The organism is Mycobacterium zoologicum, assembly GCF_020181635.2.
Lineage (GTDB): Bacteria > Actinomycetota > Actinomycetes > Mycobacteriales > Mycobacteriaceae > Mycobacterium > Mycobacterium zoologicum.
Genome location: NZ_JAYJJS010000001.1, coordinates 169847 through 225069 on the forward strand (window position 1 = coordinate 169847; position 55223 = coordinate 225069).

Genomic DNA, 55223 nt, shown 5'->3' on the forward strand with positions numbered 1-55223 from the left:
ATGAGCACCGAAAGATCGCGGCGCCGTCGCAGGCTGTCCAGGTAGACCGCTTCATCGGGCGCGGATCCGGCCAGCACTTCGACTCGGCCCTCGACCGCCGCATCCAGATCGATATCGTCGCCCTGCGGTTGCCGGTGGTAGCGATCCAAACCGACGCCGAGCCGGGCCAGGGGCCGGCGCAATCCGTGGTCGGCCGCCGCCGGCCCCGGATCGGTGCCGGGGCTCGGCACGACTTCGGTTACGGTGCACCAGTTCTGCCGGTAGCACCGGCGATGAACATCCCATTCGGGATATGTCGTGCCCGCGGTGCCGCCCGCGGCGGTGTCGTCGTCGAGACCGCCGAGGCCGACGCTGGACACCGCCCTACCTCCCGGTCGCCCGGATCGGGTCCGATGCGTGGGGGCATCCGCCCCCGGCGGGCCGTTGCCGCCGAGCCGCCGGGTCACCTCGAGCATCTTGGCGACCATCCGGCCCAGCGCCCCGCTGCCGCCGACCGGACTGGAGAAGACATCCATCACGTCCTCGGCGTCGTCGTCCTCGTTCAGTTCGGCCAGCGGCCTGCTGCGCTGACGTGGCCGATGCGCCTGCCCGGCATCCGATTTGCCGGCATTGTCGGGTTGGGCCAGCAGCTTTCCCGGACGGATGACACCGAAGGCGGGCGGCGGTGTGTCGTCGGCCGTGCTCGCCAGCGCCAGTGAGGCAGCGGGCGAATCGGTGCGGGCGGCCAGTTCGTAGTCGAGCAGCGACGCGACCGACGGCGGCAGCAGCTCGACGTTGGCCGCCAGTGCCCGATGCCCCTCCACGGCGAGGTATCGGGCCGTCAGCGCACGGCGCCGCACCAGCCTGTGCACCAGGCCGGGCTCCAGGCTTCCGGCCGCGAGCAGGCTCGCCTGAACCGCAACCGCCTCCCGTTGACGGTCCGCGCCGATGCCCGGGTCGAGGTGAACGGTCTTGCCGTCGGTCCACGCGGGTTCGCCGGTATCGGCCGCCACCACCTGCAGCGCACGCCCGGACAGCGCGGACGCCAACAGGTTCCAGCGCATCAGGGATTCACCGGCTTCGTGGTGGTTCGTCACGGCCCCTCGCCCGAATTCTTGACCAAATATCTGTTCCACCGTAGAGTCCGCCACGACCGCAGTCAATGGATCGAGGGGTAGGCGCCGCACAATGATCGACTTCACCGGCCAGGTGGCCGTCGTCACCGGGGCAGGGCGGGGTCTGGGCCGGCACTACGCGCTGGAGCTGGCCCGGCGCGGCGCCTCGGTGATGGTCAACGACCTGGGTGGGTCGATGCACGGCGACGGCGCCGACAGTGGTGTGGCCGACCTCGTGGTCGACGAGATCACCGCTGCCGGCGGTGTCGCCGTCGCGTCGTACGACTCGGTGGACACCCCCGCGGGTGGGGAGGCGATCATCGCCGCCGCCGTCGAGCGCTTCGGCCGCCTCGATGCGGTCGTCAGCAACGCGGGCATCTTCAGCAGCATTGCGTTCGAGGAGATCTCCCCCGACGACTGGCGGCGCATGCTGCGGGTACACCTGGACGGCGGTTTTTATCTGAGCCAGCCCGCCTACCGGGTGATGAAGGAGCAGGGTTACGGCCGGTTCGTGTTCACCTCCTCATCGGCCGGAATGTTCGGCCAGCCCCTGGAGGCTCACTACGCCGCGGCCAAGGCGGGCCTGGTCGGGCTGTCGAACGTCATCGCGATCGAGGGTGCGCCGCATGGCATCCGGTCCAATACCGTCCTGCCGTTCGGCTTCTCCCGGATGGTCACCGATACCGTCGACGACCCCAAAGCGATCGATGACGTCGCTTTCCTCAAGGCGATCCGGCCCGAGCTGGTGGTGCCGATCGTGGTCTACCTGGCCAGTCGCGACTGCGATTTCACCCACCGCAACTATTCGGCCTGCGCCGGCCGGTTCGCGCGGGTCTTCGTCGGACTCGGCGCCGGATGGATCGCCGAACCCGGCGCCGATCCCACCGCCGACGACGTCGCCACGCATCTGGCCCAGGTGTCGGCGACCGATCCGTGCACCGTCCCGGACTCGATCTTCGACGAGGTGTTCGAGGTGTGTCACCGCCTCGGCATCGCCATGTGACTCACCCGATGGTCACGGGCAGCCTCGCCCACCCCCGCACACTCGCGGTGTGTGCACGCTCGGCGTGGGCGTAGTCGACTTCCCAGTCGGGCCAGCGCTTGAGGACCTCTTCGAACGCGACCCTGGCCTCCATCCGGGCCAGTGCCGAACCGAGGCAGAAGTGCACCCCCTTGCCGAAGCTGAGGTGGGCACCCTCGCGGTGAATGTCGAAGCGATCCGGATCGGAGAAGTGCCGGTGGTCCCGGTTCGCGGAACCGTTGAGCAGCAACATGAACGATCCCTCCGGAACGAGACGGCCGTAGTGCTCGGCGTCGCGGGCGACATAGCGTGCCTGCACCGGCGAGGGAGGTTCGTAGCGCAGCGTCTCTTCGACCGCACCGGGGATCAGGGCCGGGGTGGCCACCAGCTCGCGGCGTTGATCGGGATGGTCGGAGAGCAGTTGCGCCATGAAGCCGATCAGCCGGGCCGTGGTCTCGTTCCCGGCACCGGCGATCATGGCGGTGTAGGCGAGCACCTCGGTGCGCGACAGCGGACGCCGCGTCCCGTCGGCCTCCTCGATCTCCGCGGTCAACAGGTCGGTCATCAGATCGTCCGAGGGGTGGGCGGCCCGCCACTCGATGTATTCGGCGAACATGACGATGGTGTCCGCGAAGACCTGCTGGGTGATGTCGCCGGGCTCGCGGCCGTCGGCCATCTCGATGAAGGAGCCGTTGCGGTCCCGGATCGCTTCCTGGTCCTTCTCGGGTATGCCCAAGAGGTAGCCGATGGTCCGCATCGGCATCATCGCCCCGAGATCGGCGATGAAGTCGAAGCCGCCGGCGCCGACGAGCGGATCGAGCTCCCTGACGCAGAATTCCCGCACCAGCGGTTCCACGGCCAGCATCCGCCGCGGGGTGAACACCCGCGACAGCAGGCCGCGGTGCAGATCGTGCAGTGGGGGGTCCTCGAACAGCAGGATGCCCGGCGGCACCTCGAGGTTGTTGAACAGGATGTCCGCGGTGGTCCCGCGGCCGGAGCGATAGGTCTGCCAGTTCGGCAGCTCACGCAGCACGTCCTGGTAGCGACTGAGCGCATAGAAGTTGTATTTCTCGTTGTAGTACAACGGTTCTTCTTCGCGCATCCGCTTCCACACCGGATAGGGATCATCGTCGATATCGCGGTCGAACGGGTCGTAGTACAGCCCGACGGCGCTGGCACCTGTCATGTCTCACATCCCTTGGTTGCCGCGGTGTAGGAAGCCGTGCAGGGTCGCCTGGGTGAGTTCTTCGACGATCACCTTCCGTGACGGCGGCCGGGATCCGAAGTAGGTCGAACGCAGCGCCGCCATTCCGGCGATCATCGCCACGGTGGAGTGTGCCGGCAGATTCGGGTGCGCCGACCCGATCGACCGCAGGTTCATTCCCTCCGCGCTGATCTGGCCGAGCAGCGCGATCGCGCGCCGCACGTCGGCGATGCCGGCCTCGACCAGTTCCTCCTCACCCAGCGAGTCCGAGGCCATCAGCGTCACCAGCAGACCCTGATGACGCACGAACACGTCATAGAGCCGCCCGACAAAGGACCGGGCGAGCTCTTCCTCACTGGTGTGGTCCGGATCGATCGCCTGCCAGGTCTGCCCGAACTCATCGATGAAACCGGTGAACGGCAACACCAGCGCCTCACGGAACAGCGCCGCCTTGGAGCCGAAGTGTCGAAACAGCAGCGCTTCGGTGACACCGGCGGCCTGGGCGATCTCGCGTGTGGTCGTACCGCGATAGTCCTGGCGGGCGAACAGATCCCGGGCGGCATCGAGCAACAACCGGCGCGGCTCGCCACGGGGCCGCCGCGCCGCCGCGCCAGCATCGGACTGGGGCACGATGCGCTACCTCCTCCCGCTGAGCATTTTCAGACCTTGACGGCTTTTAAGATACCGCCCACTATCTACTTCGGATAGTGAACACTATCTCATTGGATTTCCGATCGAAGGAGGGGCGGACGTGGGCGCCGTCATCATGCTGGGCACGCTGTTCGGATTGATCGCGCTGATCTACGGCGCCGTGCTGTATTTCGACCCGGAGGCCCGCGGCGGCCACGAGCAGGAGGCCCTGCGATGAACACCGGGCTTTCACCCCTGCTGATCGCGGGTATCACCTTCGCCTACCTCGGCGGAATCGGCTTCACGGCCGCCGGGGTGTACTTGAGCATTCGCCGTGGCCGCCTGCATCCCCTGCTGCTGCTGTGCATCTCGGCGATCTCGTTCTCCTGGATCGAGGCGCCCTACGACTGGGCGATGTACGCGCAGTTTCCACCGGCACTGCCGCGCATGCCGTCCTGGTGGCCGCTGAACATGACGTGGGGCGGCCTGCCGTCGTCCGTTCCGGTCGGCTACATCTCCTACTTCGTACTGCCCGCCGTGCTGGGCGCGGCGGTCGGCCGATGGCTTGCGGCCAGATTCGCCTGGAACAGGCCGATCACACTCCTAAGCGCGGGCCTGGTCGTCGGCTTCTGCTGGGCTTTGATGTTCAACGCCTTCCTGGGGGCCCGGCTGGGCATCTTCCACTACGGCTACGTGATCCCCGGCCTGGCATTGTCGGAGGGCACAGCACACCAGTACCCGCTGTACGACTCGCTGGCCATGGGCGTGCAGATGATGGTCTTCACCTACCTGCTCGGGCGAACGGATCCGCAGGGGCGAAACGTCATCGAAGCGTGGGCCGACCGGCACTCGACGAGTCGGCTGCGGTCATCGATGCTGTCCGTCATCGCGGTCGTCGTGATCGGCAACGGTCTGTACGGGGCGGTCTTCGCCCCGCATCTCGTCACCAAACTCGGCGGTTGGGTGACCGCGGGCCCCAGCGAACCGCTGTTTCCCGGCGTACCGAACCAGCCGCTGGTGGGCCGTTGACCGACTCCGCGACGCTTCTCGTTTAAGCGTTGACCGCTCCGGCGGTGCGCGATAAGCTCCGCTGACGAAAACAAACATTGGGTCCGCCTGTGCCGGGGCAGTGGCGCAGCGGCCACTGCCGACCGGGCGGGTCGAAGCTCGGCGTCCGATGGTGACATCAGGGTCGCAGTCGCCAAGCAGAATGGGGAGGGTCCGCTGACTGTCTCATCGGAGCGCGAAGACGACGTCGGCGCGCGATCGTCGGTTGCCGAAGTCGGCGCGTGGGTCCAGTCCTACACCCGGGCGCATCCGCTTCGGTCACTGGGAACAGTCGGCGGCCAGACGGCCCTGGGCCTACGCACCGTCCAGTACCTGTTCATCGACCTGTTCACCGGCCGGTTCCCGATCGCGGAGTTCGTCAAACAGGCCGCGTTCATGGCGGGCACCGCCCTGCTGCCCACCCTGCTGGTGACCATTCCCGTCGGGGTCACGTTGTCGATTCAGTTCGCCGTGCTGGCCGGCCAGGTCGGCGCCGAGTCGCTGTCCGGCGCCGCCAACGGGCTGGTGGTGATCCGTCAGGGCGCTCCCCTGGTGGCCGCCATCCTGCTGGCGGCGGCGGTGGGTTCGGCGGTGAGCGCCGATCTGGGCTCGCGGACGATGCGCGAAGAAGTCGACGCGATGGAGGTGATGGGGGTCTCGGTGATACGCCGGTTGGTGGTTCCGCGTTTCGCCGCACTCATCCTGGTCGGTGTCGCGCTGACCGGGCTGGCGACGTGCGCCGGTTTCTTCGTCGGCTACCTGTTCAACGTGTACGTGCAGAACGGCACCCCGGGATCGTTCGTCGCGACCTTCGCCTCGTTCGCCACCGTCGACGACCTCGTCCTGGCGCTGGCCAAGGCGATCGCCTTCGGCGCCATCGTCGCGGTGGTGGCCTGCCACAAGGGGCTGGACACCCGCGGCGGGCCGGCCGGTGTGGCGAACTCGGTGAACGCCGCCGTGGTCGAGTCGATTCTGCTACTGATGATCGTCAACGTCGGTATGAGCCAGCTTTATCTGCTGCTCTTCCCCAAGGCGAGCCTGTAACCCACGATGACCGTCGCCGTCTACCGCCCCCGGGTGTTCGCGCACATCCTGCACGCCGCCGAAGTCGTGTGGTTGCCGGTGGCCAAGGGCGGCCACATGCTGAACTTCATCTGTCGGGTGCTGTTGTCGATCCCGGTCATGCTGGCCCGCTACCGCCGGGAATTCGTCCGCAACCTTTCCGACATCGCCTGGGGCAACGGCGCACTCGTGGTGGGCGGCGGCACGATGGGCGTATCGGTGGTGCTGGGCATCACCGCCGGGGCGCTGCTGGCCATCGAGGGCTACAACGCACTGAATCTACTCGGACTGGGGCCGGCCACCGGATTGTTGTCGTCATGGGGATCGACCCGCGAGCTGGTACCGGTGATGATCGCAATCGCCTTCACCACCCAGGCCGGCTGCCGTTTCACCGCTCAGCTGGGCGCCATGCGCATCGCCGAAGAGATCGACGCGATGGATGCCCTTGCCATCAAACCGATTCCGTATCTGGTGACGACCCGAGTCGCGGCGTCGGTGCTGGCCGCCATCCCACTGTTCCTGGTATGCCTGGCGGCTGCATATCTGTCTGCGCAAGTCGTGGTCGGTGTCATCGCCGGCACGTCGGCCGGTACCTACGGGCACTACTTCTCGCTGTTCAGCAGTGGGCGTGACGTGTTCTACGCGACGATCAAGGGGGTCATCTTCATCTTCTTCGCCTCCGTGATTCAGTGCTACTACGGCTATTTCGCCTCGGGTGGCCCGCAGGGCGTCGGGGTGGCCGCCGGTCACGCGATGCGGGCCACCATCACGGTGGTGATCATCTTGAACGCACTGCTGACCATGGCGATGTGGGGCGTCAACGCCGGCGCGAGGTTCGGGGGCTGAGGATGCCGAACTCCTTCGACGCCAATGACTCCGGCCCATCCAACGCCCGGTTGTTCCTCGACGGGCTGGGGTTGCTGGCGATCGTGGCGATCGCCGTCACCATGATGATCGCGCAGTCCCAGGGGGTTCTGGAGCACTCCGTGCGGGTCAGCGCGGAACTGACCAACGTCGGCGACGGCCTGCCGGTGAAATCCGACGTCAAGTTCCGGGGTGTGCTCGTCGGGTTCGTATCGGGCGTCGTTCCGGCTGCAGCCGGCCGCCCCAACATCGTGCGCATCGACCTGCGCCCCGCCTACGCCGCCGGTATTCCCGACTCGGTCACCGCCCGCGTGGTGCCGTCCAACGTCTTCGCGGTGTCATCGGTGCAGTTGGTCGAGAACGGAACACACTCCGGGCCGGTCCGATCCGGGGCGGTGATCAACGAAGACCAGACCCTGCCGACCGTGCTGTTCCAGACCACCCTGAACAAGTTTCGCCAGTTGCTCGCCGCCGTCGGCCGCCAGCCCACCGCCGACAGCGTCGGTTGGCTCACCGCCCTGGGCGATGCCACCAGCGGCCGCGGCGATCGGCTGCAGCATGCCGGTCGCGACCTGAATCAGATCGTCGACCAGCTCAACACCATCGTCACCGGAGACAAGGTCGGCCCATCGACGATGTCCGCGCTGACCGAGGCCACCGCCGCACTGGGCCAGGCGGCTCCCGAGCTCCTCGACGCGCTCGACGGCGCGGTCCAACCGATGCGCACACTCGTCGAAAAGCGTTCGGAGCTCATGGACCTGCTGTCCGTCGGGCTGGGAACGACCGGGACGCTCGGGGAGGCGTTCGACAACAACACCGATCGGATGATCGAGATCTCCACGAAGCTGACACCGGTGCTGGGCGTGCTGGGCGATCACGCCGAGACGACTCATGACATCTCGGCCCGGCTGACGACACTGGTCGGGCGGGTGATGGACGTCGCGTGGAATTACGAGACGAGCCAGCTGCAGGCCAAAGCGGTCATCTCGTTGAACCCGACGCGGACCTATGTGCGATCGGACTGCCCGCGCTACGGCGACATGCTCGGGCCCAGTTGCTTCACCGCCCCCGAGGTCCCGACGGCACCGGCACTGACACCGTCGCTGGAATCGCGCGGCTTTCCGCTGCCGCCGGGCATCACCGAGAACCGCCCCAACTACGCGCCGCCCCGATTCTCGGTGTTGCCGCCGGCGGCAGGGCCCGAAGACGAACCGCCCGGGCCACCCGATCCCGCACCGCATGTCGAACCGCAGGCCGCGGTGATCGGCGGCAATGTCGGTCCGGTCGGCAGCAGCAGGGAGAAGCACCAGCTGGAGGTCATCATGGGCGATCACGCCAACAGCGCCAGCGAGATCCTGCTCGCGCCGGTGCTGCGCGGCAACAAGGTCCGATTCACCGCCGAACCGGGAGGTGGCCGGTGAGATACCGCAAAGCGTTGGCCGGACTGAGCCTGTTCCTGGTGGTCGCCACCACGGGGACATGGCTGGTCTTCGTCACCCTTCGCCGCGAAGTCGGCGGTCCGACAGCCACCTACACCGCCGTGTTCACCGACGTCTCCGGTCTGCACAGCGGCGACGACGTACGCACCGCCGGTGTTCGGGTGGGACGCGTCGACACGGTCGAACTGGACGGGACCCTGGCGCGAGTCACGTTCCGGGTGCCCAAGTCCTACGCCCTCTACGACGACACCACCGCATCGGTCACCTACCAGAACATCATCGGCCAGCGTTACCTCGGACTGTCCCCCGGAACCGCCGAATCCCACAACCGGTTGCCGGATCACGGTGACATCCCGGTCGAGCGCACCAATCCCTCGTTCGACATCTCCGGTCTGCTCAACGGATTCGAACCGCTGTTCACCCTGCTGAGCCCGCGACAGGTGGACAACCTCACCGGGGGAATCATCGCCGCATTGCAGGGCGACTCCGCGTCGGTGGTGACACTGGTCAGCCAGACCTCGGCGCTCGCCGAATCCCTGGCCGGACCCGATCAGGTCCTCGGTGACGTGATCGCCAACCTGGACGAGGTCACCGCCGTGCTGGCGCGGCAGGACCGCGACCTGAAATCGGTGATCGAACACTCCCGCACCGCACTGTCGATCCTGGCCGGGCGGCGTGACGAGTTGGTGACATCAGCGGGGTCGATCACCCAGGCGGCGGATCGGCTGTCAGTCCTATTGGATGCCGTCTATCCCCAGCTTGACGAATTCCTCCGGCGCGAACCAGGATTCGTCGGTCACCTCACCGGAGAGGGACGGCAACGATTCGCCCACTACGGCGGGAACCTGGTGCTGGTGCTCAAGGGCCTGGCCCGGGCGACCCAGAGCGGCAGCTACATCGACGGCTACATCTGCGACATCAACGTCACGGTGTTCGCGTTCCTGGGCCGGGTGATCCCCGGCACCGTCAAACTCGCATCACCGGGCAATGTCGTCGAACACTCACCGATCTGCAGGTAGGGAAACGATGTCACAACGACCCAGACGCCCGATCGAGGAATACAACACGATCCGGCTGGGAACCGTCACGGTGGCGGTGCTGGCCCTGTTCATCACCGCACTCGTCGGTACCGGCAAGTTGTCGCTGGGGCATCGCGGCTACTCCGCCGAGTTCGCCCAAGCCGCCCAGATCAGTCCCGGAGATCAGGTCACCGTCGCCGGAATCGAAGTCGGCACGGTACGCGACGTCGCCCTCACCGGCGACCACGTGACGGTGAAATTCACCGTCCGCAAAGGGGTGCCGGTGGGCGGTGCGTCACGCGCAGCCATCAAGCTGACCACCCTGCTGGGCCGCCGTTACCTCGAGCTGACCCCCGCCGGCGAGGGTGAACTCCCCTCCCGCACCATCACATTGGCCAACACGGCGGTCCCCTACAATCTCCAGGCCACGCTGGCCGACGCGACCACCACCTTCGAACAGGTCGACGCCGACCGCATCGCCGCATCGATGGCCGAGATGGGCAACGGCCTCGCCGGTATGCCCGAGGCACTGCCGGAGGCGTTGGCGAACGTGAAAACCCTGGCGGCCGTGGTGGCCTCGCGTCGAGATCAGCTCGGGTCACTGCTGAAGAACGTCGACACCGTCACCGGGGTGATCCGAGACCAGAAGGCCGACCTCGGCGCGCTGGTGATACAGGGCCGCGATCTGCTGCAGACGATCAATGCCCGGCAAGCCGCGGTACACCGGTTGCTCACCGGCACCGCGGCACTGGTCGACACCTTGAAGATCCTCTTCGAGGACGAGCCGTCGCTCAACGAACTTCTGGTCAACATGGGGCAATTCGCACAGATGGCTGCGACGCACGACGAGCTGATCCGCAACACACTGCAGGTGATGCCGGTAGCCTTCCGCAATCTGGCCAATGCCAGCGGCAGCGGTACCGCCCTGGACATCAACCTGCCGTCGGGAGTGCTGATGGACTCGTGGATGTGCGCACTCAGCGAGCGCGGGAAGCAATTCGGACTGGCGCAGTACTTCACCGACTGTCAACCCTCCGGCGATCCGTTTCCGGGTTGGCCGCCACCGGACCCGGCGAGGCTGCCCCGATGAGCCGCCACCTGATTCGCAACAAGTCGATGGCGATCGGGCTGGCCGTTGCGGCGCTCGCCGGAATCCTGTTCTGGAAGGTCATATCCGGCGAGAGGCACCACGCACTGACCGTTACGGCACAGTTCGAAGAGGCCGTCGGGCTCTACGAGGGCAATGCGGTGTCGGTACTGGGCATGCCGATCGGCAAGGTCACCGAGATCACTCCCAAGGACGACTACGTCGAAGTCAAGCTCGTCATCGACAAGCCCATCGACATGCCCGCCGACGTTTCAGCGGTCACCGTCGCCACGTCCATCCTGACCGATCGGCACGTCGAACTGACTCCGCCCTACACCGGCGGCCCCAAACTGCGCGACGGCGACGTCCTGACTCTGCCCCGCACCAGGACCCCGGTAGAGTTCGACCGCACCTTGGCCATGGCCGACAAGCTGTCTCGCGCTCTCGAAGGAGACGGCCAGGGCCACGGGGCGCTGGCCAACCTGATCGGGATCGGAGCCAAGATCTCCTCCGGCAGTGGACCCGACATCAAAGCCGCCCTCGATCAACTCTCCCAGGCGCTGCGCCTGGGAGCCGACAACGGCGCCGCCACCGGGAAAACCGTCGCGTCGATCTCCACCAGCCTGGCGGACCTGGCCCAAGCGGCCGCCGACAACGACACCGCGATCAGGGAATTCGGGTCCAACGTCCGCGCGCTCAGCGACCTCGTCGCGGCCGAGAACCTCGGCGCAGGCCGCACCGGGGCGAAGGCCAACCAGATCCTCGACCAGGCGGCGGCACTGCTGGAGCGCAACCGGGCGACTCTCAAAGGGACCGTCGGGGACTTCGGCAAACTCACCGATGTACTCGTCGACAACCGACGCCAGCTCGAAGAGATCCTCGACGTACTACCGCTGGTGGGCAACAACATCTACAACGCGGTCGATCCCAGCGGCCACACATTGCGGATCCACCCCACGCTCGACAAACTCATGCTCAACGGCCAGATGGCCAAGGAGGTCTGCAATCTCGCGGGCATCAAGGATCTGGGCTGTGCCACCGGGACGGTCGCCGACAACGCGCCCGAATTCGGCACCACCTTCTTCGTGGAAGGAATGACGGGACTACTCGAACGCATGGCGGGAGCCGACAAATGATGAGGACCGTGATCGCGGCCGCAACGGCGATGATGCTCTCCGGTTGTGCGGGCGGGCTGGCCGCCATTCCACTGCCGGCACCGGGACGGGTCGACGGAGACATCACCCTCACCGCCGTGTTCGCCAATGCGCTGAACCTGCCCCTGAAGGCGAAGGTGAAGCTCAACGGCGCCGATATCGGTGAAGTCGCAGCCATTCGCGCCGAGGCGTTCGCCGCCCACGTGACGATGAAGATCAGTGCCGGCGCACCGCTGTATACCGACACGGTCGCCGAGCTGCGCTCGGCCACCCCGCTCGGCGACATCTTCGTCGCGGTGCGCCGCGGGCCGGATGGCACTGCCGACGCTGCGCGGCTGCGCGACGGCGACACCATCGCGCTGGATCACACGACTTCGGCCGCGACCATCGAAGACGTACTGGGCTCGGCCGCACTTCTGGTCAACGGCGGCGCGATCCGCCGCCTGGTCTCGACAGTCAACGGAGCCGGCGACGCGGTCGGTGGGCGCGGGACGAAAGTCGCCGCGCTGCTGCACAACTCCAACGCGCTGCTGTCGCGGCTTACCGACCGCTCCACGCAGATCGACACCGCACTGCGCAACACCTCCGACCTGGCCGCCACCCTGTCAGCCCGCCGGGACACCCTCGACACGGTGCTGGCAGCCGCCACACCGGCTACCGGGACACTCGCCGACAGCACCACCGATCTCGCCGACCTGGCCGCTGGCGCCGGCCGGATCACGACGCAGCTCAACCGCTTTCCCTCCATGCAGGGCACCGACACGCGCAGCACCATCAGCGATCTCAACCGGCTCTCGGACGTCTTCAACCAGATCTCCACCGACCCCGAGCTCAATCTGAACATCTGGAATCGGATGATCACCGGCATCACCCACATCACCAGCGGCCCCGACATTCACGCCGTCGGGACGGTCACGCAACTGGCGATCGGCGCACTACCCGACAAGAACTATCCCGGCGACCCCGGAACACACGGTCCTGACGGTACCGACTGGCATGCCATGATCGGCAGCCTCCGCTACGAGTGGAACGTGCTGTTGGGCCGGATATACGGCCCCGAGCACCAGCCCCGATGATGAACAGCTCCGTACAACTGCTGGAGACGCCGACCCGGATGCTGGTCGACTCCGTCAGAGCGCTCCATCGCCACCGGGTGGCGACGTCGGCGACCGGTATCGTCGTGACGCTGATCGCCGTACTGGTCTACATCGTCGGTGGAACGCTGGGCATCAGCCCATTCCGGTCCACCATCTCCGTACAGGTGCGCCTGCATGAATCAGGGGGGCTACTGCCCGGTCAGGACGTCACGCTGCGCGGCGTGCGGATCGGCAAAGTCGATGCGGTGGAACTCGGCGACACCGGCGTGATCGCCACCGTCGCGATCGACAGCCGAAGCCGGGTGCCGCGCAACAGTTCTGTGCGGGTCTCGGCGCTGTCGGCGGCGGGCGAACAGTACCTGGACTTCCGGCCCGAGCAGCCCGGCGGACCGGGCCTGACCGACGGCGCCGTGATCGACGAAGACCACACCGCCATTCCGGTATCGCTGGCGCAGCTGCTGGCCGATGCCAACGGGCTGCTGGCCCAGGCGGATCCGCAGCAGCTGGCCGCCATCACCACCGAGCTTCGGGTGTCCGGCCAGGGGCCGGCCAAGCTCGCGGCGCTGCTCGACGGCGGGGCGTTCCTCCTCTCGACGCTGGACTCGGTACTGCCCCAGACGGTGGGCGTGCTGCGGACCAGCCGCACCGTCCTGACCACCCTGGTCGACAGCAGCGCGGGGCTGACGCAATCCTCGCAGAACCTGAACTCCATCATGGCCGGCGCCCGGTCCATGGACGGCGGATTTCGCACCCTGGTCGACAGCGGCAGCCGTCCATTGACGGTGCTGGACAAGATCATCGACGACAACTCCGAAACGATGGTCAAGCTGTTGGGCAACCTGGCCTCGACCGCACAGATGTCGAACGCCCGGCTGCCCGCCCTCAACGAGATCGTCAACTCCTCTCGCGGCGGCTCGGCGGTCGAGGCGCTGAGCGGTGTGGTGCGCGACGGCGCGGTCTGGGTCCTCGCGGATCTGTGGCCCCGCTACAGCTGCGACTACGGGCTGCCGGCGCTGCCACCGACCATCCCGAACTACCCCGAACCGTATCTGCACACCTACTGCCAGAACACCGATCCCGCGGTGCTGGTCCGTGGCGCCCGTAACGCACCGCGCCCGCCCGGGGACGACACGGCGGGCCCGCCGCCGGGCTACGACCCGGTGGCGCAGACCGACCCGGTTCCTCCCGGCCCGCAAACCCTGCTCACGCCGTTCGGCGGGGTCCCGATGAACACACCACTCCCACCGGACCCTCCGGGCTGACGAAAGTGGCTACCAGGGAACGGATGTCCGGCCGGTCGGGCCGAGCTGAAATACCGGCCGCCGCGGTTAGAAGCGCGGCGATTCTGGTGCTGCTCGCGCTGAGCGGCACCGTGCTGGCCGGTGTGACGCGAGCCGATCCCACCGCAGCGGTGATCTCGGGATCGAGTCCGGACGGACTGGGAACGTGGGCGGTGCACTATCAGCGCCTGGGCACCGACGATGCGACGGCCGGGATCATCAACGATCACATCGATGCCGAAGCGAACCGCGAAGTCACCCAAGCGGTGTGGGACGGCTCGACGAGACGGCCCTGGACGTTCGACGCGGCCGGGACCGTGAGTATCCGCGCCACGACGGTGTCCGAGGTATTCGTCGGCTCATATAACACCGCCGAACCGCACATGCCGATGCAAAGCGTGGGCAGCGTGGTCTGCGATGCCGGAAGCGGCGACATCATCACGTGGGACAACCTGTTCGGCGACAAGACCGCCGGGCTGATCCGGCTCGGCGAACAGGTCGAGGTGCAGGTGTCCAAGGTGGTTTCGCCGACACAACTGCGCGACTGGCGGCGCGCCGGCCAGTTCGCTCCCGTCGATGTCAACTTCAAGCACTGGATCCCCACCGATCAGGGCATCGAGTTTCACTTTCCGCCGGGCCAATTCGGGCCCGGAGTCAAGATCGTGACCGTCCCGTGGTCGGCGATCCACGATCAGATCGTGCCCCGGTATCTTTCGATCACCGAAGGTTGACCAAATATCTGTTCCGCACGTAGAGTCGGGGACGTTACGCCGAATGCGCTCAAGCACAAGGAGCCCGGAATGAAAATGGACGACTTCGTCCTCGTCTCCGTCGACGATCACCTCGTCGAGCCGCCCGACATGTTCGACGGCCACATCGCGGCGAAGTACAAAGACGATGTGCCCAAGTTGATCCAGCGGGCCGACGGCACCGACGCCTGGGTGTTCGAGGGGCAGGAAGCGACCAACGTCGGCCTCAACGCGGTCGCCGGACGCCCGCCCGACGAGTACGGCGCCGAGCCGACCAAGCTCAACGAGATCCGCGAAGGCTGCTACAACATCGACGAGCGGATCCGCGACATGAACGCCAACGGCGTTGCCGCAGCGATGAACTTCCCGTCGTACCCGCAGTTCTGCGGTCAGTACTTCGCGCGCGCCAAGGACAAGGACCTGGCCCTCGCAGTGCTGCGGGCATATAACGACTGGCATATCGACGAGTGGTGCGGCGGCTACCCCGGCCGGATGATCCCGCTGGCACTCCCGCCGATCTGGGACCCGAATCTGATGGCCGACGAGGTGCGACGGGTGGCCAAGAAGGGCTGCCACGCCGTCACCTTCTCCGAGAACCCCACCAAGCTGGAGTACCCGTCACTGCACGACCCGCATTGGGATCCGTTCTGGCAGGCCTGCAGTGACGAGAACACCGTCGTCTGTCTGCACATCGGCTCGTCGTCGTCGGTGGTGATCACCTCCATCGATGCCCCGGTCGACACGATGATCACCCTGCAGCCGATGAGCATCGTCAATGCGGCCGCGGACCTGGTCTGGTCGCCGACGTTGCGCAGGTTCCCCGACCTGACCTTCGCGCTGTCCGAGGGCGGGATCGGCTGGATTCCCTACTTCCTGGAGCGGGTGGACCGGGTCTACAAGATGCACCGCGCCTGGACCCATCAGGACTTCGGCGGCAGGCTCCCCAGCGAGGTGTTCCTGGAGCGGATCGTCACCTGCTTCATCGACGACGGCTTCGGCATCGAGAACCGGGACAAGCTCAACATCGACATGATCACCTGGGAGTGCGACTATCCGCACTCGGATTCGACGTGGCCGCTGGCGCCCGAGTCGATCGCGGGATACCTGGCCGGGGTGCCCGACGACGAGATCGACAAGATCACCCACCAGAACGCGCTGCGACTGTTCTCCTTTGACATGTTCGCCAAACTGCCCAGGGAACAGGTCACGGTCGGGGCGCTGCGCGCGCAGGCCGGCGACGTAGACCTCGGCTACCGCTCCTCGGAGCGGCTGAAGAAGACCGGCACCGACACCGTCACCGTCTTGGATCTCGCGGCCAAACTGCCCACCGGAGCCTGATCCGCCCCCGGCCCCGACTGCCCGGTCACGAAGCCAGGTTCTGGTAGCGTTCAACCAAATATTGGGTATCGGCACTCGCGCCGATACCGGCCGATCACGGGCGCAGTGGAGGTGATGTGGGGCGCCAAATGCGTTCCGGGGCGGCAACCTCCATCGGAGGTTCCTACGACGACGGCACCCGCCGCACCGAGATCCTCCAGACCGCCGCGACACTGATCGCCTCCTCGGGATTGCGAACCTCCCTGCAGGAGATCGCCGATGCCGCCGGCATCCTGCCGGGCAGTCTGTACCACCATTTCGAGTCCAAGGAAGCGATCCTGGTCGAACTGGTCCGCCGGTATCACGCCGACCTGGAACGCATCGGCGAGGCCGCCAACGACATGCTCGACACACCCGGCTCCGAACCGGCCGGCCAGGTCATCGTCAGGCTCGGCACGGCGATCGCCCGGTGCGCGGTCGCACACCGGGCCGCGCTGCAGATGTCCTTCTACGAGGCGCCCAGTGCGAACCCGGAACTGGTCGGACTGCTCGAGGAACCGCCGACCACCGTCCAGCGAGCCATGCTGCAGGCCCTGCGAGCCGGCCGGTGGAGCGGCTACATCCGGCCCGATCTCGATCTGCCGACGCTGGCCGACCGGATGTGCCAGTCGATGATGCACGTGGGGCTCGACGTGATCCGGAACAAGTCAGCCGCCGACCGGACCGCCGAAGTACTCTGCCGAATCATGTTGCAAGGGCTGGCCAGTCAGCCACCCGGCGATGACGAGCTGGACCGCTCCCCCGCGTTCGCCGCGGCGGAAGAGGCCATCAAGACGTGGGCCGACGACGAGGGGGCCGACGACAAGGCCACCCACATCCGCGCGGTGGCCCGCGCCGAGTTCGGGCGCAAAGGCTACGAGGTCACCACCATTCGCGACATCGCCTCGGCAGCGGGGATGGGGACCGGGACCGTCTACCGGCTGATCGGCTCGAAGGACGAACTGCTGGCGTCGATCATGGCGTCGTTCGGCGCCAAGGCCGGTGGCGGATTCGCGGCCGTCCTGCGCGCCGACGCCACCCCCGTCGAGAAGTTCGACGCACTGAGCTGGATCAACATCAACGCCTTGGACCGGTTCCCCGATGAGTGGAAGATCCAGTTGGCCTGGATGCGCCACTCTCCACCGGACACTCCCAACCCCGGCCTGGCCTTCACCATGCGCCTTCGGCAACTCAAATCACTGCTGTCGGAAGGCACGCGGTCCGGTGACGTCCGGATCGAGGCTCCCTCGATGGAGATGCTCTCGCGGTGCGTCATGGACCTGCTGTGGATTCCGGAGAACATCGTGCGGGCTCAGGGAACCCGCGCGGGGCTGCTCCTGGCCCGCGACACCCTGGTCCGCGGGGCCGCAGAACGCGACCCCGCCGGATAACTTAAGACCGCTCCCCTTCGCTACCAAAGTTTTGTTCCGAAGTCTATTGCGGATGCCCGGCCGGTCACATAGGTTCGATCCATGTCCGGAAAGCTCAGTGGCAAGGTCGCATTCATCACCGGCGCCGCCCGCGGTCAGGGTCGTGCGCACGCCATCGCGATGGCCAAAGAAGGCGCAGACATCATCGCCATCGACATCTGCCGCCAAATCGAGTCCAATCCCTATCCCCTGGCCACCCCCGATGACCTCGCCGAGACCGAACGGGCGGTCAAGGAACTGGGCCGCCGGGTGGTCGCCCGCATCGCCGATGTGCGCGAACGCCACGAGTTGCGTGACGCGGTCGAGGCGGGTCTGGCGGACCTGGGCAAGATCGACATCGTCGTCGCCAACGCCGGCATCCTGCCGATGGCGATGGGCAAGCCGGACCCGATGCAGTTCGTCGACGCCTCCGACGTCGATCTGGTCGGGGTGATGAACACCGTCGCGGTGGCCATCCCCCATCTGCCCGACGGCGCATCCATCATCGTCACCGGCTCGACAGCCGGCATGATCCGCGGGACCACCGACAACCCGAACATGGGGCCCGGCGGCGCCGGGTACGGGTGGAGCAAGCGCATCGTGATGGAGTACGTCGACGAGATGTCACTGCACCTGGCACCCAGGATGATCCGCGTCAACGCCATCCATCCGACCAACTGCAACACCCATCTGCTGCAGAACGACGGGATGTATTCCATGTTCCGCCCGGACCTGACCAACGCAGGCAAGAAGGCCACCCGCGAGGACGCCGAGCCGCTGTTCACCCTCTTCCAGGCCATGCCGATCCCCTACGTGGAGCCCGAAGACATGGCGAACCTCGGGGTGTTCCTGGCCAGCGAGGACGCCCGCTACATCACCGGACAGCACATCCGCGTCGATGCCGGTTCGCTGCTCAAGTGGCCCAACGGTCCGGGCGGATAGCCTCAGATCACGTTTCGCGGCAACGTGATCGGCAGATCCAGCGAGCTGAGCAGTCCCGGCGCGGCGTCCACCACATAGGGCACCGCGTTGACGACGCGCATCGCGGTGGCCGCCATCGCGCCCCGGCCGGCCCCGTGGCCTCGCGCATCACCCAGCGTCATCGCGCAGGAGATGTCCGGATCGCCGTCGATGTCCACCCGGTAGGTGGCGTCGCAGTCCGAGGCCGGCCAGTCCGGGGCGACGTCGCGTGCCATCCGGATGATGTGCTCGACCACCAGGGCCTCCCGGCCGTCGACGACTCCGGCCGCCCGGGTGCACACCGCACCACATGTTCCCGCCGGGATGGTTCCGAACGCGACCTCGATATCGCGGTGGGTCACTCGGCGGTCCAGCGAGCCGCGGATCTGCTGGATCTGAACCCCCAATCCCTGCGCCATCAGATGAATCGGTGCCCCCCAGGCCATTTCGATGAACCCCGGGGTGCTCAGCATCGGCTCGAAGTCCAGCGGCCGGGCGAATCCCATCCCGTTCATCATCACCTCGGCGACCGGGTAGTGGTCATTGAGTGCGATCTCACGCACCGTCACCGAGCGGATCGTCTTGGACTGGGTCGCCAACAGCAGCGCCAGCTGATCGGACCCGAACCCGGGAAAGATGCCCGACACATAGAACGACGCTGCACCGGCAACGGCCGCCTCCTGAAGCTGCCGGCGCCACTGCGGGTGGAAATAGCTCGGCGGATATACCAGGCTGGTCGATGACGTCGAGACGACGTTGATGCCGGCCGCCAGCAGCCGCAGATAGTCGGGCACCGCGCCGGCGTCGCGTTCGGGACCGCTCGCGGCATACACCACGCAGTCGGGCCGCAGCGCGATCAGCGCATCGGCGTCACCGGTCGCCGCTACCCCCAGGGGCTTCCCACCGGCGAGTTCACCGGCGTCTCGCCCCGCCTTGTGCGGCGAATGAACCCAGACGCCAACGAGTTCCAGATCAGGCCGATGCCGGATCGCCTCGATGGCGATGGAGCCGACACCCCCGGTCGACCACACGACGATACGAGTCGGGTCAGTCATGGTTTCCCTTCGTTGCGGGCCGACACCGCGCGTTCCAGGTACGGCCACGCGAGAGCGGGCGGCAGCCCGCCACACAACGGCAGCAGCGGCAGGCTGCCACCGGACCGCAACTGCGCGGCCGCCTCGGCCACGGTGAAGACGCGGTAGGGGCCCGGCGTCGCCCGCAGCTCGGCCACACTGGCGGCCGGTGAAATGCTCGCCACCGTGCGATCCCCGTGCCGGTAGGCCGCGGCGGTCACGGCGTCGTGCAACAGGTACGGGCCCAGCTCGTCCCAGGCCTTGTCCACGTCGTCGGCGACGAATACCGTCGTCGGCGCATCGACGTCCGGGAGCCGCAGGGGGCCCGGTTCACGTCCGTGGTTTCGGCACTGCGATTCGTAGGCTTCCCTCAAAGCAGCCGAGTTCGTCTGAGCGATGAACCCCAGACCGTGGCGGGCGGCCCGCTTCGCCGCCGCCGCACTTCCGCCGGCCACCATGATGTGCGGGCCGCCTGGCGTCACGCACGGCGGCGTGATGTGAATACGGCGCCCCTGATGGATGACCGGCTCGCCCCGTAACAGCTGCAGCAGCAGCGCCAGTTTCTCGTCGGCCAGCCGCCCACGCCGGCTCATGTCCGCGCCGAAGTGTTCGTACTCCGGTGCGCGGTGACCGATACCGAAGGCGTAGGCGACGCGGCCGTTGCTGATGATGTCGAGCACGCTCATGTCTTCGGCCAGCCGCACCGGATCCCAGAACGGAAGGACCACCGCGGCAAGCAGAATCGGCAGCACCTGCGTTCGGGCGGCGATCGCCGAAGCCAGCAGCAACGGAGACGGCAGGTGCCCGTCCTCGGTGCCGTGATGCTCGGAGACAACGGCGGCCATCGCGCCGCGGGATTCGGCCCACGCGCACATTTCCAGTGCCGCGGCGTACAACTCGCCACTGGGCGCACCCGTGGCGGGCGCCCGCATGTCGAAGCGCAGCGTGAACATCCGCACGACTATAACCTAATATTTGTTCACATCGTTGGGTTTCGCTCGCGACCCAGCTTCTGACGATCGACGGGTAGCGTCGAAGCCATGGCACGCATTGTGATCATCGGGGGCCACGGCAACGTCGCCCTGCTGCTCAGTCCCATCCTTGCCGACGCCGGTGAGGAGGTGACGTCGATCTTCCGCAACCCCGACCACTCCGAGGAGGTCGCCGTCACCGGGGCGGTTCCGGTGGTGGCCGACATCGAGCAGCTCGACACCGACGCGCTGGCCGAACTGTTGACCGGCCACGACGCGGTGGTGTTCTCCGCCGGCGCCGGCGGCGGGAACCCGGCACGCACCTATGCCGTCGACCGCGACGCCGCGATCCGCACCATCGATGCCGCGGCGAAGGCAGGAGTCCGGCGGTTCGTCATGGTGTCCTACTTCGGCGCCGGCCCCGACCACGACGTCCCCGAAGACGACCCGTTCTACCCGTACGCCGAGGCCAAGGCCGCCGCCGACGCCCACCTGCGGGCCACCGACCTGGACTGGACGGTGCTGGGGCCGAGCCGGCTCACCCTCGAGCCCGCCACCGGAGAGATCGCTGTCGGACCGGACACCGGCAAAGGGCAGGTGTCGCGCGGCAACGTCGCGCTGGTGATCGCTGCCTGCCTGACCGACGCGTCGACAATTCGCCGCACCATCGAGTTCAACGACGGCACGATGCCCATCTCCGAGGCGCTCGCGGCCGGGTAATCTCGATCACGCAACTGGTTTGCCGATACCCCCGCGGTCTCGGCATCGAGCGCAACGCGGTTTTCCGTGGAGCGCGAGAGGGAACCCGGTGAGAATCCGGGACTGTCCCGCAGCGGTATGCAGGAACGACCGCCGTCATAGGCACTGGTCACGGGTCCGTGACTGGGAAGCGACGGCCATTAGGAGCACCGTGAGGTGCGCGCCTGCGAGTCCGAAGACCTGCCTGTTGTGCCGGGCGCGCCGCGCCCGGCGGATCAACGCCTCGCGGAATGGGCGTCTGGTTTTGATGGTTATAGTGCGTTAAATTGCACAGACCGGATTGGCTGGACACCCACCAGGCGGTGACCCACCTCTCCGAATCGAAGGATTGCACTATGACCGCTCAACCGTTCAGCGCCACCGTTCTCGGTTCACCCAGAATCGGGCCCCGCCGCGAACTCAAGCGCGCGACCGAGAGCTACTGGGCCGGCCGGATCGGCCAAGACGAGCTCAAGAAGGTGGCCGCCGGCCTGCGCCGCGACACCTGGGCGCAGCTGGCCGCCGCCGGCCTGGACTCGGTGCCGGTCAACACGTTCTCCTACTACGACCAGATGCTCGACACCGCGGTGCTGCTCGGCGCACTGCCGGAGCGGGTGGCCGGTGTGGCCGACGAGTTGGACCGCTACTTCGCCGCAGCCCGCGGCAACGCCGACATCGCACCGCTGGAGATGACGAAGTGGTTCGACACCAACTACCACTACATCGTCCCGGAGATCGGCCCGGACACAAAGTTCGCGCTCAACCCGGCCAAGGTACTCGCTGAGCTCAAAGAGGCTCAAGAGCAAGGCATTCCGGCTCGCCCGGTGATCATCGGACCGCTCACGTTCCTGCTGCTGAGCAAGGCCGTCGACGGGGCCACCACGCCGATCCTGCGCCTGGATGAGCTGACCGACATCTACGCCGAGCTGCTGTCCACGCTGGCCGGCGCCGGCGCGCAGTGGGTGCAGATCGACGAGCCGGTGCTGGTCACCGACATCGCCGCCGACGCCCCCGCCCTGGCCGAGCAGGTCTACCACCGCCTCGGCGCGCTGCGCGACCGGCCGTCGCTGTTCGTGGCCACCTACTTCGGCGACCCCGGCGCCGGGCTGGCGGCACTGGCCCGCACCCCGGTCGAGGCGATCGGTGTCGACCTGGTCTACGGGTCGGTGGATTCGGTTGTCGCCGAGCCTGAGCTGACGTCCAAGACGCTGGTCGCCGGCATCGTCGACGGTCACAACATCTGGCGCACCGACCTCCAGTCCGCCCTGGCCAAGCTGGAACGCCTGCTCGGCTCGGTCGGCACGCTGGCCGTGGGCACGTCGTGCTCGCTGCTGCACGTGCCCTACTCGCTGGAGCCGGAGACCGACCCGGCCCTGGACGACGGCCTGCGCAGTTGGCTGGCGTTCGGCGCCGAGAAGGTGACCGAGGTGGCCGTCCTGGCCCGCGCCCTGACCGAGGGCCGCGAGGCGGTGGCCGGCGCGATCGCTGCATCCGATGCCGCCGTGGCGTCCCGCAAATCGGATCCGCGGCTGAACAACGCCGATGTCCGCAGCCGGATCGCGGCGATCACCACCGCCGGGTCACACCGGGGCAGCGCCGCCGAACGCCGCGCCGCCCAGGACGAGCGACTGCACCTGCCGCCGCTGCCGACCACCACCATCGGCTCGTTCCCGCAGACCGTCGACATCCGCAAGGCCCGCGCCGCGCTGGTCGCCGGGGAGATCGACGAGACCGAGTACACCCGCCGGATGAAGGCGGAGATCGCCGACGTCATCACACTGCAGGAGGGCCTCGGCCTGGACGTGCTGGTGCACGGCGAGCCGGAGCGCAACGACATGGTGCAGTACTTCGCCGAGCAGTTGGACGGTTTCTTCGCCACCGCCAACGGTTGGGTGCAGTCCTACGGCAGCCGCTGCGTGCGTCCGCCGGTGCTGTTCGGTGACGTCTTCCGGCCACGCCCGATGACGGTCGACTGGGCCACCTACGCCCAGTCGCTGACCGACAAGCCGGTCAAGGGCATGCTCACCGGCCCGGTGACCATCCTTGCCTGGTCGTTCGTCCGCGACGACCAGCCGCTGGCCGACACCGCCGACCAGGTGGCTCTGGCGATCCGGGACGAGACGGTGGATCTGGAGGCCGCGGGCATCGCGGTGATCCAGGTCGACGAGCCCGCGCTGCGGGAGTTACTGCCACTGCGCAAAGCCGACCAGCAGAGCTACCTGGACTGGGCCGTCGGAGCGTTCCGGCTGTCCACCTCGGGGGTGACCGATGCAACCCAGATCCACACCCACCTGTGCTACTCCGAATTCGGCGAGGTCATCGGTGCGATCGCCGATCTGGACGCCGACGTCACCTCGATCGAGGCGGCGCGCTCGCACATGGAGGTGCTCGACGACCTCAATGCGATCGGGTTCTCCAACGGAGTCGGCCCGGGCGTCTACGACATCCACTCACCGCGCGTCCCGAGCACCGATGAGATGGCCGCGTCGCTGCGAGAGGCACTGGAGGCCGTTCCGGCACAGCGCCTCTGGGTCAACCCGGACTGCGGCTTGAAGACCCGCAAGACCGACGAGGTGACCGCGTCGCTGGCCAACCTGGTGGCCGCGGCGAAGCAGGCCCGCGCCGGGGTGTAGACGTGGCCTCGTGACCGCGGGTTGATCAACCCGCGGTCACGAGGACCAGTTTGCGGCCACCTCGATCAGCTGTAACTCGTTGGCGTGCAAAGCATCCGGATCGACACTGAAGTTCGGCGGGTACAGGATCGCCCAGTCGACGACACCGTCGTAGCGGCGCAACTGCTCGGCGACCTCTTCTTGGGTGCCGAACACCGCCCGCTCCTCGACCATTGCCTCGCCCGCCGCGATCACGCCGGCCGCGTCGCCGCGCATGACGGCCTCGCGGGCGGCGAACCGCTCGGCGGCGAACTGGCCGCCCGGGAACAGGGCGTCGTACCCCTTTGGCGTCGAATAGAACCCGACCTGGGACGCCGCATCCCGGCGGGCCGCGGACCGGTCCGTGCCGGCCGACGCCACGATCTGTGTCGTCATCAACAGCTGCCCAAGATCGCGGCCCGACCGCAGTGCACCCCTGGCCAGCAGCGGGGGCGCGATGTCGCGCAGGTAGTCCGCGGAGGCGATGGTGTGCCCGACGAATCCGTCCGCACACTCCCCCACCACGCCGACCATGTGCTCGCCCACCCCGGCCGCGAGAATCGGCATCGTGTCAGGCAGCGCGGTGCGCTCATAGTGCGCCATCGCGACCCGGTCGAACCTGCCCTCGAAGTGGAACGAGCCCTCGCGGTGGGCGATCAACCGGCGGATCAGATCGATCCGCTCCCGGACCTGCGGGGCGGGATGATCCATGGTGGCCCCATACCAGTCCTGGTTCATTCGGCGGGTGCTGCTGCCGACACCCAACACGAATCGGCCATCGGCGATCGCCTGGATGTCGGATGCCGACGATGCGAGTGCCAAGGCCGAGCGCGCGAAGAGCGGGGTCACGTTGGTGCCGATGATCGCCCGCTCCGAAGCCGCCGCGAACGCCGCCGCCCGGGTCAGACTGCTGCGGTTGTAGTAGTCGATCGTCCACAGCGAGTGCACGCCCGCGCGGTCGGCCGCCCGGACGATCTTCAGTGCCTGCGCGGGGTTCTCATCGACGACTACGAGCCCGATTTTCATCGCGTCGTCCTTCAGTTCTGGGCCGACGGGAACCGCGGCGGACGCTTCTCCCGAAGCGCGCTGTAGCCCTCCACGACATCCGGGCCCATGAAGGTGAGCATCTCGTAGGCGGCCGACTGGTCGAAGGTGGGCCCGGCGCTGCGCAGCCAGTTGTTCAAGGTGCGCTTGGTCAGCCGGATGGCCTGCTGGGCCCCGGTAGCCAGAACGTCGGCAACCCGCAACGCCTCGTCGAGGACCTGTTCGCGGGGAAGGGCTTTGGCGACCATGCCGATCCGCTCGGCTTCGGCGCCGGTGATCATCTCGCCGGTGAGCAGGTAGTAGCGGGCCTTGGCCATGCCGGCCAGCAGCGGCCAGATGATCGCCGCATGATCACCCGCGGCCACACCGAGCTTGACATGCCCGTCACCGATCTTGGCGTCCTCGGCGACGATCGCGACGTCGGCGAGCAGCGCGGCAACCGTGCCGGCGCCGACGGCCACACCGTTGATCGCCGACACGATCGGCTTCTCGCAGTTGATGATTCCGTACACCATGTCGCTCATCTCTTTGAGCATGTGCGAGACCCGGTCGTAGTCGCCGGCCATCCGTTCCACCATGGCCAGATCGCCGCCGGCGGAGAAAGCCTTGCCGGCACCGGTGATGACGGCGACGCGGGTCTCGGGGTCAGCAGAGACGTCATTCCACACCCGGGCCAACTCGCCGTGCATCTGTTCGTCGGCGGCGTTGTACTTCTCCGGCCGGTCGATCGTGATGAGCAGAACGCCGTTGTCCCGACGGGTGAACGTCAACTGGCGGTAGTCCTGATAGGTCATAGCGCTTCTCCCTTTAGGTCCTCACAGATCCTCAGCACCTCATCGGCAGCACGTCGCGCTCCGCCGACTGGGCGGCATCAATCCGGCACTGACGCGACTCCCGGGACGACGACGGCGAAGAGGTCGGCGACAGCAGCCAGGCTGCCGGCTTGAAGCGTCGCCGACGACACGGTGCCGTCCACCCCGGGCAGCGACCGGGTAGCCGTAGTGGACGCAACGATGGTCGGAGCGTAGCCGAGGTTGAACGCCCCGCGTGCCGTCGAATTGATACACATGTGGGTCATGAAGCCGGCCAAGATCAGGTTCTTTGCGCGCAACCCCTTGAGCCGCTGATCTAGATCAGTCTCGACGAATGAATTCGGATAGCCCTTGACCACGACGGGTTCATCGCCGCGCGGCGCCACCCGATCAACGATGGCGCCGGACTCGCCGGTGATGTCGTAGGCCGACCCCGGACCCATATCGTGCTGAATGTGGATCACCGGGATGCCCGCGGTGCGAGCGCGGTCCAGCAGCGACGCTGCTTCGTCGAGTGCGGCCTGCACACCGTCGAGTTCCATCACCCCTCGGGTATAGGTGACCTGGCAATCAACCAGGATGAGCGCGGAATCTCGAAGACTCGGCGGTTCGGCGGGCAGTCCGGCCAAGGCGCGCAACGTTTCGGTCACCTGATCCACCTTTCGTTTCTCAAATCCCATCCTTCCAACTCTCACCGCTTGCATTGTCGCACCTTCGTCGAGGTCAATGACGACGATGCGGTCCGCGCGGTGATCGTCACCGGATCCGGTCGCGCGTTCTGCGCGCGGATGGACCTGTCCAGTACCGGCAACGTGTTCGGGCTTGACGAATCCAGAAGTTCACCTCGCGGGCCTCAGCGATGCCGCCGTTCTACGATGAGTGGGTGCGCGAGCGGTAACCGGTACCGCCGGTCGGATGAAATCGATTGAGTTCACCCATATTTCAAGTGGGGTCTCGTCGGCGTTCAGCCGCCCGCCGCAATGCGCGGCTAGCTTCGGTGGCGAAGGGGAGTAGTTCCTAACCGCCAGGTGGCGGATGTGAATGGTCGTCAGTACGGCGGGCCCGACCCGCCCGGTCATTCAGCGGACCCAGGACATTCCGCGAGCGAGACCTTCGGACGATTGGCCATGTCGACCGAAGGTCTCGCAGGCATTCTCCGCAACTTCGGTCGCCGAACGAAGGAGACCGATGCCCCCCTCGATACCCGCCCTGATCGACGATGCCGAACCGGGCTATGACGTGGTTGCCGACCCACCGGCGGAAGCTGACCGCTCACGGCGGCACCTTCGCCCGGCCCCCGAACCCGGCGATGGTTTGATAGCGGTCAGCAGTGCCGCGATGGCCGGCATCAACGCCGTCGGCCTGGGTATCGCAGTTGCCAGTCGCGTTCTGCGTTTTCGCCGGTTGCCCTCCACTCTCCAGGGCGCTGTAATCACCCTGGACCACCAGCCACAACTGCGCCGCCTGCTGGAGGAACGAATCGGCGAGCGCGCCACCGCCACTGCATTGGGAATGGCGACCACCGCCGTCAACGCACTCGGTGCGGCGCCGTCGATGCTGGCGGTGGACCTGGCGATCAACACCATCAGGGCCATCGAAGCGCGCGCTGACGCCCGGTCCTGGGCGCGTCGCGAGCCGGAGCTGGCCCGCCCGGGTGCCCGATCGGCCCAGCGCACGGCGGACTCCCCGGAGAGCCCGGTCGACCAACACCTACAACGCGGGACCTGGATTCAAGCGATCGGTGCAGCCGTCGTCGCCGCGACCAGTCGCGACCCCGAGCTGGCCGGCAATGCCGCATTGGTCGCGGTGCCCAAAGCGACCCGAGCCACTCACGAATCGTTCGCGGCGACGCTGGGCCGCGGGCTGGCCAATAACGATGAGGCGCTGCAGGTCGACCCTGGCAGCCTGCGCCGGCTGGACCGGATCGATGTGGTGATCCTCGATCCGCGGGTGCTGCGGACCGACTCGTTGCGCTTGGCGCGGCTTCGCGGCACCGACGAGAAGGATCTGACCGCCTGGGAGAGCGCCCGGGCGATGCTCGCGGAAGGCGACCTGCGGCCGGGTTGGCATCGCGTCACCGGCCGCCCCGGCACCGAGGCACTGTTTGCTCCGGCGCCGCATCCGCTGGCGGCCGCGACACTCGCTGAGACACAGCGCGCCCAGGTGCGAACAGTGACCGTGGACGACTCCACCGGCCTGGGAGTGCTGCGGCCCGCATTCGACGAAATCGCTTCAATGACAGGCGATTCGATCGACGACGCGCTGCTCGACGCGGTGCGCGACTACCAACAGGAAGGCCACACCGTCGCGGTGATCTCCTCGACGGCCGCCCAGGCACTGTCGGCGGCCGACCTCGGGGTCGGCATCCTGCCCGACGACAGCGAGCAGCAGCCGCTGGATGCCGACCTGATCGTCGATGACCTGTCCGGGGTATGGCGGGTACTGCATGCCCTGCCCGCAGCCCAGGCGGCCACCCGCCTTGGTATCGCATTATCCACCGGCGCTTCGGCATTGGGTTCGATGCTGCTCATTCCCACGGTGCGAGGACGCGGTCCCGAACCGGTCGCGCTGGGCGCGGCCGTGGGTCTGGTGTCCGGCTACTGGTCGGCCCGCCAAGTGATCGCGGCGCCGCTGCCCCGGCCGGTGCCCGTCGACGAATGGCATGCCATGTCGGTCGAACAGGTGCGTTCCGCCTTGGCCTCGCCGTCGCAGCCCGACTTCGCACCGGACGCCCGCACCGCCCAGCGGCACGTGATCTGGCAGTTCCTCGACGCGGTGCGTGACGAACTGTCCGACCCGCTGACGCCCGTCCTCGGACTGGGTGCCACCGCCACCGCGCTGCTGGGCGCACCAATCGACGCGCTCATGGTCGGCTCTGTCCTGGCCAGCAACGCCGTCCTGGCGGCCGGTCAACGGTTGAGTGCCGAGCTGCGACTGGATCGGCTACTGGCCGAGCAGATCCCGCCCGCCTGGAAGGTGACGATCCGGCCCGACGGCACCCGCGAACGTGTTCAGGTGCTCCCCGACCAGTTGCAGCGTGGCGATCTGATCGAGGTGGGACCCGACGACGTGGTGCCGGCCGACGCCCGCGTGATCGAGCAGGAGAAGCTGGAGGTCGACGAGGCGTCGCTGACCGGTGAGTCACTGCCAGTGGCCAAGCAGGTTGACGCCACCCCGGGCGCAGAGCTGGCCGAGCGTCGCTGCATGCTGTTCGCGGGCACCACAGTGGCGTCCGGGACCGGTCTGGCGTTGGTGACCGCGGTGGGCCCCGACACCGAGGTGCGGCGCGCCGCCGACCTGGTCACCAGCCGGCACGGCGATATCGGCCTGACCCATCAGCTCGGACAGATCACCACCCGGACCTGGCCGCTGAGTCTGATGGCCGGCGGTCTGGTCAGCGTGCTCGGGGTGTTGCGAGCCACCCGGCTGCAGCAGGCGGTGGCCAACGGTGTTTCGGTGGCCGTCGCCGCCGTCCCCGAAGGCATGCCGGTGGTGGCGACGCTGGCTCAGCACGCCTCGGCGCAGCGTCTCACCAAATCCGGTGTGCTGGTGCGGGTGCCCCGCTCCGTGGAGGCCCTGGGCCGGGTCGACGTGGTGTGCTTCGACAAGACCGGCACGCTGAGCGAGAACCGGTTGCGGGTCACCGAGGTGCGGACGGCATCCGGTCATTCCCGCGACGAGGTGCTGCGTTGCGCGCGGCGCGCGACAGCGTCGGCCACGGGGCAGAGCCATGTCGACGCCACCGATGCGGCGATCGTAGCGGCCGCAGAAGCGGTGCCCCACGCCGTCGTATCGGCGGCCGCCGATGCCCATCTGCCGTTCCGCTCCGGGCGGCCGTTCGCGGCATCGGTGTTCGGCACCGAACTGACCATCAAGGGGGCACCGGAGGTGGTGCTCTCCGCCTGCGCGGACGTCCCGGCCGACATCGACGACGTGGTGGAGCAGCTGGCCGACGAAGGCCTGCGGGTGCTCGCGGTGGCACGCCGTGAGCTGAGCCCCGCTGAACTGCACTCGCTTTCGGCCGATCCCGACGATCCCGAGGCCCAGCTTGCAGCCATGGCCCAGCAGTGCGCCGACGGTTTGACCCTGGTCGGATTCGTCGGCATCTCCGACACCCCGCGCGCCGGGTCGGCCGGCCTGCTGGCCGAGCTGGATCGCCGGCAGGTACCGGTTCGGATGATCACCGGCGATCACCCGACCACCGGCCGTGCGATCGCGCGCAATATGGGCTTGAATATCACCGCCGAGCAGGTCATCACCGGCTCGGAGTGGGAGACGCTGTCGGGTAAGGAGCAGGAGCGCGCCGTGGCCGAGCGGGTGGTGTTCGCCCGGATGTCACCGGCGAACAAGGTGCAGGTGGTGCAGGCGCTGGAGCGCAGCGGCAGGGTATCGGCAATGGTCGGCGACGGCGCCAACGACGCCGCCGCCATCCGGGCCGCCACCGTCGGGATCGGGATCGTCGCCCAGGGCAGCGACGCCGCCCACACCGCCGCCGACGTGGTGCTGCTCGACGGCCGTATCGAGACCCTGTTGGACGCCCTCAACGAGGGCAGCCAACTGTGGCAGCGGGTGCAGGCAGCGGTGGCGGTGCTGCTCGGCGGCAACGCCAGCGGCGCCCTGTTTGCGATCATCGGCAGCGCGCTGACCGGGCAGGCACCGTTGAGCACCCGGCAGCTGCTGCTGGTCAACATCGTGACCGATGCGTTCCCGGCCACCGCGCTGGCGATCAGCCAACCCCGTCGCCCCATGCCCTTCGGGGGGCGCGGGCCCGACGAGCAGGCGCTGCTGCGCGCGGTGGCGCTGCGCGGCACGACGACGGCCGCGGCGACCCTGGCGGCGTGGTTGATGGCCCGAGCCACCGGCTTTCCCCGGCGCGCCTCGACGGTGGCGCTGGTTGCGCTGGTGACCACCCAGTTGGGCCAGACCCTGTTGGAGTCGCGTTCGCCGGTGCTGGTGGCTACCGCGGGCGGGTCTTTCGCGGCGATGACCCTGCTGATCAGCATCCCCGGCGTCAGCCAGTTCATGGGATGCACGCCGCTGGGTCCGATCGGCTGGGCGCAGGCGCTGGGATCGGCCGCGGTGGCGATCACCGCGGCGGGCATCGCGCCGCGCTTCCTGTCGCGTCCCGAGGCGGACTGATCGGATGGGTACAACTAACCTCGGCTGATGACCTTCAACGCGCTGCGCCACGACGTCGAGGACGGCATCCTCACCCTCTACCTGGACCGGCCGGACAATCTCAACGCGTTCACCGTGGAGATGGCCGACGAGCTGGAACGCACCTTCGTCGAGGTCAATGACGACGACGCGGTCCGGGCGGTGATCGTCACCGGCTCGGGGCGGGCGTTCTGTGCCGGGATGGACCTGTCGAGTGACGGCAACGTCTTCGGGCTCGACGAGTCCAAATCGCCGGCGCTGGCCGACATGGCCGACCTCGACAATCCCGAGCTGGCCCGGGTGCGCGACACCGGCGGGCGGGTGACGCTGGCGATCTACAACTGCCGCAAGCCGGTGATCGCCGCGGTCAACGGCCCCGCGGTCGGGATCGGCGCCACCATGACGCTGGCGATGGATGCCCGGCTGTTCTCCACCAACGCGCGGTTCGGGCTGGTGTTCGGCAAGCTGGGTATCACCCCGGAGGCCTGCTCGACGTGGTTCCTGCCCCGCATCGTCGGCATGCCAACGGCTTTGGACTTGCTCTACCGCGCCGACATCCTCGACGCCGAGGCCGCACGGAATTGCGGCCTGGCACAGGCGGTTTATCAACCCGAGGTGCTGCTGAGCGAGGCGCGTGTGCTCGCCGACGCCTGGACCAAGGGCCGCTCGCCGGTGTCGTTCGCGCTGATCCGCCAGATGCTTTACCGCAACTCCGCCCAACCCGACCCGATCGAGGCGCACCGGGTGGATTCGCTGGCGATGTTCTACACCAGCATCGGCGACGGCGCCGACGGGGTGCGGGCGTTCCTGGAGAAGCGTGAGGCGCAGTTCACCTCGCGGGCTTCGGCGATGCCGCCGTTCTACGACGAATGGGTGCCGCGCAGTTAACCGGCCGGTTCCCACCCCGGGCCGCGAAACAGGTGGCCCCACACGGCTTGTCGGCTGCGGGCGGTCTTGACGTCTCGCCAGATCGAGACGTACTCGTGGGTGGCCACCCGCACCGGATTGAACGTCTCGATGTTCTTGGTCAGCCCGTAGACGACCCGCTCGCGCTCCGGCTCGAAGGTTCCGAACAAGCGGTCCCACACGATGAGGATGCCGCCGTAGTTGGTGTCGAGATACTGCGGGTTGGACCCGTGATGCACCCGGTGGTGCGACGGGGTGTTGAAGATCAATTCGATGGGCCGCCAGAGCTTTCCGACTCGCTCGGTGTGGATGAAGAACTGGTAGAGCAGGCTGACGGACTGCTGCAGCAGGATCATCCACGGGGCGAACCCGGCGAAGCCCAGCAGGATCCAGAACGGGACCGCGGTGAACGGCGTCCAGGTCTGACGCAGTGCGGTGGACAGGTTGTAGTGCTGGCTGGAGTGGTGCACCACGTGACTGGCCCAGAACACCCGGATGGTGTGGTGAGTGCGGTGATACCAGTAGTAGGCCAAGTCGTCGGCGAAGAACAGCGCGATCCAGGTCAGCGGATTGCTCGCCGGCAGGTGAACCGGCGCCAGCAGGTAGGCCGCACCGTAGGCGGCCAGCGCCGCCAGTTTCCAGCCGACGTTGATGATCACGTTGCCGATGCCCATCGCCAGGCTGGTGCGGGTGTCGCGCAATTCGTAGCCGCGCTCGTCGTCGTCGGGCAGCACCGCGAAGGAGACGGCTTCCAGGACCAGGCAGAGGATGAAGACCGGGATCGCGTGCTGGATCAGGTCGAACACGGCGGCTACCTCTCCCAGTTCTGGCATGCGTTGACGAATCGCGTCAGCAACTCTTCGGCGAGGCGGTAGGCGGTGTCTTCGTCGGCGGCTGCGATGGCGGCGGCGAGATCGAGGTGCGCGCTGCGGTCGGCGAATTCGGCGGCGCCCAGCGCGTAGATCGCCTCGCGTCCCATGTCCTCGAAAGCGGCGGTCAGGGTGTTCAGAGCCAGCCGGTAGGCGATGTTGCCCGACCCGTCGATGACGGCGATCCAAAACGTCAGATCGGCCTCCAGCACCAGCTCCAGTTCCCCGGATGCCGGATAGGCCGCGGCGGCGGTGGTGATCGCGGCGCGCTGCTCGGGCGAGGCGCCCCGCGCGCACAGGCGTGCGGCATCCGCGGCGATCGAGCGCCGCATCACCGCGACATCGCCGATGATCTGCTGTGTCGGGATCACCCCGGCGGCAGCCAGCCCGGTCAGGGCATCCAGGCCGGCGCTGGTTCGCCAGTTCAACACCCGGGTCTTGCCGCCGTGGCTGATCCGCACCAGTCCGGCCTGTTGCAGCCGCTTGAGCGCTTCGCGAACCGCGTGCCGGTTGACCTGCAGCGTCAGCGACAGTTCGCGCTCCGACGGGAGTGGCTCACCGGCCGGCAGGCGTCCGGTCAGGATCTCTTCGACAAGGCGCCCGAAGATCGTGTCGGAGACTGCGGTGCGGGCGATGGGCGCAAGATCCATGGGCTATATGATCGGGCACCGAACCCCACTGGTCAACTGGTTGGACCAGTTATCTGGGTCACACCTGCGGATGTACCGGCAGGTCGTCGTCCCACGGCTGGCGGGAGGCCATGTCGGCCACGTTGACGTAGCCGCGCTCGAACTCACCGGTGGCGGCGTCCACCAACCGGTAGCTCTGGGTCTGCCGGTGGATCGGCTGCGCGTCGAGGATCACCACCCGCACCTCCCCCGGCTCGAATCCGCAGCGCCGCTGCAGGGCGGCGATCAACTGCTCGTTGCTGAAGTGCCCGTCACCGAAATTCCAGCCGATCGCCGTGCTGGTGATCCGTTCACCGTCGGTCAGGACGTAGTCGTCCTCATTGCGATCGGCCATCGCCCGGTGTGCCAAGGTGAACAGCGCCCGGCCGTGAGTGTTGAAGGCGCGGAACGCATATCCCATGTACATCGGGATCTGCGCGGCTTCCTTGCTGCCGTAGAACTTCTCCAGTTGAGCGGCGGGCATGCTGGCGATCGCCACGATGTTGCGGGCGATCTTGGCGTCGGCGGACGGCTTGATACACCACAGCGTGGTGTCCCAGTTGCCGGCGTAGTAGCGCATCCCCGGCAGGAAGGACACCTTGCGCGGGAACAGGTTTCCGAGTGCGACGGTTCCGGCGACGACGACGAACAGCGCGATCGGCAGTGGCGTCGTCAGATCTCCCAGCCCCACTCCGGAGTGGCCGACGAACAACGCCAGCACGGAGAACATCATGAAGACGTTCCACTCCAGCGGCACCCCCATCGGAATCGCCGACAGGATGCCGAAGTGGAAGCACAGCATCACGAAAGCGCCCATCGCCGTGGGCCACCCGCCGTGGCTGAAGAACAGCACCAGCGGAACACCCATCTCGATCACCGTGGAAAAGTGTGCCAGCCAGCGTGACGCTCGGCCCGGGCGCAGGTCGTCCGGGAAATGTTCGAAGAACTTGCGCTTGATGGCCCGTGACCGAAACAGCGGGTTGTTGCTCATCATCGTCGAGATGACGAATGGGAAGTGCTTATTGAGCTTGGACGTCGCCGCACCCATCCAGATGACCAGGCATACCAGCTTGGCAGCCACGATCATGTCCACGCCGTAGCCGGCGAACAGGAATGCGACCGTGAAGGATCCGTACACCTCTCCGCGGGCAGCCAGGAAGATGACCTTGTCGCGCAGCCCCAGCACCGCCAGCACGCCCAGTACCGCCCAGATCTGCCAGACCGGTAACACCCCGATCGTCGTCGCCAGCCCGGGGACCGGCCCGGTGCCGTCGGAGAACAGCGCGACCACCAACAGCACCAGCAACGCCCCGTACAGCAGAGCATCGAACGGCGTGCGCCGGTCGCCCGCGGTCAGCGGTATCCGGCGCGGCCAGGGTGGCAGCCGGATGGTGTTGGGCCGCAACCAGTACAGGATCGAGCCCATCGGCGGGAAGAACCGGTTGTTCAGCGGGCCGAACCCGCAACCGAGGCCGACCACCTCGAACAACATCGTGTACAGCACGACCTTCTCGAACACGATGGGCTCGGCGTACCAGTGCGCGACGCTGGCGAAGCCAGCAAGATCTCCGATACCGGCAGTAGTCAGGCAGATCAGCCACGCGCCCAGGACGTAGAGCGCGATCTTGACGACGTAGAACAGGTGCAGCAAAACCGGGGTACCGAAACCGACCTCGGCCCAGTGCCGCGCCATCGGCTTGATCCTCTCGGCGCGGGTGCCCTTGCTCCATTCCTCAAAGTCGATCTGCGGGGTGTCCTGCTTGAGAAATCCCATGCCGGTCAGATTAGAACGCGTTCTAGAAGTTCGGGTCGCGATCAACTTTTCGTGTCGAACGCCGGGGCCACGAAGCGCTCCAGAATCTGCCGCTCTGCCTCGGCGTCCTCGACCGGCCAGCACAACAGCGACAGCACCACCCGCACGACCCACTGGGCTGCCAGCGGGTCTTCCCCGGTCAGGCCGCTCAGATCACGGGCGAATCCGGCCAGCATCGGGGACGCCGCCATCCAGGTCATCTCCTGCGTGCCCCGCAGCGGGCCGATGATCACCTTCCGCAACGGGTCCGTGCGGATTCGCTGCAGGGCGGTCGAGATCGCGGTGACCACCCGCTCGGCGCCGGTTTGGCCGGCGACCGTATCCCGCACGGTCTCGATAATGTGCTGCGCGGCGCGGGCCACCACGGCGTCGCGGATCTCGGATTTGCCGCCCGCATGTCGGTAGATGGTGGCCCGCGAGCAGTGGACGCGGGCGGCCAGAACGTCAATGTCCAGTGCATCCAGACCGTCGGACGCGATGAGGTCGATGGCGGCGGCGTAGATCCGTTCGGCGGCTGCGGCGGGACGGTCGGTGCCCACCAGCCAGTCATGTCGCGCCACCGGCCCAGCCTCTCACCTCGCTGGAACCTGCGTCTCATGATGAGACAAATTCCACCCAAGTTCTCATCGATGATGCCGGTCGGTCACCCCCGCTGAGACGGCCGGCCACGCGGATGCCAACTGGAGATTTTCAACTTCCGCTGACCCCGTTGACCCGGGAGAAACCACCGCTCAACCTGGAGCAATGACGGTCAGAATGGGCGCGATCGGCCTTGAACTGTTCAACGACGCAAGTATCCAGGACCCGTACCCGCTCTATGAGCGGATGCTGGACGACGGGCCGGTGCACGCCGTCGGCGAGTCCGGGTTCTATGCGGTGTGCAGCTGGGACGCCATCGTCGAGGCGCTCGACCGGCCTGCGGATTTCTCCTCGAACCTGACCGGCACGATGCTGTATCAAGCCGACGGCACGGTGGCCACCTTCCCGATGCCCGGACTCGACGAGCCCACCCAGGTGCTGGCCACCGCCGACGACCCGGCGCACGCCGCGCACCGCAAGATGCTGGTACCGCAGCTGGCGGCCAAGCGCATCCGCGCTTTGGAGCCGTTCATCGGCGAGACGATGGACCGGTGTTGGCATGGCGGATTCCGCGACGGACACATCGAGTGGATGGGCACCGTCGCCAACCGGCTGCCGATGACGATCGTGGCGCGGCTGATCGGGGTTCCCGACGCGGACGTCGACCAGTTGGTGCACTGGGGTTATGCGGGCACCCAGCTGTTGGAGGGGCTGGTCAGCGCCGAGGATCTGGCCGCCTCGGGTGTGGCCGTGATGGAACTCAGCGGCTACATCGCCGACCACTTCCAGCGGGCGGCCGCCGACCCGCAAGACAACCTGCTCGGCGAGCTGGCCACCGCATGCGCCTCCGGCGCACTCGACACCGTTACCGCCCAGGTCATGATGATCACCCTGTTCAGCGCCGGCGGCGAATCGACCGCGTCGCTGATCGGTTCGGCCGCCTGGACGTTAGCGACGCGCCCGGAGATCCAGCGCAGGGTCCGCGAGTCACCGGAGCTGATCGGCCCCTTCCTCGAAGAAGTGCTGCGGTGCGAGTCTCCGTTCCGCGGTCACTACCGGCACGTCCGCCGCGACACCAGCCTTGGCGGGGTCGATCTGCCGGCCGGGTCCCGTCTGCTGTTGCTGTGGGGTGCGGCGAATCGGGACCCGGCACGTTTCGCCGAGCCCGACCAATTTCGGCTGGACCGCACAACAAGTCACCTGGCCTTCGGCAAGGGCGCGCACTTCTGCGTCGGCGCCGCCCTGGCGCGCCTCGAAGCGAAGATCGTTATCGGCGAACTGCTGACGCGCACCTCGCATATCGGGATCGCGCCGGAGAGCCGCTGGCTGCCCAGCCTGCTGGTGCGACGACTCGAGCGCCTGGAGCTCACAGCGAGCGACTGATGATCTCCTTCATGATCTCGCTGGTGCCGCCGTAGATCCGGTTCACGCGTGACCCGGTGTACATGTTGGCGATCGGATACTCGGCCATGTAACCGTAGCCACCGAAGATCTGCAGGCACTTGTCGACCACCTGGTCGGATTTCTCGGCGGCGAACAGTTTGGCCATCGACGCGGTCATCGGGTCGTTCTTGCCGCCGACGTACTGGCTGATCGCGTAGTCGACCAGCGTCTTGATCGCCAGCGTCTCCGTCTTGCATTCGGCCAGCACGAATTTGGTGTGCTGAAAGTTACCGATCGGCCGGCCGAACGCCTCACGTTCCTTGGAGTACCGGATGGCCTCCAGCACCGCGGACTCGGCCAGCGCCGCGCACAGCGTCGCGATGATCAGCCGTTCGCGGGCCAGCTGGTCCATGAGCTGGTAAAAGCCCAGCCCCTCCTTCTCGCCGAGCAGGTTGGCGACCGGCACCCGCATGTCGGTGAAGAACAGCTCCCGGGTGTCCTGGCCGTGCTGGCCGATCTTGGCCAGCACCCGGCCCCGCTCGAAGCCGGGCAGGCCATCTGTCTCGGCGACGATCAGCGACACCCCGGCCGCCCCCTGGGACGGGTCGGTCTTGGCGACGATCACCAGCAGATCGCAGTGAGTTCCGTTGGAGATGAACGTCTTCGATCCGTTGATCACGTAGTCGTCGCCGTCGCGCACTGCGGTGGTGCGCACCGACTGCAGATCCGATCCGGTACCCGGCTCGGTCATCGCGATGGCCAGCACCGCCTCGCCACTGATGACCTCGGGCAGCCAGCGTTTGCGTTGTTCGTCGTTGCCGTAGGCGTACAGGTAGTGCGCGACGATCGGCGAGTGCACCGAGAATCCGAAGCACTGGTCGTGGGCGTAGACCAGTTCTTCCTGCACCACGCAGTGCATGGCGTAATCGCCGGCGGCGCCGCCGAACTCCTCGGGCAGATCCAGGCCCAGCAGCCCGGCGTCGCCGGCCTTGTTCCAGAACTCACGGTCCACCCCGTGCTGGGCGACCCAGCGTTCCTGGTGCGGCGTCGACTCCTTGCGCAGGAAATCCGCGGTGTGCTTACGCAGTTCGCGGTGCTGGTCGGTCTCCCAGAGCGGGCGGTAATCGGGGAACAGTTGCGACATTCCCGGATGGTAGCCCCCGCCGGGCCTCAGCCCGCGTCGAGTGCGCGCTGCGCCTGGCCCGAATAGGCACTGAGCGGACGTATCAGCGCGTTGGCCGCGGTCTGCTCCATGATGTGGGCGGTCCACCCGGTGATGCGGCTCATCACGAACAGCGGGGTGAACATCGGGATGTCGAAGCCCATCAGGTAGTAGGCCGGCCCGGTTGGGAAGTCCAGGTTGGGTTTGATGCCGGTGGCGGCGAACATCTCGGTCTCCAGGATGCGGTAGATGTCCAACCAGCGCTGTCCGTCGCGGGCCGCCGCGACCCGTTCCAGAGCGGCCTTCATCGTCGGCACCCGGGAGTCACCGTGCTTGTACACCCGGTGGCCGAAGCCCATCACCTTGTCCTTGCGAGACAGCTTGCCGTGCAGCCGCTCCGCGGCCTTGGCCGGCTCACCGATATCGATCATGTCGTGCATGACCGCCTCGTTGGCCCCGCCATGCAGCGAACCCTTGAGTGCGCCGATGGCCGCGGTGACAGCACTGTAGATGTCGGACTGCGTGGAGGTGACCACCCGCGCGGCGAAGGTGGACGCGTTGAAGCTGTGCTCGGCGTAGAGGATCATGGACTGCTCGAAGGCCTCCACGATGACCGGCTCGGGAACCTCGCCGAAGCACATCCGCAGGAAGTTCTCGGCGTAGCCAAGGTGGCTGTGCGGTGCGATCGGGTCCAAGCCGCGGCGGCGGCGCATGTCGGCCGCGACGATCGTCGGCAACACCGCGAACATCCTCAGTGCCTTGGCGAAGTTCGCCGACTCGGCCGGGTCATCCTCGGACGGGTCCTCGGCGCCCAGGTAGCTGATCGCGGTGCGCACCACATCCATCGGATGGCAGTTCTCCGGAAGCCTGTCCACCAGCGACAGCAGCGACCGGTCCACCCGCCGGGCGGCGCGCTCGCGCTGGCAGAACTGTGCCAGCTCGGCGTCGGTGGGCAGTTCACCGTGCCAGAGCAGGTAGGCGACCTGCTCAAAGCTCACACGCGCGGCCAAGTCCTGAACCGGGTAACCGCGGTAGGTCAACGAGTTGGTCTCGGGCACCACCTTGGAGATGGCGGTGGTGTCGACGACGACCCCGGCGAGTCCCTTGTGAATGTCCGCGGTGGTCATCTCCGGCCTCCCTCAGTAGTGAAGTTGAAAATCTCCGAATCGAACTGGTTGTAGTCGGCGTAGCGCAGCAGCTCGTACAGCCGGCTGCGGTGCTGCATCTTCTCCAGTAACCCGGATTGCGTTCCGGCCGTGTCGATTTCCCGGATACCGGCCTCGACGGCGAACATCGCCAGCCGCAGCGTGGTGACCGGGTAGATGACGGCGTTATAGCCGAGGTCCGTCAGTTGAGCAACGGTGAGCAGCTCTGATTTGCCGAACTCGGTCATGTTGGCCAGCAGCGGGATGTCCACGGCGGCCCGGAACCGCTCGAATTCGCTTGGCCCGGAAAGCGCTTCGGTGAAGATCAGGTCCGCTCCGGCGTCGGCGTAGGCCTTCGCCCGATCGGTCGCGGCGGAGAGCCCTTCGACGCCGGCGGCATCGGTGCGGGCGCAGATGACGAAGTTCGGGTCCCGGCGCGCGGCGACCGCGGCCCGCAGCCGCTTGACCATCTCGGCCGTCGGCACCACCGCCTTGCCGTCAAGGTGTCCGCAGCGTTTCGGGTTGACCTGGTCTTCGAGGTGACAGCCCGCCAGCCCGGCGTCTTCGAGCACCGCGATGGTGCGCGCGGCGTTCATCGGCTCGCCGAAGCCGGTGTCGGCGTCGATCAGGGTGGGCAGGTCGGTGACCGCGGCGATCTGCGCGCCGCGCCCGGCGACCTCGGTCAGCGTGGTCAGCCCGATGTCCGGTAGCCCCAGGTCGGCCGAGAGCGCCGCGCCGGAGACATAGACGCCCTCGAATCCGATCTCGGCCACCAGCTTGGCCACCAGCGGCGAGAACGCCCCCGGGAACCGTTGCAGCCGACCGGATTGCAGTCCGGCCCGAAATGCTGCCCGCTTGTCCGACGGGGCCGCGGTCGCTCCGAGCAGCCCACTCACCGGAAGATCCCGTCGGGCGTGGCGGGCGCCTGGCCCAACACCGCGGGCTCGACGACGATGTTCAGTCCGCGGAGATCCGAACCGGCGAGGCGCGCCAACCCCTCTGCTGCGGCCAGGAACCGCTCCTGCTCCCCCACGGTCACAATCCCCTCGGCGAGTTCGGTGAACTTGCCGATGTACTGCTTGCGTTCGAACGGCCGCGCGCCCAGCGGGTGGGCGTCGGCGATCGCCAGCTCGTCGGTGATGACTTCGCCGCCGGCCAGCGTGACTTCGGCGCGGGCACCGAAGGCCTTCTCATTCGGGTCGGTGGAGTGGTAGCGCCGGGTCCACTCCGGGTCCTCGACGGTGGAGATCTTGCGCCACAGATCGATGGTGTCCGGGCGGTGGGCGCGCTCCGGGGAGTACGACCGGACGTGGTGCCAGCTGCCGTCCTGCAGGGCGACCGCGAAGATGTACATCACCGAGTGGTCCAGGGTCTCCCTCGAGGCGTCCGGATCGAACTTCTGCGGGTCGCCCGAGCCGGTCCCGATCACGTAGTGGGTGTGGTGGCTGGTGTGCAGGACGATCGTGGCCACCTGGTTCAGGTCACCGATCCGCCCCCGGAGCCGGCGGGCCAGATCGATCAGAGCCTGGCTCTGATATTCCGCGGAGTACTCCTTGGTGTAGGTGTCCAGGATTCCGCGCTTGGCCTCGCCGGGGCCGGGCAGCGGCACCTGGTAGGTGTGCTCAGGTCCGGACAGCAGCCAGGCGATCACCCCGTCTTCGCCCTCCCAGATGGGGGCCGGGGCACCCTCGCCGCGCATCGCCCGGTCCACGGCCTCGATGCCCACCTTTGCGGCCCACGCCGGCGCGAAGGCCTTCCAGCTGGAGATCAGGCCTTTGCGGGACTGGCGGGTAGCGGTGGTCAGGTGCAGCGCCTGCCCGACTGCCTGGTAGATGATCTCGGGGTCCAGCTTCAGCATGGTGCCGATTCCGGCGGCCACCGACGGGCCCAGGTGGGCGACGTGGTCGATCTTGTGTTCGTGCAGGCAGATTCCCTTGACCAGGTCGACCTGGATCTCATAGGCGGTGGCCAGACCGCGGATCAGGTCTGCGCCGGAGAGCCCCAGCTGTTGCGCGACCGCCACCAGCGGCGGGATGTTGTCGCCGGGGTGCGAGTACTCGGCAGCCAAGAAGGTGTCGTGGAAGTCCAGTTCGCGCACCGCGGTGCCGTTGGCCCAGGCCGCCCACTCCGCCGAGTAGGTGCCCTCGATGCCGAATACCGCAGCACCCGGCTCGGACGGGTGTGCCTGAGCCTGCCGGCGGGCCACGGTCACCGGCCGGCGCAGCACCGAGGCCGCACTGACGGCGGCGTTGTCGATGATCCGGTTGATCACCATCGCCGCGGTGTCGTCGGGGACGGCCACCGGGTCCGCAGCCACCTCCGCGATCTTCCAAGCGAGGTGCTCGGAGCGGGGGAAGTCTTCGGCGCTGCGGTGGGTCTTCACGTCATGTAGCTGCATAATCCACACCCTACGCACGAGAGTCCTACCCCGGTATACACTGGAAATGCGTATTAATGCGTCCTAAGTCCGGTGGAATTGCAAACCTTGCGAATGCGATGAACGACTAAGCTGCCTCACATGGCACCCACGACCACCCGGACCTTCGCCGGGGCCCGGCTGCGACGCCTGCGTGAGGAGCGCGGCCTGACCCAGGTGGCACTGGCACGGACGCTGAACCTGTCGACCAGCTACGTCAACCAGCTCGAGAACGATCAACGACCGATCACCGTGTCGGTGCTGTTGGTGCTCACCGAGCGGTTCGGCCTGCCGGCGCAGTACTTCTCCGGCGACGCCGACGCCCGACTGGTGGCCGACCTGCGCGACATGTTCACCGCCACCGCCGGCGAACACGTCGCCAGCGACAGCCAGCTCGAAGAACTCGTCGCGCGGATGCCCGAGATCGGAAACAGTCTGCTGACCATGCACCGCCAACTACGCGGCGCCACAGACGAATTGGAGTCCTATCGGTCACGGGTCTCCGGCGACGCCGCGCAGACCGTGGCGCGCCCGATGCCGTTCGAGGAGGTCCGGGACTTCTTCTACGACCGCAACAACTACATCGGCGAGCTCGACGATGCCGCCGAGAGACTGTTCATCGACAGCGGGATGCGGTTCGGCGGCTTGGACATTCAGCTGTCGACACTGATGAGCGAGCGGCTCGACATCACCGTGGCGGTCGTCGACGACCTACCGGCCGGGACCAAACGGGTCTTCGATCCGGCGACCCGAGTGCTGCGCATCGCGCACTGGCTGCTGGCGGGCCAGCGCGCCTTCCAGCTCGCCACCCAACTGGCACTGTTGACCCAGGCCGAGCTGCTGAGCGACATCGTGGCGCAAGACCAGTCGTTGAGTCCGGAGTCCCGCGGCGTCGCCAAGATCGGGTTGGCCAACTACTTCGCCGGTGCGTTCCTGTTGCCGTATCGGCAGTTTCAGCGTTCCGCGACCGAGCTGCGCTACGACATCGACCTGCTGGGACGCCGTTTCGAGGTCGGGTTCGAGACCGTGTGTCACCGGCTCTCGACACTGCAGCGACCGGGCCAGCGCGGGGTGCCGTTCATCTTCGTGCGCACCGACAAGGCCGGCAACATCTCGAAACGGCAGTCGGCCACCGCATTTCACTTCAGCCGGGTCGGCGGAAGCTGTCCGCTGTGGGTGGTGCACGACGCGTTCAGCCAGCCCGGCCGGATCATCACCCAGGTCGCGCAGATGCCCGACGGGCGCAAATACTTCTGGATCGCCACCACCACCCCACCGGAGGGACGCGGCTACCTGGGCCGGCACAAGACCTTCGCCGTCGGACTGGGCTGCGACCTGGCGCACGCCGAAAAACTCGTCTACTCCACCGGGGTCGCCCTCGACGACGAGGCCACCGTGGTGCCGATCGGGGCGGGCTGCAAGATCTGTGACCGGGAAGCCTGCCCGCAGCGGGCGTTCCCCTACCTGGGCCGGCAGGTCGTCGTCGACGAGAACGCCGGCAGCGGACTGCCCTACTCGCCGGTCGCCGCCGGCGCGTCCGGCTTGGCCGGCGGACGGTAGAACAGCGCCAGCTGGCCAATGGCACCGACCAGCCCGAGGCCGAGCGAGATCGCCAGACCGGTCCAGCCGGTGGCCCAGCAGTGGCAGAAGATCTGGTGATCCAGGCTGAGCCGGCCGGGCCCGAGCATGGCGACCGTGACGGCACCGGTGGCCAGCACCAGGTTGTACTCCCAGCCCTCCTTGATGATGAAGAAGCCGTTCTTGCGGTGCACGGTCCACACCGCCACCGCCATCAGCGCCACGAAGCCCGCGGCGGTGATCGGGGTGAGCAACCCGACGGCCAAGCCCAGTCCGGCGGCGATCTCGGCGACAGCCGCCGTCACCGCCTGGAACTTGCCGTACTTCATCCCGATGCTCTCGAACCACCTCGCGGTGCCCGGGATGCGTCCCCCTCCGAAGAACTTGTTGAAACCATGTGCCGCCAGCGACACGCCCAGCACCAGACGCAGGATCAGCAATGCGACATCAGCAGCAGTGACCATGCGCCCCAACCTACAGTGCGGCGTCCAGCAGACGCAGATAGACGTCGATATCGGTGATGGCCGAGGCAGCCGCGTGCACGCTGATCGCCACGGTGTCGCCGATGCCGTGCACGCCATGGGTCAGGCCCATGACCGGCGACAGTGCCGGGAACCCCGTCGTCAGCACCACCGGCGCCGCCCCGAAGCTCAGGTCGGCTGCGCCGCGGTACACGCTGGACACCACGGTGTTGCCGGTGACTCGCGCTGGCCGGGCCTGCGTGTCGAAGTTCTGCACGCCCCAGCGCAGCAGCACCGCCGGTGTGGCCGCGAACGCCCGGTCGGCTGCCACCGTCGCGGGGTGGTCCGCACGAAGCCGGCCGTTGGCGACGTCGGCGGCGATCGCCTCGATGCGGGTATCCCGGTCATACCGCGGGTAGAGCCCCACCGGAATGTTTCCGAAATGGTTATTGGCTTGCCGGCCACCGGATTTGGCCATCGGAACCTCGGCGCCCAGCTCATCGCATGGCTCGTCGAGGTATTGCGCCAGCGCCTCCGACACCGCGCAGAGCACCGCCACGGTGACGGTGGGCCCACTCATTTCGGCGCGTCGGCGCACCAGGGTGCGCAGCGCGCGGACCCCGGCCGGCCGATTGTTGGTGGACAGGAGCGGCCGGTCACCCACCGGCGCCGGGAGTACCCCGGCGCCGGTGTCGGCGACCCGGCTGCGGTGCTCGCGGGCGGCAACCACGGCGCGCAACGGCAGACATCCACGGTGTGGCCACTGCACCGCCGGCACCGGTGCCGGCCGGCCGAACAGCCAGGCAGCCAGCGCCGAGGCCCGCGCGCCGTCGGCAAGTGCGTGCGCGACCTGAAGCACCACCACCGTGCCGCGGCCGCGGTGCCCGGGAATGCCGTCCACCGGGGCGAACAGGTGCAGTTTCCACGGCGCCACGGAGGCGTCGACCTGGCCGTCGGCGAGGCGCACGACGACGTCCAGGCAGCCCGCCCAGCTGTCACCGGGCACCCGGTGCGCGGTGACGCCGAGGTGATCCGACGACGGCACCCAGCGCGGGTAGCGCAGCCCGCCGGCGTCGTCGACCCGCATGGTCAGCTCGGGGCTCAGCCGGGCGCGGCCGAGCACCTCGGCGGCAGCGGCGCCGAGATCGGGCACCCCGGCGAAGGCGTACACCAGGAACTGGTCGCTGGGAATCTTCTCCGACATCCAGTAGAACTGCGCGTCGATCGCGGTCATCGGGTTTCCGCGCATCGCCGACCTCAACTCAGGCCCCGCTTATCAGGCAAGAAAGTGCAGCACCTGATCAGCCACCTCGTCGGGCTGCTCGAGTTGCAGGAAGTGCCCGGCATTCTCAACCACGGCCACCGCACTGCCGTCGGGCAGCGCCGGGGCCACCCACCGCGCCAACTCCGCCGACATGCAGCCGTCGGTGCGCCCGTGCAGGTACAGGCTCGGCAGTTTCGGCAATTGCAGCCAGTGCTGGTGCAGATCGGCGTAGCGGGCCGGCGCCCGGACGCTGCGCAGCGCCCGGTAGGGCCCAAGGGCGGCCCGCCAGCTCTCCGGCGTCCCGATGGCGGCATCGATGTGGCGCAGGTCCTCCTCGGCGTCATAGCCCGGCGACCAGCGCCGCCACAGCCTCGGCAACACCCAGGAGGCGGACCGCTCCGGCAGACCCGGCAGCTGGAAATAGCCGATGTACCAGCTGCGTACCATCTGCGCCGGCAGCTGACCCGCCACGGCGAGCCCGGCCTGGCGCAGTGCCGCGGGCGGGGGAACCGACATGATCACCGCCTTGGTGAACGGGGTGTCCGGCAGTGCGGCGATCCCGGTGGCCGCCATGGCACCCCAGTCGTGACCGATCACCGCGTCGCCGCCGGTGCGGCCCACAGCGTCGAGCACCCGCAACGCGTCGTCCATCAGCGCACCGATGTGGTAGCTCCCGTCGGCCGGGATCGACGACGGCGCATAGCCGCGCATGAACGGGGCCACCACGTGCCAGCCCGCCGCCACCAACCGGGGCGCCAACCGCCGCCAGCCGTAGGCGGTGTCGGGAAAACCGTGCAGGCACAAGGCCACCGGATTGCCCGGCGTGCCCCAGCTCAGCGCCTTGAGCGCCACCTCGGGCGCGGCCACGTCGATCCATCGCGGTTCGCTCATCGCCCACCGTTTCCGTCCGCCTTGTCGTGCTACCTATCTACCATCTGGTGATGAGCACAGCCCAGACCGTCGCCTTCCAAGGCGCCCGGGGCGTCCGACTGGTGGCCGACGAATGGAACCGGGACTCCGCCGCAGACGCCCGTCCGACGATCGTGATGCTGCACGGGGGCGGCCAGAATCGGTTCTCCTGGCACAAGACCGGCCAGATCCTGGCCGACCAGGGCTACCACGTCGTCGCGCTCGACACCCGCGGGCACGGTGACAGCGACCGTGCCCCCGGCGCCGACTACGCCATTGAGACCCTGGCTGACGATGCGATCGCGGTGATCGACACGATCGACCGCCCGGTGGTGCTGATCGGGGCAAGCATGGGCGGTCTGACCGGAATCCTGGTCGCCGAACAGGCCGGCCCGCAGCGGGTGAGAAAGCTGGTGCTCGTCGACGTGGTGCCGCGTTACGAGAAGGACGGCAGCGCCCGGATCCGCGACTTCATGTTCAGCAACATCGACGGTTTCGACTCGCTGGAGCAGGCGGCCGACGCGGTGGCCGCCTACCTGCCGCACCGGGCCAAGCCCCGCAGCCCCGAGGGCCTGAAGAAGAACCTGCGCCAGCGCGATGGCCGCTGGTACTGGCATTGGGATCCGGCGTTATTGACCAAACCCAGCGACGATCCGGCCCTGCGCACCGAGAAACTCGAGGCGGCCGCGATCGACCTGCAGATCCCGATCCTGCTGATCCGCGGCAAGCTGTCCGATGTGGTCAGCACCGAGGGCGTCGCGGACTTCCTGGCCAAGGTGCCGAGCGCCCGGCTGGTCGAACTGTCCGACGCGGGGCACACCGCGGCAGGCGACGACAACGACGCCTTCAGCTCTGCTGTTGTCGAGTTCGTGTCGGCGCCTTGACCGGATGGCTCGCGCCGCCGATGATCGCGGCCTACCTGCTGGCCGCGGTGTCGGTCGGCGAAGCGGTCGCGCTGATGGTCTTGACCGCGCGGCTGCGGCAGGTCAGCGCGGAGGCCGAAGAGCTGCGCAGCCGCGTCGACACCCGCAACCTGCTTCTGGAGGGCGGGCGGGAGGCCGTCAAGACGATGTGGCAGACCGCAAACCTGGTGCGCAAGCAGGGATTCGGCGCGGCCGTGCGCAGTTCGATCGAAGACCTCGCCGACTGGGCAGCGGTGGAGCGCCCCGATCTGGCCCGCCTCACCCTCGACGGCCACGTGGTGATCCTGTTCACCGACATCGAGGAGTCCACCGCGCTCAACGAGCGGATCGGCGACCGCGCCTGGGTGAAGCTGCTCGCCCGGCATGACGAGACGGTGCAACGCTCGGTGCGTGCCCACTCCGGCCACGTCGTCAAGAACCAGGGCGACGGATACATGATCGCCTTCGCCCAACCCGAACAGGCGGTGCGCTGCGCCATCGACATCCAGCGGGGCCTGCAACACCCGCGGGGCCGCAAGCCGCAGCACCCGATCCGGGTGCGCATCGGGGCGCACATGGGCCGCTCGGTGCGCCGCGGCGACGACCTGTTCGGCCGCAATGTGGCGATGGCCGCGCGGGTGGCAGCGGCCGCCGACGGCGGGCAGATCCTGATCAGCGGGCCGGTGCGCGACGCCGTCAAGGACTGCGACGGCATCAGCGTCGGCGCCGGCCGGGATGTCGAGTTGAAGGGCTTCGCCGGCACCCACCGGCTGTATGCGGTCGAAGCCGGCTAGTCTGCGCCGTCGGCTTCGGCCAGCCGTTGATGCAGCCGGGCACGGACCTCATCGGGGGTGTAGGCCCGACGTCGGCGCTGATCCCGCGCCACCAGCACTCCCCCGGCCGCGACACCGACCACGCCCGCCAGGCCGATCCATTTCCAGATGCTGCGCACCAACACACCATAAGGTGCCTGTCGTGGACGAACACACGGTGACGTTGGACCAGGCGCTGCGCGAGACCCGCACCGGCGACATCTGGCTGTTCCGTGGCCGCTCCGGCCCGGACCGGGCCATTCAGACGCTGTCCAACGCCCCGGTGAACCACGTCGGCATGACGGTGGCCCTCGAAGACCTGCCCCCGCTGATCTGGCATGCCGAACTCGGCGACAAGCTGCTCGACTTCTGGACCGGCACCAACCACCGCGGCGTCCAGCTCAACGACGCCCGGGCCGCCGTCGAGCAGTGGCTGGGCCGCTACGAGCAGCGCTGCTGGTTTCGCCAGCTCAGCGGGACTGTCACCCGTGAACAGGAAGACCGGCTGTTGCGGGCGATCGCCCGGATGGACGGCACCGCGTTTCCCACCACGGCGCGGCTCACCGGCCGCTGGCTGCGCGGCCGGCTGCCGACCGCGGCCGACTGGACCCGCGGAATCCCCTTCCTGGACCGCAAGGTTCGCGAAGTCACCCAGCGCCGCAAGGCACGCCGCGGCAAGGTTGCGCTGCAGACCGCGTACTGCGCTGAGACCGTCGCGATCACCTACGAGGAGATGGGCCTGCTATCGACCGACAAGAGTGCGAACTGGTTCGACCCCGGCTCGTTCTGGAGCGGCGACATCCTGCCGTTGACGCCCGGGTATCAGCTGGGTCGCGAGATCGTCGTGGTGCCCTGATTGCGATTTCGGCGCAATTCTGCCCGCTCAGCGGTGAATATCGCGCCGAAATCGCTCAGGGGATCGTTAACTCGCCCATCGGCGACCAGCCCGAGGCCTCGATGGACTGACTGATGATCTTCGGCGTCGACGCCAGCGCCTGCGGCATGTCGGCCATGGCCTTGGCGAAGTGGTCGCTGTTGACGTGCTTGCCGCCGGCGTCGCCGTCGCGGAACGCCTCGACCAGCACGTACTCGCACGGATCGTCGAGGCTGCGCGACCAGTCGAACCACAGGTTGCCCGGTTCGGCGCGGGTGGCCTCGGTGAAGCCGGCCACCAGTTGCGGCCAGCGCTCTGCCCACTCGGGTTTGGTCGCGAACTTGACCACGATGAAGATCACTGCCGCGGCCCGATCTCCAGGGTGCTGCGCACCGGCGTGACATTGGTGGTCAAATCCAGTACCGGGCAATGGGATTCGACGACCCGGTGCAGCTCGGTGTAGCGTTCCTCGGTCTCCGGCCCGGTCACCGTGACGGCCACCCGCACCTCGCTGAAGCCGGGGCGAACCGCATCGTCCAGGCCGAAGAAACCGCGCACGTCCAGGTCCCCCTCGGCTCGCCCGGTGATCTCGTCGACGGTGATGCCCAGCTTCTGCGCCCAATACCGCCAGGTGACGATTTGGCAGGACAGCAAGGACCCCAGGTAGTACTCGACGGGGTTGGGGGCGGTGTTCTCGCCGCCGAGCGTCGGCGGCTCGTCGACTTCGACGCTGTAGCGCCCCATGGTGACCGTGCTCGCCACGGCGTCATGGGCGACGGCCGAGGCACGGAACACGACTTGCGAGGCGGCCGGGTCGGCGGCGGCCGGGTCGCTGGTCGCGGCGACGACGGCGGCCAGGCGGGTTGTCGATGAGGTCATGCCGGTCAAGCGTAGTGACACCTCGCCACCAGATGCGTCGCACTCGAATGGCCAATGCCATGGGCACGGGCTAGCCTGAGCGACGTGGAGGTACTACGGCACGTAATAGTTCTGCTGCACATCATCGGTTTCGCGGTGATCTTCGGGGCCCTGGTCTCCGAAGCCGCGGCACGGCGCTTCCAGCTCACCCCGGTCATGGACTACGGCGTGGTGCTGTCGCTGGTGACCGGACTGGCCCTGGCCGCCCCGTGGCCCGCCGGCGTGGTGCTCAACTACCCCAAGATCGGCACCAAGCTGGTGATCCTGATCGCCCTGGGTGCCGTCCTGGGCATCGGCCGGGCGCGGCAGCGTCGCTCGGGCGGCGAAGCCCCGCGTGCCCTGTTCTACGCCGCCGCCGCACTCGTTCTCACCGCCGCGGGACTCGCCGTCATCTGGTAGCGGGCAACCCGAGGAAGTCGCCGAGCCAACCGTCGACCTCGCGCATCGTCTCGGCGTCAACGACACCGATGACGTCGAACAATCGCTCACGGGTAACTGTTCGCGGTTGTTCGGTCATGGCGAATGTCGACTGACCGAAGCTCAGGTCAGGCCCGCGCAGCAGCACGTGGTTGGGCCAGCCGCGCTCTGTCGTCGTCGCAGGGACGATGATCGCCAGCGCGTCGGCCTGCTCGAGGTAGAGATCACTGGCGATCACGAGTGCGGGCCGACGGCCGGCCTGCTCACGCCCGCGCACGGGATCGAGTTCGGCCCAAACCACCATCCCGCGCCGCAGTTCATTCGCCATCAGATCCGTCGCTCAGCGCGACGTCCCACTCCCGGAACTCGTCCCAGTAGGCCCTATCCGCCCCGCGGAATGCGCGCCCGAATAGCTCCATGCGCCGGCGCCGTTCGTAGCCATCAATCAGTCCTTCGATGAAGCCGGCCGCCGTCACGCCCCGCTCCTGCGCTCCGCGGTTGATCCGGTCGCGTAGCTCGACCGGCACCTTGATCGTCGTGGCCATCACATGAGTATACCTATCGGTATTCCTGCTGTTCAGCGAGAAGATCCCGGCGACGCTCGCTACCCTGAGGCGATGGCCTCGACGCTGGACGAAGGTCCGTTCTTCCACGGAACCAAAGCCGATCTGGGGGCCGGAGAGCTGCTCACCGCGGGCTTCCGCTCCAACTACCGGCCCGAAATCATCATGAACCACATCTACTTCACCGCCCTGCGCGACGGTGCCGGGCTGGCGGCCGAGCTCGCGGCCGGCGACGGGGAACCGCGGGTGTATCGCGTCGAACCGACCGGAGAGTTCGAAAACGATCCGAACGTCACCGATAAAAAGTTCCCGGGCAACCCGACCCGCTCCTACCGCAGCAGCGAGCCGCTGCGGGTCGTCGCAGAAGTCGACGACTGGCCGCGGCTGTCCCCCGAGATACTCCAGGAGTGGCGCGACCGGCTGGCCGCCCTGCGGGCGGACGGGCTAGACGAGATCATCAACTGAGTCCATTGACGACCCGCTGAAGAACAGCCGCGCCACCGGCTGCCACCGCCCGGTACGGGACAACCAAGCGCTCGATGGTCAGCCGCACATTGTCGATCAGCCCGTTCACGCGGCGCCGCCTGGCACGAAGCCTAAGCATGTAGCGGCCTCCGACGCACAGCGCTGCCACCACCACGAAAATCCACAGCAGCGCCGCCACCAGATAAATCACCTCGACAACTGCCATGACGACGAGCCTCCCCTGCCTCCGTCGCGGTCAGGTCACCGGCAAGACACACGTCGGCGACTTCTCTGCGGTGGCCTCATCCGCGATACGCGTCACGCCGGTGCCGAATCGAAATGACCTCGACACGGATCCTGTCGTCATCAATGTCGTAGATGACGCGAAATTCTCCTCTCCTCGCCGAATACGATCCGGCCAGTTCATTGCCCAGCGGCTTGCCGACCCGGCGGGGATTCTCGGCCAGCCGTCCGGCAATGAACTCGAAACAGGCCGCAGCAACCGTCTCTGGAAGTTCTTCCGACAGAGGCCTACGCGCCGCCGGCGAGAGGATGACTTCATAGGTCACTTGGGCAATCGCCCTTTGGCCCGCATCTCGTTGGCCACGTTGTCAAGGGCGTGGAAGTCCCCGCGCGCGACGTCCGCCTGCCCCTGACGGAGCTCCTGCATCAGATCCGAGTCGCTCAAGATATCGAGCGTCTCCATGATCGAGTCATAGTCATCAGCACTGAGAATCACGGCTGCTCGCCGGCCCTGTCGGGTGACTTCAATACGCAAGTGGGTGCGGACAGCCTCGTCGACCAGCTTGGAAAGATTCGCTCGAACCTCAGCAAGGGGCAGCGTTGTCATGTACAGAATTATGGCGCACACCTCGTCGGCCGCCCCGATCGAGACCGCCCGGATGGATCTCCACGTCCTCTGGCCCGGCGTCTGTCCACACGAAGCGGCACGCGCTACACGTTGAAGCGGAACTCCACCACGTCCCCGTCGGCCATCACGTAGTCCTTGCCCTCCATGCGCACCTTGCCGGCGGCCTTGGCCGCAGCCATCGACCCGGCCTCGACCAGGTCGTCGTAGGAGACCACCTCGGCCTTGATGAAGCCCTTCTCGAAGTCGGTGTGGATCACCCCGGCGGCCTTGGGTGCGGTGTCGCCGGCGTGAATCGTCCAGGCCCGCGCCTCCTTGGGCCCGGCGGTCAGGTAGGTCTGCAGCTTCAGGGTGTGAAAACCGGCCCGCGCCAAGGCATCCAGGCCACGCTCGCTCTGCCCGATCGACTCCAGCAACTCCATCGCCGACTCCTCGTCCAGCTCGGCGAGCTCGGATTCGATCTTGGCGTCGAGGAACACTGCGTCGGCCGGGGCCACCAGCTCCCGCAACGAAGCGACCCGCGCCTCATCGGTGAGCACCGCCTCGTCGGCGTTGAACACGTACAGGAACGGCTTGGTGGTCAGCAGGTTCAGCTCGCGCAGTGGCGCGGTGTCCACCCCCGCGGCGAACAAGGTCTTGCCGGTGTCGAGGATGGCTGCGGCGGCCACCGCGGCCTCGTGCATGGGCTTGCGGTCCTTGTTGTTGCGGGCTTCCTTCTCCAGCCGCGGCACCGCCTTCTCCAGCGTCTGCATGTCGGCCAGGATCAGCTCGGTGGCGATCACCTCGATGTCGGCCTCGGGATCGACCTTGCCGTCGACGTGCACCACGTCGTCGTCGGCGAAGACCCGGACCACCTGGCAGATGGCGTCGCACTCGCGGATGTTGGCCAGGAACTTGTTGCCCAGCCCGGCCCCTTCCGAGGCGCCCTTGACGATGCCGGCGATGTCGACGAACGTCACCGGCGCGGCCAGGATGCGCTCGGAGCCGAAGATCTCCGCCAGCTTGGCCAGCCGGGGATCGGGCAGCGGCACCACGCCCTCGTTGGGCTCGATGGTCGCGAACGGATAGTTTGCTGCCAACACATCGTTGCGGGTCAGCGCATTGAACAGGGTCGACTTACCGACGTTGGGCAACCCCACGATTCCCAGGCTCAGGCTCACAGGGAGCCAAGTGTAAAGCGTGACGCAGCCCACGTCCGCCCGGTGATCCGGCAACGCCTTTCGGATTCAGACACCTCAAGCCGGTACCGTCAGTGTGTGGCAGCACAGCGTGGCAAGTCGGCGGTGGCGGCTGACCACCGTTCGATCCTGCCCAGCATGGCCGGTCTGCCCTGGTGGGGCGCGGTGATGGTGGCGGCGGTCGCCACCGCGATCGGGATCGCGTTCGACGGTGGATCGGGCAGCAAGGACCTGAGCGCCGTCTTCTCCACCCTGTATGTGATCGGTTGCCTCGCGGCGGTGCTCGTGGTGCGCCAGTCCGCGGTGTTCACCGCCGTCATCCAGCCGCCGCTGATCCTGTTCTGCGCCGTGCCGGGCGCCTACTGGCTGATCCACGGCGCCGGGTGGCCCGGCCTGAAGAACATCGCCATCAACTGCGGATACCCGCTGATCGAGCGATTCCCGCTGATGCTGTTCACCGCGGCCGTGGTCCTGCTGATCGGGATGGTCCGCTGGTATCTGGGGATGCTGGGGCACGCGTCGACGGCCGAGACCGAGGACACCAGCGCGCGCCGGGGCTCTGCCCTGGCCCAGCGGCTCAGCGCCATGCTCACCGCGGCGGTCAACCGCAAGCCCGCCCACGCCATCGAGCAACCCGGCTCGCGGACTCGCGCCGAACGCACCCGGCCCCGCACCGAACGAACCCGCACCGAACGCAGCACCGGTGACCGCCCCCGGCGGGCCACCCCGGAGGCGCGCCGCGCCGCCCGGGAACGCGCCGCGAACCGGACAACGGAGCGCCGGCGGGGCACCAACGGGTCGACGCCCACCCGGTCGCGGCACATCAAGCCTGCGATGGACGAGGTACGGGCCCCGGAGCGCCGCCGACGACCCGCACCCGACCTGCGCGACGAGCCGATGCCGCGCCGCCGGCGCAATGAGCCGGGCTGGCGTGATGACGCGCCGCGCCGGCGCGCCGAACCACCGCAGCGAGCCAACCGCGATGCGCGGGCCCGCAGCCACCGGCCGACCGAATCTCCCGAGTCGCTACCGCGCCGTCGTCCGGCCGCCGGCGCAGGCCGCAGCAACGGTGCGACCACCAGCCATCACCCGGTCTCCAACGTGCGTTACCGCGGCGAGCCCAGCACCCAGCCGCCGAGCCGCCCCCGCCGGCAGCGCGCCGAGGAAGCCGACTCCTGGGAGTACGACATCTAACGCCGGTCCGGACGGATCTCCCGTGGCAGCGCGAACACCAGCGTCTCGTTGGCGGTCGTCACCGGAAACACCGTGTCGTAGCCGTATTCGGCGAGCCGCTCCAGCACGCCGCGGACCAGGATCTCCGGCACTGACGCGCCCGAGGTGACTCCGACGGTCTGCACCTGGCCGGACGCCGGACTCAGCCAAGCCGGGTCGATGTCGGCGGCATAGTCGACCAGATGGGCCGCGTCGGCGCCGGCGCCCAGAGCCACCTCGACCAGCCGGTTGGAGTTCGATGAGTTCTTCGAACCGACGACGATCACCAGCTCGCATTCCGGTGCCATCGCCTTGACTGCGGTCTGGCGGTTCTGGGTGGCGTAGCAGATGTCGTCGCTGGGCGGATCCTGCAAGTTCGGGAACCGCTCGCGCAGCTTGACCACGGTCTGCATCGTCTCGTCGACGCTGAGCGTGGTCTGCGAGAGCCACACCACCTTGTTCTCGTCGCGCACCTTCACCGCGGCTACAGCATCCAAGCCGTCGACCAGCTGCACGTCGTCGGGGGCCTCACCGATGATCCCGATGACCTCCTCATGCCCGGCGTGGCCGATCAGCAGGATGTCGTAGCCGTCGCGGGCGAACCGCTTGGCCTCGTTGTGCACCTTGTTCACCAGCGGGCACGTCGCGTCGATCACCCGCAGGCCGCGGTCGGCGGCCAACTCGTGCACGCTCGGGGCCACGCCGTGCGCGGAGAACACCACCATGGCGCCCTCGGGCACCTCGTCGGCCTCGTGGACGAAGACCACGCCCTTGCTCGTCAGGGTGTCCACCACATGCTTGTTGTGCACGATCTCGTGCCGGACGTATACCGGCGCGCCGTGTTTCTCCAGGGCCCGCTCCACCGTCTCGACCGCCCGGTCGACGCCCGCGCAGTAGCCGCGCGGTTCGGCCAGCAGCACCCGCTTGCCGGTGTGGCCGGCGG

Annotated in this window: 55 protein-coding genes, 1 pseudogene and 1 riboswitch (2 of these 57 running past the window's edge); of the genes and pseudogenes, 27 read left to right on the top strand and 29 right to left on the bottom strand. The window is 67.7% G+C overall.

The genetic code is table 11. From position 1 onward, the window contains the following. Positions 1-1043, bottom strand: the 5' portion of a protein-coding gene (locus K6T84_RS00830) for a nitric oxide reductase activation protein NorD (RefSeq protein ID WP_225401980.1). The gene continues 592 nt to the left of window position 1, outside the view; the window shows 1043 of its 1635 coding nt (coding positions 1-1043); the start codon lies at positions 1041-1043; its stop codon lies off the left edge, out of view. Positions 1044-1167: 124 nt separating this feature from the next. On the opposite strand from K6T84_RS00830, the gene K6T84_RS00835 reads away from it, so the two are divergent. Next, on the top strand, positions 1168-2097 hold the full coding sequence (locus K6T84_RS00835; RefSeq protein ID WP_225401637.1) for an SDR family NAD(P)-dependent oxidoreductase: 930 nt from the start codon (positions 1168-1170) through the stop codon (positions 2095-2097). 1 nt (position 2098) lies between these two features. Here the strand turns inward: K6T84_RS00835 and K6T84_RS00840 are convergent, their stop codons facing one another. Both K6T84_RS00840 and K6T84_RS00845 read right to left on the bottom strand, forming a co-directional pair. Further along, the gene (locus tag K6T84_RS00840; RefSeq protein ID WP_224864874.1) at positions 2099-3301 is read right to left on the bottom strand and encodes a cytochrome P450; all 1203 of its coding nucleotides are present in this window, start codon (positions 3299-3301) and stop codon (positions 2099-2101) included. 3 nt (positions 3302-3304) lie between these two features. Then, on the bottom strand, positions 3305-3949 hold the full coding sequence (locus K6T84_RS00845) for a TetR/AcrR family transcriptional regulator (RefSeq protein WP_225401636.1): 645 nt from the start codon (positions 3947-3949) through the stop codon (positions 3305-3307). A 234-nt stretch (positions 3950-4183) separates the two neighbouring features. On the opposite strand from K6T84_RS00845, the gene K6T84_RS00850 reads away from it, so the two are divergent. The 13 genes from K6T84_RS00850 (at position 4184) to K6T84_RS00910 (ending at position 18454) form a co-directional block, all read left to right on the top strand. Further along, positions 4184-4978, top strand: a complete 795-nt coding sequence (locus K6T84_RS00850; protein WP_224864872.1) for a spirocyclase AveC family protein — start codon at positions 4184-4186, stop codon at positions 4976-4978. Positions 4979-5173: 195 nt separating this feature from the next. Next, on the top strand, positions 5174-6040 hold the full coding sequence (locus K6T84_RS00855) for an MlaE family ABC transporter permease (protein ID WP_225401979.1): 867 nt from the start codon (positions 5174-5176) through the stop codon (positions 6038-6040). A gap of 6 nt (positions 6041-6046) precedes the next feature. Further along, complete coding sequence (locus tag K6T84_RS00860) at positions 6047-6904, top strand: ABC transporter permease (protein ID WP_408066034.1); 858 nt, start codon at positions 6047-6049, stop codon at positions 6902-6904. Positions 6905-6906: 2 nt separating this feature from the next. Beyond that, entirely contained in the window at positions 6907-8343 is a 1437-nt protein-coding gene (locus K6T84_RS00865) for an MlaD family protein (protein WP_225401635.1), read from the top strand. Then, a complete protein-coding gene (locus K6T84_RS00870; protein WP_224864870.1) occupies positions 8340-9380 on the top strand; it encodes an MCE family protein in 1041 nt (346 codons plus the stop codon). The genes K6T84_RS00865 and K6T84_RS00870 overlap by 4 nt, the downstream gene beginning before the upstream one ends. 7 nt (positions 9381-9387) lie before the next feature. After that, a complete protein-coding gene (locus tag K6T84_RS00875; RefSeq protein WP_225401634.1) occupies positions 9388-10470 on the top strand; it encodes an MCE family protein in 1083 nt (360 codons plus the stop codon). After that, a complete protein-coding gene (locus K6T84_RS00880) occupies positions 10467-11603 on the top strand; it encodes an MlaD family protein (protein WP_224864868.1) in 1137 nt (378 codons plus the stop codon). Before K6T84_RS00875 ends, K6T84_RS00880 begins: the two co-directional genes overlap by 4 nt. Then, complete coding sequence (locus K6T84_RS00885) at positions 11600-12697, top strand: MCE family protein (protein WP_224864867.1); 1098 nt, start codon at positions 11600-11602, stop codon at positions 12695-12697. Before K6T84_RS00880 ends, K6T84_RS00885 begins: the two co-directional genes overlap by 4 nt. Beyond that, positions 12694-13980, top strand: coding sequence for an MlaD family protein (locus K6T84_RS00890; RefSeq protein ID WP_329786620.1), 1287 nt, complete (start codon positions 12694-12696; stop codon positions 13978-13980). Before K6T84_RS00885 ends, K6T84_RS00890 begins: the two co-directional genes overlap by 4 nt. 23 nt (positions 13981-14003) lie before the next feature. Continuing rightward, on the top strand, positions 14004-14729 hold the full coding sequence (locus K6T84_RS00895) for a DUF3298 domain-containing protein (protein ID WP_329786621.1): 726 nt from the start codon (positions 14004-14006) through the stop codon (positions 14727-14729). Positions 14730-14798: 69 nt separating this feature from the next. After that, positions 14799-16085, top strand: coding sequence for an amidohydrolase family protein (locus tag K6T84_RS00900; protein ID WP_224864864.1), 1287 nt, complete (start codon positions 14799-14801; stop codon positions 16083-16085). Between the two features lie 128 nt (positions 16086-16213). Then, positions 16214-17494 carry a TetR/AcrR family transcriptional regulator gene (locus K6T84_RS00905; RefSeq protein WP_224864863.1) on the top strand — a complete coding sequence of 427 codons (1281 nt, stop codon included), beginning with the start codon at positions 16214-16216 and terminating at the stop codon, positions 17492-17494. An 81-nt stretch (positions 17495-17575) separates the two neighbouring features. Then, the gene (locus tag K6T84_RS00910) at positions 17576-18454 is read left to right on the top strand and encodes a mycofactocin-coupled SDR family oxidoreductase (protein ID WP_224864862.1); all 879 of its coding nucleotides are present in this window, start codon (positions 17576-17578) and stop codon (positions 18452-18454) included. Positions 18455-18456: 2 nt separating this feature from the next. Here K6T84_RS00910 and K6T84_RS00915 read toward each other — a convergent pair whose 3' ends face one another. Together K6T84_RS00915 and K6T84_RS00920 are read right to left on the bottom strand one after the other, a co-directional pair. Then, positions 18457-19527 (bottom strand): NAD(P)H-dependent amine dehydrogenase family protein, encoded by a 1071-nt coding sequence (locus tag K6T84_RS00915; RefSeq protein ID WP_225401631.1) that lies wholly within the window; start codon positions 19525-19527, stop codon positions 18457-18459. Next, a complete protein-coding gene (locus K6T84_RS00920) occupies positions 19524-20498 on the bottom strand; it encodes an LLM class flavin-dependent oxidoreductase (RefSeq protein WP_224864860.1) in 975 nt (324 codons plus the stop codon). Before K6T84_RS00920 ends, K6T84_RS00915 begins: the two co-directional genes overlap by 4 nt. An 87-nt stretch (positions 20499-20585) precedes the next feature. On the opposite strand from K6T84_RS00920, the gene K6T84_RS00925 reads away from it, so the two are divergent. After that, positions 20586-21236, top strand: a complete 651-nt coding sequence (locus K6T84_RS00925) for an SDR family oxidoreductase (protein ID WP_224864859.1) — start codon at positions 20586-20588, stop codon at positions 21234-21236. Positions 21237-21275: 39 nt separating this feature from the next. Beyond that, positions 21276-21477, top strand: a riboswitch (cobalamin riboswitch). A 133-nt stretch (positions 21478-21610) separates the two neighbouring features. Beyond that, positions 21611-23887, top strand: coding sequence for a 5-methyltetrahydropteroyltriglutamate--homocysteine S-methyltransferase (gene metE / locus K6T84_RS00930; RefSeq protein ID WP_225401630.1), 2277 nt, complete (start codon positions 21611-21613; stop codon positions 23885-23887). Between the two features lie 36 nt (positions 23888-23923). On the opposite strand, the gene K6T84_RS00935 is transcribed toward metE, so the two are convergent. From K6T84_RS00935 to K6T84_RS00945, 3 genes are all read right to left on the bottom strand, one after another. Continuing rightward, a complete protein-coding gene (locus tag K6T84_RS00935; protein ID WP_224864857.1) occupies positions 23924-24931 on the bottom strand; it encodes an LLM class flavin-dependent oxidoreductase in 1008 nt (335 codons plus the stop codon). A gap of 11 nt (positions 24932-24942) precedes the next feature. Further along, positions 24943-25743, bottom strand: coding sequence for an enoyl-CoA hydratase/isomerase family protein (locus K6T84_RS00940; protein ID WP_224864856.1), 801 nt, complete (start codon positions 25741-25743; stop codon positions 24943-24945). Positions 25744-25820: 77 nt separating this feature from the next. Continuing rightward, positions 25821-26411 carry a cysteine hydrolase family protein gene (locus K6T84_RS00945; RefSeq protein WP_225401629.1) on the bottom strand — a complete coding sequence of 197 codons (591 nt, stop codon included), beginning with the start codon at positions 26409-26411 and terminating at the stop codon, positions 25821-25823. A 57-nt stretch (positions 26412-26468) separates the two neighbouring features. Between K6T84_RS00945 and K6T84_RS00950 the strand changes: the two are divergent. The 3 genes and pseudogenes from K6T84_RS00950 to K6T84_RS00960 all read left to right on the top strand — a co-directional run. Further along, positions 26469-26600 (top strand): annotated as a pseudogene (locus K6T84_RS00950) (enoyl-CoA hydratase); the annotation flags it as partial. A gap of 349 nt (positions 26601-26949) precedes the next feature. Beyond that, positions 26950-30900: a cation-translocating P-type ATPase gene (locus tag K6T84_RS00955; protein WP_224864855.1), complete on the top strand. Its 3951-nt coding sequence runs from the start codon at positions 26950-26952 to the stop codon at positions 30898-30900. Positions 30901-30927: 27 nt separating this feature from the next. Continuing rightward, on the top strand, positions 30928-31806 hold the full coding sequence (locus K6T84_RS00960) for a crotonase/enoyl-CoA hydratase family protein (protein WP_224864854.1): 879 nt from the start codon (positions 30928-30930) through the stop codon (positions 31804-31806). On the opposite strand, the gene K6T84_RS00965 is transcribed toward K6T84_RS00960, so the two are convergent. From K6T84_RS00965 to K6T84_RS00980, 4 genes are read right to left on the bottom strand one after another with little or no spacing between them, the layout of a single operon-like run. Further along, positions 31803-32630, bottom strand: coding sequence for a sterol desaturase family protein (locus K6T84_RS00965; protein WP_224865695.1), 828 nt, complete (start codon positions 32628-32630; stop codon positions 31803-31805). The two genes, K6T84_RS00960 and K6T84_RS00965, sit on opposite strands and share 4 nt — an antisense overlap. A 5-nt stretch (positions 32631-32635) precedes the next feature. Further along, complete coding sequence (locus K6T84_RS00970) at positions 32636-33343, bottom strand: FadR/GntR family transcriptional regulator (RefSeq protein ID WP_224864853.1); 708 nt, start codon at positions 33341-33343, stop codon at positions 32636-32638. A 58-nt stretch (positions 33344-33401) separates the two neighbouring features. Next, on the bottom strand, positions 33402-35135 hold the full coding sequence (locus K6T84_RS00975) for a DUF3556 domain-containing protein (protein ID WP_225401628.1): 1734 nt from the start codon (positions 35133-35135) through the stop codon (positions 33402-33404). 41 nt (positions 35136-35176) lie between these two features. After that, positions 35177-35734: a TetR/AcrR family transcriptional regulator gene (locus K6T84_RS00980; RefSeq protein WP_224864851.1), complete on the bottom strand. Its 558-nt coding sequence runs from the start codon at positions 35732-35734 to the stop codon at positions 35177-35179. A 184-nt stretch (positions 35735-35918) separates the two neighbouring features. On the opposite strand from K6T84_RS00980, the gene K6T84_RS00985 reads away from it, so the two are divergent. Then, positions 35919-37136: a cytochrome P450 gene (locus K6T84_RS00985; protein WP_225401627.1), complete on the top strand. Its 1218-nt coding sequence runs from the start codon at positions 35919-35921 to the stop codon at positions 37134-37136. Here K6T84_RS00985 and K6T84_RS00990 read toward each other — a convergent pair. The 4 genes from K6T84_RS00990 to prpD are packed head-to-tail and all read right to left on the bottom strand — an operon-like array spanning position 37120 to position 41841. Further along, positions 37120-38280 (bottom strand): acyl-CoA dehydrogenase family protein, encoded by a 1161-nt coding sequence (locus K6T84_RS00990; protein ID WP_225401626.1) that lies wholly within the window; start codon positions 38278-38280, stop codon positions 37120-37122. The two genes, K6T84_RS00985 and K6T84_RS00990, sit on opposite strands and share 17 nt — an antisense overlap. 26 nt (positions 38281-38306) lie before the next feature. Then, entirely contained in the window at positions 38307-39425 is a 1119-nt protein-coding gene (locus K6T84_RS00995; RefSeq protein WP_225401625.1) for a bifunctional 2-methylcitrate synthase/citrate synthase, read from the bottom strand. Next, a complete protein-coding gene (prpB, locus tag K6T84_RS01000; RefSeq protein WP_225401624.1) occupies positions 39422-40339 on the bottom strand; it encodes a methylisocitrate lyase in 918 nt (305 codons plus the stop codon). The genes K6T84_RS00995 and prpB overlap by 4 nt, the downstream gene beginning before the upstream one ends. After that, positions 40336-41841: a 2-methylcitrate dehydratase PrpD gene (prpD, locus tag K6T84_RS01005; protein WP_225401623.1), complete on the bottom strand. Its 1506-nt coding sequence runs from the start codon at positions 41839-41841 to the stop codon at positions 40336-40338. The genes prpB and prpD overlap by 4 nt, the downstream gene beginning before the upstream one ends. Before the next feature lie 120 nt (positions 41842-41961). On the opposite strand from prpD, the gene K6T84_RS01010 reads away from it, so the two are divergent. After that, positions 41962-43419, top strand: a complete 1458-nt coding sequence (locus K6T84_RS01010) for a short-chain fatty acyl-CoA regulator family protein (protein WP_224864845.1) — start codon at positions 41962-41964, stop codon at positions 43417-43419. Here K6T84_RS01010 and K6T84_RS01015 read toward each other — a convergent pair. From K6T84_RS01015 to K6T84_RS01025, 3 genes are read right to left on the bottom strand one after another with little or no spacing between them, the layout of a single operon-like run. Beyond that, a complete protein-coding gene (locus K6T84_RS01015; protein WP_224864844.1) occupies positions 43371-43901 on the bottom strand; it encodes a DoxX family protein in 531 nt (176 codons plus the stop codon). The genes K6T84_RS01010 and K6T84_RS01015 overlap by 49 nt on opposite strands. A 10-nt stretch (positions 43902-43911) precedes the next feature. Next, positions 43912-45147 (bottom strand): WS/DGAT/MGAT family O-acyltransferase, encoded by a 1236-nt coding sequence (locus K6T84_RS01020; RefSeq protein WP_225401622.1) that lies wholly within the window; start codon positions 45145-45147, stop codon positions 43912-43914. Positions 45148-45174: 27 nt separating this feature from the next. Continuing rightward, positions 45175-46053, bottom strand: coding sequence for an alpha/beta fold hydrolase (locus K6T84_RS01025; RefSeq protein WP_224864842.1), 879 nt, complete (start codon positions 46051-46053; stop codon positions 45175-45177). Between the two features lie 50 nt (positions 46054-46103). Between K6T84_RS01025 and K6T84_RS01030 the strand changes: the two genes are divergently transcribed. Together K6T84_RS01030 and K6T84_RS01035 are read left to right on the top strand one after the other, a co-directional pair. Further along, positions 46104-46955 carry an alpha/beta fold hydrolase gene (locus K6T84_RS01030; RefSeq protein ID WP_224864841.1) on the top strand — a complete coding sequence of 284 codons (852 nt, stop codon included), beginning with the start codon at positions 46104-46106 and terminating at the stop codon, positions 46953-46955. A 20-nt stretch (positions 46956-46975) separates the two neighbouring features. After that, positions 46976-47767, top strand: a complete 792-nt coding sequence (locus K6T84_RS01035) for an adenylate/guanylate cyclase domain-containing protein (RefSeq protein WP_224865694.1) — start codon at positions 46976-46978, stop codon at positions 47765-47767. On the opposite strand, the gene K6T84_RS01040 is transcribed toward K6T84_RS01035, so the two are convergent. Beyond that, positions 47764-47925 carry a hypothetical protein gene (locus K6T84_RS01040; protein WP_224864840.1) on the bottom strand — a complete coding sequence of 54 codons (162 nt, stop codon included), beginning with the start codon at positions 47923-47925 and terminating at the stop codon, positions 47764-47766. The genes K6T84_RS01035 and K6T84_RS01040 overlap by 4 nt on opposite strands. Before the next feature lie 23 nt (positions 47926-47948). Here K6T84_RS01040 and K6T84_RS01045 point away from each other — a divergent pair, with 23 nt between their 5' ends. Beyond that, positions 47949-48641 (top strand): P-loop NTPase family protein, encoded by a 693-nt coding sequence (locus K6T84_RS01045; RefSeq protein ID WP_225401621.1) that lies wholly within the window; start codon positions 47949-47951, stop codon positions 48639-48641. Between the two features lie 55 nt (positions 48642-48696). Here the strand turns inward: K6T84_RS01045 and K6T84_RS01050 are convergent, their stop codons facing one another. After that, on the bottom strand, positions 48697-49020 hold the full coding sequence (locus tag K6T84_RS01050; RefSeq protein ID WP_224864838.1) for a putative quinol monooxygenase: 324 nt from the start codon (positions 49018-49020) through the stop codon (positions 48697-48699). After that, positions 49017-49538 carry an OsmC family protein gene (locus K6T84_RS01055; protein WP_225401620.1) on the bottom strand — a complete coding sequence of 174 codons (522 nt, stop codon included), beginning with the start codon at positions 49536-49538 and terminating at the stop codon, positions 49017-49019. The genes K6T84_RS01050 and K6T84_RS01055 overlap by 4 nt, the downstream gene beginning before the upstream one ends. 84 nt (positions 49539-49622) lie before the next feature. On the opposite strand from K6T84_RS01055, the gene K6T84_RS01060 reads away from it, so the two are divergent. Continuing rightward, on the top strand, positions 49623-49976 hold the full coding sequence (locus tag K6T84_RS01060) for a Fe-S protein (protein WP_224864836.1): 354 nt from the start codon (positions 49623-49625) through the stop codon (positions 49974-49976). Here K6T84_RS01060 and K6T84_RS01065 read toward each other — a convergent pair. Together K6T84_RS01065 and K6T84_RS01070 are read right to left on the bottom strand one after the other, a co-directional pair. Further along, positions 49966-50322 (bottom strand): type II toxin-antitoxin system PemK/MazF family toxin, encoded by a 357-nt coding sequence (locus K6T84_RS01065; protein ID WP_224864835.1) that lies wholly within the window; start codon positions 50320-50322, stop codon positions 49966-49968. The two genes, K6T84_RS01060 and K6T84_RS01065, sit on opposite strands and share 11 nt — an antisense overlap. Further along, positions 50312-50539, bottom strand: a complete 228-nt coding sequence (locus K6T84_RS01070; protein ID WP_224864834.1) for a toxin-antitoxin system protein — start codon at positions 50537-50539, stop codon at positions 50312-50314. Before K6T84_RS01070 ends, K6T84_RS01065 begins: the two co-directional genes overlap by 11 nt. A 72-nt stretch (positions 50540-50611) precedes the next feature. Between K6T84_RS01070 and arr the strand changes: the two genes are divergently transcribed. Then, positions 50612-51022: an NAD(+)--rifampin ADP-ribosyltransferase gene (arr, locus tag K6T84_RS01075; protein ID WP_224864833.1), complete on the top strand. Its 411-nt coding sequence runs from the start codon at positions 50612-50614 to the stop codon at positions 51020-51022. Here the strand turns inward: arr and K6T84_RS01080 are convergent. The 4 genes from K6T84_RS01080 to ychF all read right to left on the bottom strand — a co-directional run bounded on the left by K6T84_RS01080 (position 51015) and on the right by ychF (position 53050). Further along, entirely contained in the window at positions 51015-51248 is a 234-nt protein-coding gene (locus K6T84_RS01080; protein ID WP_224864832.1) for a hypothetical protein, read from the bottom strand. The two genes, arr and K6T84_RS01080, sit on opposite strands and share 8 nt — an antisense overlap. Before the next feature lie 76 nt (positions 51249-51324). Then, positions 51325-51591 (bottom strand): type II toxin-antitoxin system RelE family toxin, encoded by a 267-nt coding sequence (locus tag K6T84_RS01085; protein WP_224864831.1) that lies wholly within the window; start codon positions 51589-51591, stop codon positions 51325-51327. Next, positions 51588-51872, bottom strand: coding sequence for a type II toxin-antitoxin system Phd/YefM family antitoxin (locus K6T84_RS01090; RefSeq protein WP_224864830.1), 285 nt, complete (start codon positions 51870-51872; stop codon positions 51588-51590). Before K6T84_RS01090 ends, K6T84_RS01085 begins: the two co-directional genes overlap by 4 nt. Before the next feature lie 104 nt (positions 51873-51976). Next, complete coding sequence (gene ychF, locus K6T84_RS01095) at positions 51977-53050, bottom strand: redox-regulated ATPase YchF (protein WP_224864829.1); 1074 nt, start codon at positions 53048-53050, stop codon at positions 51977-51979. Positions 53051-53146: 96 nt separating this feature from the next. Between ychF and K6T84_RS01100 the strand changes: the two genes are divergently transcribed. Further along, the gene (locus K6T84_RS01100; protein WP_225401619.1) at positions 53147-54262 is read left to right on the top strand and encodes a DUF6542 domain-containing protein; all 1116 of its coding nucleotides are present in this window, start codon (positions 53147-53149) and stop codon (positions 54260-54262) included. Here K6T84_RS01100 and K6T84_RS01105 read toward each other — a convergent pair. Beyond that, positions 54259-55223: the 3' portion of a 4-hydroxy-3-methylbut-2-enyl diphosphate reductase gene (locus tag K6T84_RS01105; RefSeq protein ID WP_224864827.1), read on the bottom strand. The gene runs 58 nt beyond the window's last position; 965 of the gene's 1023 nt are visible here — the last part of the coding sequence; its start codon lies off the right edge, out of view — the gene reads right to left on this strand; it ends in the stop codon at positions 54259-54261. The genes K6T84_RS01100 and K6T84_RS01105 overlap by 4 nt on opposite strands.

What these genes read in the sequence shown, in the direction of transcription:
- K6T84_RS00970 (WP_224864853.1), bottom strand. Translation starts at nt 33,343, where the DNA reads ATGGATCTTGCGCCCATCGCCCGCACCGCAGTCTCCGACACGATCTTC.
- K6T84_RS01025 (WP_224864842.1), bottom strand. Translation starts at nt 46,053, where the DNA reads ATGAGCGAACCGCGATGGATCGACGTGGCCGCGCCCGAGGTGGCGCTC.
- K6T84_RS01070 (WP_224864834.1), bottom strand. Translation starts at nt 50,539, where the DNA reads ATGGCCACGACGATCAAGGTGCCGGTCGAGCTACGCGACCGGATCAAC.
- K6T84_RS00935 (WP_224864857.1), bottom strand. Translation starts at nt 24,931, where the DNA reads ATGAAAATCGGGCTCGTAGTCGTCGATGAGAACCCCGCGCAGGCACTG.
- K6T84_RS00880 (WP_224864868.1), top strand. Translation starts at nt 10,467, where the DNA reads ATGAGCCGCCACCTGATTCGCAACAAGTCGATGGCGATCGGGCTGGCC.
- K6T84_RS00875 (WP_225401634.1), top strand. Translation starts at nt 9,388, where the DNA reads ATGTCACAACGACCCAGACGCCCGATCGAGGAATACAACACGATCCGG.
- K6T84_RS00860 (WP_408066034.1), top strand. Translation starts at nt 6,047, where the DNA reads ATGACCGTCGCCGTCTACCGCCCCCGGGTGTTCGCGCACATCCTGCAC.
- K6T84_RS00895 (WP_329786621.1), top strand. Translation starts at nt 14,004, where the DNA reads ATGTCCGGCCGGTCGGGCCGAGCTGAAATACCGGCCGCCGCGGTTAGA.
- K6T84_RS00835 (WP_225401637.1), top strand. Translation starts at nt 1,168, where the DNA reads ATGATCGACTTCACCGGCCAGGTGGCCGTCGTCACCGGGGCAGGGCGG.
- K6T84_RS01090 (WP_224864830.1), bottom strand. Translation starts at nt 51,872, where the DNA reads ATGACAACGCTGCCCCTTGCTGAGGTTCGAGCGAATCTTTCCAAGCTG.
- K6T84_RS01015 (WP_224864844.1), bottom strand. Translation starts at nt 43,901, where the DNA reads ATGGTCACTGCTGCTGATGTCGCATTGCTGATCCTGCGTCTGGTGCTG.
- K6T84_RS01035 (WP_224865694.1), top strand. Translation starts at nt 46,976, where the DNA reads ATGATCGCGGCCTACCTGCTGGCCGCGGTGTCGGTCGGCGAAGCGGTC.
- K6T84_RS00940 (WP_224864856.1), bottom strand. Translation starts at nt 25,743, where the DNA reads ATGACCTATCAGGACTACCGCCAGTTGACGTTCACCCGTCGGGACAAC.
- K6T84_RS01065 (WP_224864835.1), bottom strand. Translation starts at nt 50,322, where the DNA reads ATGGCGAATGAACTGCGGCGCGGGATGGTGGTTTGGGCCGAACTCGAT.
- K6T84_RS01030 (WP_224864841.1), top strand. Translation starts at nt 46,104, where the DNA reads ATGAGCACAGCCCAGACCGTCGCCTTCCAAGGCGCCCGGGGCGTCCGA.
- K6T84_RS00865 (WP_225401635.1), top strand. Translation starts at nt 6,907, where the DNA reads ATGCCGAACTCCTTCGACGCCAATGACTCCGGCCCATCCAACGCCCGG.
- K6T84_RS00985 (WP_225401627.1), top strand. Translation starts at nt 35,919, where the DNA reads ATGACGGTCAGAATGGGCGCGATCGGCCTTGAACTGTTCAACGACGCA.
- K6T84_RS00885 (WP_224864867.1), top strand. Translation starts at nt 11,600, where the DNA reads ATGATGAGGACCGTGATCGCGGCCGCAACGGCGATGATGCTCTCCGGT.
- K6T84_RS00995 (WP_225401625.1), bottom strand. Translation starts at nt 39,425, where the DNA reads ATGACCACCGCGGACATTCACAAGGGACTCGCCGGGGTCGTCGTCGAC.
- K6T84_RS01055 (WP_225401620.1), bottom strand. Translation starts at nt 49,538, where the DNA reads ATGACCTCATCGACAACCCGCCTGGCCGCCGTCGTCGCCGCGACCAGC.
- K6T84_RS00910 (WP_224864862.1), top strand. Translation starts at nt 17,576, where the DNA reads ATGTCCGGAAAGCTCAGTGGCAAGGTCGCATTCATCACCGGCGCCGCC.
- K6T84_RS00955 (WP_224864855.1), top strand. Translation starts at nt 26,950, where the DNA reads ATGCCCCCCTCGATACCCGCCCTGATCGACGATGCCGAACCGGGCTAT.
- prpD (WP_225401623.1), bottom strand. Translation starts at nt 41,841, where the DNA reads ATGCAGCTACATGACGTGAAGACCCACCGCAGCGCCGAAGACTTCCCC.
- K6T84_RS01080 (WP_224864832.1), bottom strand. Translation starts at nt 51,248, where the DNA reads ATGGCAGTTGTCGAGGTGATTTATCTGGTGGCGGCGCTGCTGTGGATT.
- K6T84_RS00850 (WP_224864872.1), top strand. Translation starts at nt 4,184, where the DNA reads ATGAACACCGGGCTTTCACCCCTGCTGATCGCGGGTATCACCTTCGCC.
- K6T84_RS00915 (WP_225401631.1), bottom strand. Translation starts at nt 19,527, where the DNA reads ATGACTGACCCGACTCGTATCGTCGTGTGGTCGACCGGGGGTGTCGGC.
- K6T84_RS01020 (WP_225401622.1), bottom strand. Translation starts at nt 45,147, where the DNA reads ATGCGCGGAAACCCGATGACCGCGATCGACGCGCAGTTCTACTGGATG.
- arr (WP_224864833.1), top strand. Translation starts at nt 50,612, where the DNA reads ATGGCCTCGACGCTGGACGAAGGTCCGTTCTTCCACGGAACCAAAGCC.
- K6T84_RS00900 (WP_224864864.1), top strand. Translation starts at nt 14,799, where the DNA reads ATGAAAATGGACGACTTCGTCCTCGTCTCCGTCGACGATCACCTCGTC.
- K6T84_RS00840 (WP_224864874.1), bottom strand. Translation starts at nt 3,301, where the DNA reads ATGACAGGTGCCAGCGCCGTCGGGCTGTACTACGACCCGTTCGACCGC.
- K6T84_RS00905 (WP_224864863.1), top strand. Translation starts at nt 16,214, where the DNA reads ATGCGTTCCGGGGCGGCAACCTCCATCGGAGGTTCCTACGACGACGGC.
- K6T84_RS00920 (WP_224864860.1), bottom strand. Translation starts at nt 20,498, where the DNA reads ATGTTCACGCTGCGCTTCGACATGCGGGCGCCCGCCACGGGTGCGCCC.
- metE (WP_225401630.1), top strand. Translation starts at nt 21,611, where the DNA reads ATGACCGCTCAACCGTTCAGCGCCACCGTTCTCGGTTCACCCAGAATC.
- K6T84_RS00925 (WP_224864859.1), top strand. Translation starts at nt 20,586, where the DNA reads ATGGCACGCATTGTGATCATCGGGGGCCACGGCAACGTCGCCCTGCTG.
- K6T84_RS00960 (WP_224864854.1), top strand. Translation starts at nt 30,928, where the DNA reads ATGACCTTCAACGCGCTGCGCCACGACGTCGAGGACGGCATCCTCACC.
- K6T84_RS00890 (WP_329786620.1), top strand. Translation starts at nt 12,694, where the DNA reads ATGATGAACAGCTCCGTACAACTGCTGGAGACGCCGACCCGGATGCTG.
- K6T84_RS00975 (WP_225401628.1), bottom strand. Translation starts at nt 35,135, where the DNA reads ATGGGATTTCTCAAGCAGGACACCCCGCAGATCGACTTTGAGGAATGG.
- K6T84_RS00990 (WP_225401626.1), bottom strand. Translation starts at nt 38,280, where the DNA reads ATGTCGCAACTGTTCCCCGATTACCGCCCGCTCTGGGAGACCGACCAG.
- K6T84_RS01010 (WP_224864845.1), top strand. Translation starts at nt 41,962, where the DNA reads ATGGCACCCACGACCACCCGGACCTTCGCCGGGGCCCGGCTGCGACGC.